The 55178-nt window shown below is 72.6% G+C and carries 57 protein-coding genes and 1 riboswitch (1 of these 58 running past the window's edge); of the genes, 32 read left to right on the top strand and 25 right to left on the bottom strand.

From position 1 onward, the window contains the following. On the bottom strand, positions 1-996 hold the 5' portion of the coding sequence (locus ACLJWH_RS36915) for a cobyric acid synthase (RefSeq protein WP_411146176.1). Its footprint begins 792 nt before the window's first position; the window shows 996 of its 1788 coding nt (coding positions 1-996); the start codon lies at positions 994-996; the stop codon falls past the left edge of the window. Between the two features lie 10 nt (positions 997-1006). Next, positions 1007-2056 carry a cobalamin biosynthesis protein gene (locus tag ACLJWH_RS36910; RefSeq protein ID WP_411146175.1) on the bottom strand — a complete coding sequence of 350 codons (1050 nt, stop codon included), beginning with the start codon at positions 2054-2056 and terminating at the stop codon, positions 1007-1009. 129 nt (positions 2057-2185) lie between these two features. Next, positions 2186-2342, bottom strand: a riboswitch (cobalamin riboswitch). Between the two features lie 203 nt (positions 2343-2545). On the opposite strand from ACLJWH_RS36910, the gene ACLJWH_RS36905 reads away from it, so the two are divergent. After that, entirely contained in the window at positions 2546-3391 is an 846-nt protein-coding gene (locus ACLJWH_RS36905) for a hypothetical protein (RefSeq protein WP_411146174.1), read from the top strand. Here ACLJWH_RS36905 and ACLJWH_RS36900 read toward each other — a convergent pair. The 3 genes from ACLJWH_RS36900 to ACLJWH_RS36890 all read right to left on the bottom strand — a co-directional run bounded on the left by ACLJWH_RS36900 (position 3370) and on the right by ACLJWH_RS36890 (position 5772). Beyond that, a complete protein-coding gene (locus ACLJWH_RS36900; RefSeq protein WP_411146173.1) occupies positions 3370-3606 on the bottom strand; it encodes a hypothetical protein in 237 nt (78 codons plus the stop codon). The genes ACLJWH_RS36905 and ACLJWH_RS36900 overlap by 22 nt on opposite strands. A gap of 25 nt (positions 3607-3631) precedes the next feature. Beyond that, a complete protein-coding gene (locus tag ACLJWH_RS36895; RefSeq protein WP_411146172.1) occupies positions 3632-4888 on the bottom strand; it encodes an anion permease in 1257 nt (418 codons plus the stop codon). Between the two features lie 140 nt (positions 4889-5028). Continuing rightward, positions 5029-5772 carry a lysozyme gene (locus ACLJWH_RS36890; RefSeq protein ID WP_411146171.1) on the bottom strand — a complete coding sequence of 248 codons (744 nt, stop codon included), beginning with the start codon at positions 5770-5772 and terminating at the stop codon, positions 5029-5031. Between the two features lie 288 nt (positions 5773-6060). Here ACLJWH_RS36890 and ACLJWH_RS36885 point away from each other — a divergent pair, with 288 nt between their 5' ends. The 6 genes from ACLJWH_RS36885 to ACLJWH_RS36860 all read left to right on the top strand — a co-directional run bounded on the left by ACLJWH_RS36885 (position 6061) and on the right by ACLJWH_RS36860 (position 12903). Beyond that, positions 6061-6747 (top strand): class II aldolase/adducin family protein, encoded by a 687-nt coding sequence (locus ACLJWH_RS36885; protein ID WP_411146170.1) that lies wholly within the window; start codon positions 6061-6063, stop codon positions 6745-6747. Positions 6748-6848: 101 nt separating this feature from the next. Next, positions 6849-7976 carry an alpha/beta hydrolase gene (locus tag ACLJWH_RS36880; protein ID WP_411146169.1) on the top strand — a complete coding sequence of 376 codons (1128 nt, stop codon included), beginning with the start codon at positions 6849-6851 and terminating at the stop codon, positions 7974-7976. 214 nt (positions 7977-8190) lie between these two features. Next, the gene (locus ACLJWH_RS36875) at positions 8191-9636 is read left to right on the top strand and encodes a hypothetical protein (RefSeq protein ID WP_411146168.1); all 1446 of its coding nucleotides are present in this window, start codon (positions 8191-8193) and stop codon (positions 9634-9636) included. Between the two features lie 228 nt (positions 9637-9864). Continuing rightward, a complete protein-coding gene (locus ACLJWH_RS36870; RefSeq protein WP_411146167.1) occupies positions 9865-11463 on the top strand; it encodes an ABC-F family ATP-binding cassette domain-containing protein in 1599 nt (532 codons plus the stop codon). A gap of 323 nt (positions 11464-11786) precedes the next feature. After that, on the top strand, positions 11787-12008 hold the full coding sequence (locus ACLJWH_RS36865; protein WP_052854540.1) for a helix-turn-helix domain-containing protein: 222 nt from the start codon (positions 11787-11789) through the stop codon (positions 12006-12008). Positions 12009-12123: 115 nt separating this feature from the next. Further along, a complete protein-coding gene (locus ACLJWH_RS36860) occupies positions 12124-12903 on the top strand; it encodes an enoyl-CoA hydratase/isomerase family protein (RefSeq protein WP_411146166.1) in 780 nt (259 codons plus the stop codon). Positions 12904-12962: 59 nt separating this feature from the next. Here ACLJWH_RS36860 and ACLJWH_RS36855 read toward each other — a convergent pair whose 3' ends face one another. Further along, on the bottom strand, positions 12963-13778 hold the full coding sequence (locus tag ACLJWH_RS36855) for a hypothetical protein (protein ID WP_411146165.1): 816 nt from the start codon (positions 13776-13778) through the stop codon (positions 12963-12965). A 221-nt stretch (positions 13779-13999) separates the two neighbouring features. Between ACLJWH_RS36855 and ACLJWH_RS36850 the strand changes: the two genes are divergently transcribed. The 5 genes from ACLJWH_RS36850 to amaP all read left to right on the top strand — a co-directional run bounded on the left by ACLJWH_RS36850 (position 14000) and on the right by amaP (position 16415). Next, positions 14000-14467 carry an Asp23/Gls24 family envelope stress response protein gene (locus ACLJWH_RS36850; RefSeq protein ID WP_411146164.1) on the top strand — a complete coding sequence of 156 codons (468 nt, stop codon included), beginning with the start codon at positions 14000-14002 and terminating at the stop codon, positions 14465-14467. Positions 14468-14543: 76 nt separating this feature from the next. Beyond that, positions 14544-14744 carry a hypothetical protein gene (locus tag ACLJWH_RS36845; RefSeq protein ID WP_094795503.1) on the top strand — a complete coding sequence of 67 codons (201 nt, stop codon included), beginning with the start codon at positions 14544-14546 and terminating at the stop codon, positions 14742-14744. 6 nt (positions 14745-14750) lie between these two features. Further along, positions 14751-15143 (top strand): hypothetical protein, encoded by a 393-nt coding sequence (locus ACLJWH_RS36840; RefSeq protein WP_411146163.1) that lies wholly within the window; start codon positions 14751-14753, stop codon positions 15141-15143. After that, positions 15140-15802: a DUF6286 domain-containing protein gene (locus ACLJWH_RS36835; RefSeq protein ID WP_411146162.1), complete on the top strand. Its 663-nt coding sequence runs from the start codon at positions 15140-15142 to the stop codon at positions 15800-15802. Before ACLJWH_RS36840 ends, ACLJWH_RS36835 begins: the two co-directional genes overlap by 4 nt. Positions 15803-15809: 7 nt before the next feature. Next, the gene (amaP, locus tag ACLJWH_RS36830) at positions 15810-16415 is read left to right on the top strand and encodes an alkaline shock response membrane anchor protein AmaP (RefSeq protein ID WP_411146161.1); all 606 of its coding nucleotides are present in this window, start codon (positions 15810-15812) and stop codon (positions 16413-16415) included. A gap of 101 nt (positions 16416-16516) precedes the next feature. Here the strand turns inward: amaP and ACLJWH_RS36825 are convergent, their stop codons facing one another. The 5 genes from ACLJWH_RS36825 to ACLJWH_RS36805 all read right to left on the bottom strand — a co-directional run bounded on the left by ACLJWH_RS36825 (position 16517) and on the right by ACLJWH_RS36805 (position 21375). Continuing rightward, a complete protein-coding gene (locus tag ACLJWH_RS36825) occupies positions 16517-17272 on the bottom strand; it encodes an SDR family oxidoreductase (protein WP_411146160.1) in 756 nt (251 codons plus the stop codon). Between the two features lie 4 nt (positions 17273-17276). Next, a complete protein-coding gene (locus ACLJWH_RS36820) occupies positions 17277-19061 on the bottom strand; it encodes a glycoside hydrolase family 15 protein (protein ID WP_411146159.1) in 1785 nt (594 codons plus the stop codon). A gap of 56 nt (positions 19062-19117) precedes the next feature. After that, entirely contained in the window at positions 19118-19957 is an 840-nt protein-coding gene (locus tag ACLJWH_RS36815; RefSeq protein WP_411146158.1) for an SURF1 family protein, read from the bottom strand. Positions 19958-20040: 83 nt separating this feature from the next. Next, positions 20041-20274, bottom strand: coding sequence for a hypothetical protein (locus tag ACLJWH_RS36810; protein WP_411146157.1), 234 nt, complete (start codon positions 20272-20274; stop codon positions 20041-20043). A gap of 63 nt (positions 20275-20337) precedes the next feature. Continuing rightward, on the bottom strand, positions 20338-21375 hold the full coding sequence (locus ACLJWH_RS36805; RefSeq protein WP_411146156.1) for a DEDDh family exonuclease: 1038 nt from the start codon (positions 21373-21375) through the stop codon (positions 20338-20340). 220 nt (positions 21376-21595) lie between these two features. On the opposite strand from ACLJWH_RS36805, the gene ACLJWH_RS36800 reads away from it, so the two are divergent. Both ACLJWH_RS36800 and ACLJWH_RS36795 read left to right on the top strand, forming a co-directional pair. Then, entirely contained in the window at positions 21596-22567 is a 972-nt protein-coding gene (locus tag ACLJWH_RS36800; RefSeq protein WP_411146155.1) for a sterol desaturase family protein, read from the top strand. Continuing rightward, positions 22564-23352, top strand: coding sequence for a lysoplasmalogenase family protein (locus ACLJWH_RS36795; RefSeq protein WP_411146154.1), 789 nt, complete (start codon positions 22564-22566; stop codon positions 23350-23352). The genes ACLJWH_RS36800 and ACLJWH_RS36795 overlap by 4 nt, the downstream gene beginning before the upstream one ends. A 172-nt stretch (positions 23353-23524) precedes the next feature. Here the strand turns inward: ACLJWH_RS36795 and ACLJWH_RS36790 are convergent, their stop codons facing one another. Further along, the gene (locus tag ACLJWH_RS36790) at positions 23525-25030 is read right to left on the bottom strand and encodes a S8 family serine peptidase (protein WP_411146153.1); all 1506 of its coding nucleotides are present in this window, start codon (positions 25028-25030) and stop codon (positions 23525-23527) included. A 361-nt stretch (positions 25031-25391) separates the two neighbouring features. Here ACLJWH_RS36790 and ACLJWH_RS36785 point away from each other — a divergent pair, with 361 nt between their 5' ends. The 3 genes from ACLJWH_RS36785 (at position 25392) to moaA (ending at position 28502) form a co-directional block, all read left to right on the top strand. Further along, complete coding sequence (locus ACLJWH_RS36785; protein WP_411146202.1) at positions 25392-25733, top strand: DUF485 domain-containing protein; 342 nt, start codon at positions 25392-25394, stop codon at positions 25731-25733. Continuing rightward, positions 25730-27367: a cation acetate symporter gene (locus ACLJWH_RS36780; protein ID WP_411146152.1), complete on the top strand. Its 1638-nt coding sequence runs from the start codon at positions 25730-25732 to the stop codon at positions 27365-27367. Before ACLJWH_RS36785 ends, ACLJWH_RS36780 begins: the two co-directional genes overlap by 4 nt. Positions 27368-27512: 145 nt before the next feature. Beyond that, entirely contained in the window at positions 27513-28502 is a 990-nt protein-coding gene (gene moaA, locus ACLJWH_RS36775; protein WP_411146151.1) for a GTP 3',8-cyclase MoaA, read from the top strand. A 10-nt stretch (positions 28503-28512) separates the two neighbouring features. Here the strand turns inward: moaA and ACLJWH_RS36770 are convergent, their stop codons facing one another. Further along, positions 28513-28758, bottom strand: a complete 246-nt coding sequence (locus ACLJWH_RS36770) for a hypothetical protein (protein ID WP_411146150.1) — start codon at positions 28756-28758, stop codon at positions 28513-28515. Positions 28759-28954: 196 nt separating this feature from the next. Further along, entirely contained in the window at positions 28955-29329 is a 375-nt protein-coding gene (locus ACLJWH_RS36765) for a DUF3099 domain-containing protein (protein ID WP_411146149.1), read from the bottom strand. 220 nt (positions 29330-29549) lie between these two features. Here ACLJWH_RS36765 and ACLJWH_RS36760 point away from each other — a divergent pair, with 220 nt between their 5' ends. Continuing rightward, positions 29550-29828, top strand: a complete 279-nt coding sequence (locus ACLJWH_RS36760; protein ID WP_411146148.1) for a GlsB/YeaQ/YmgE family stress response membrane protein — start codon at positions 29550-29552, stop codon at positions 29826-29828. A gap of 122 nt (positions 29829-29950) precedes the next feature. Here the strand turns inward: ACLJWH_RS36760 and tyrS are convergent, their stop codons facing one another. From tyrS to ACLJWH_RS36745, 3 genes are all read right to left on the bottom strand, one after another. Beyond that, the gene (gene tyrS / locus ACLJWH_RS36755; protein ID WP_411146147.1) at positions 29951-31363 is read right to left on the bottom strand and encodes a tyrosine--tRNA ligase; all 1413 of its coding nucleotides are present in this window, start codon (positions 31361-31363) and stop codon (positions 29951-29953) included. Positions 31364-31484: 121 nt separating this feature from the next. After that, complete coding sequence (locus ACLJWH_RS36750; protein ID WP_411146146.1) at positions 31485-32915, bottom strand: metallopeptidase TldD-related protein; 1431 nt, start codon at positions 32913-32915, stop codon at positions 31485-31487. Next, positions 32912-34447 (bottom strand): TldD/PmbA family protein, encoded by a 1536-nt coding sequence (locus ACLJWH_RS36745; protein WP_411146145.1) that lies wholly within the window; start codon positions 34445-34447, stop codon positions 32912-32914. The genes ACLJWH_RS36750 and ACLJWH_RS36745 overlap by 4 nt, the downstream gene beginning before the upstream one ends. A gap of 245 nt (positions 34448-34692) precedes the next feature. On the opposite strand from ACLJWH_RS36745, the gene fabG reads away from it, so the two are divergent. Together fabG and fabI are read left to right on the top strand one after the other, a co-directional pair. Continuing rightward, a complete protein-coding gene (gene fabG, locus ACLJWH_RS36740; RefSeq protein ID WP_411146144.1) occupies positions 34693-35397 on the top strand; it encodes a 3-oxoacyl-[acyl-carrier-protein] reductase in 705 nt (234 codons plus the stop codon). A 5-nt stretch (positions 35398-35402) separates the two neighbouring features. Beyond that, positions 35403-36173: an enoyl-ACP reductase FabI gene (gene fabI, locus ACLJWH_RS36735; protein WP_411146143.1), complete on the top strand. Its 771-nt coding sequence runs from the start codon at positions 35403-35405 to the stop codon at positions 36171-36173. A gap of 77 nt (positions 36174-36250) precedes the next feature. Here fabI and ACLJWH_RS36730 read toward each other — a convergent pair whose 3' ends face one another. Then, the gene (locus ACLJWH_RS36730; RefSeq protein ID WP_411146142.1) at positions 36251-36934 is read right to left on the bottom strand and encodes a FadR/GntR family transcriptional regulator; all 684 of its coding nucleotides are present in this window, start codon (positions 36932-36934) and stop codon (positions 36251-36253) included. Positions 36935-37079: 145 nt separating this feature from the next. Between ACLJWH_RS36730 and ACLJWH_RS36725 the strand changes: the two genes are divergently transcribed. The 4 genes from ACLJWH_RS36725 to ACLJWH_RS36710 all read left to right on the top strand — a co-directional run bounded on the left by ACLJWH_RS36725 (position 37080) and on the right by ACLJWH_RS36710 (position 39551). Further along, complete coding sequence (locus ACLJWH_RS36725) at positions 37080-38408, top strand: CynX/NimT family MFS transporter (protein WP_411146141.1); 1329 nt, start codon at positions 37080-37082, stop codon at positions 38406-38408. A gap of 16 nt (positions 38409-38424) precedes the next feature. After that, positions 38425-38541: an SGM_5486 family transporter-associated protein gene (locus ACLJWH_RS36720; protein WP_381683993.1), complete on the top strand. Its 117-nt coding sequence runs from the start codon at positions 38425-38427 to the stop codon at positions 38539-38541. Between the two features lie 193 nt (positions 38542-38734). Then, a complete protein-coding gene (locus tag ACLJWH_RS36715) occupies positions 38735-38944 on the top strand; it encodes a hypothetical protein (protein WP_411146140.1) in 210 nt (69 codons plus the stop codon). Between the two features lie 88 nt (positions 38945-39032). Beyond that, on the top strand, positions 39033-39551 hold the full coding sequence (locus ACLJWH_RS36710; protein WP_411146139.1) for a SixA phosphatase family protein: 519 nt from the start codon (positions 39033-39035) through the stop codon (positions 39549-39551). A 173-nt stretch (positions 39552-39724) separates the two neighbouring features. Here ACLJWH_RS36710 and serB read toward each other — a convergent pair whose 3' ends face one another. After that, entirely contained in the window at positions 39725-40972 is a 1248-nt protein-coding gene (serB, locus tag ACLJWH_RS36705) for a phosphoserine phosphatase SerB (protein WP_411146138.1), read from the bottom strand. Between the two features lie 344 nt (positions 40973-41316). Between serB and ACLJWH_RS36700 the strand changes: the two genes are divergently transcribed. Continuing rightward, positions 41317-43908, top strand: a complete 2592-nt coding sequence (locus ACLJWH_RS36700; protein ID WP_411146137.1) for an FHA domain-containing protein — start codon at positions 41317-41319, stop codon at positions 43906-43908. A gap of 103 nt (positions 43909-44011) precedes the next feature. Here the strand turns inward: ACLJWH_RS36700 and ACLJWH_RS36695 are convergent, their stop codons facing one another. Both ACLJWH_RS36695 and ACLJWH_RS36690 read right to left on the bottom strand, forming a co-directional pair. Further along, positions 44012-44737 carry a transglycosylase SLT domain-containing protein gene (locus ACLJWH_RS36695; protein WP_411146136.1) on the bottom strand — a complete coding sequence of 242 codons (726 nt, stop codon included), beginning with the start codon at positions 44735-44737 and terminating at the stop codon, positions 44012-44014. 312 nt (positions 44738-45049) lie between these two features. Beyond that, on the bottom strand, positions 45050-45751 hold the full coding sequence (locus ACLJWH_RS36690; RefSeq protein ID WP_411146135.1) for a nitroreductase family protein: 702 nt from the start codon (positions 45749-45751) through the stop codon (positions 45050-45052). A 319-nt stretch (positions 45752-46070) separates the two neighbouring features. On the opposite strand from ACLJWH_RS36690, the gene ACLJWH_RS36685 reads away from it, so the two are divergent. The 3 genes from ACLJWH_RS36685 (at position 46071) to ACLJWH_RS36675 (ending at position 48341) form a co-directional block, all read left to right on the top strand. Next, positions 46071-47261 (top strand): GAF domain-containing sensor histidine kinase, encoded by a 1191-nt coding sequence (locus ACLJWH_RS36685; protein ID WP_411146134.1) that lies wholly within the window; start codon positions 46071-46073, stop codon positions 47259-47261. Further along, positions 47254-47901, top strand: a complete 648-nt coding sequence (locus ACLJWH_RS36680; protein WP_411146133.1) for a response regulator — start codon at positions 47254-47256, stop codon at positions 47899-47901. Before ACLJWH_RS36685 ends, ACLJWH_RS36680 begins: the two co-directional genes overlap by 8 nt. 194 nt (positions 47902-48095) lie before the next feature. Then, positions 48096-48341, top strand: coding sequence for a chaplin (locus tag ACLJWH_RS36675; protein WP_411146132.1), 246 nt, complete (start codon positions 48096-48098; stop codon positions 48339-48341). Between the two features lie 84 nt (positions 48342-48425). Here ACLJWH_RS36675 and ACLJWH_RS36670 read toward each other — a convergent pair whose 3' ends face one another. Further along, positions 48426-49244 (bottom strand): hypothetical protein, encoded by an 819-nt coding sequence (locus ACLJWH_RS36670; RefSeq protein ID WP_411146131.1) that lies wholly within the window; start codon positions 49242-49244, stop codon positions 48426-48428. Between the two features lie 89 nt (positions 49245-49333). On the opposite strand from ACLJWH_RS36670, the gene ACLJWH_RS36665 reads away from it, so the two are divergent. The 3 genes from ACLJWH_RS36665 to ACLJWH_RS36655 all read left to right on the top strand — a co-directional run bounded on the left by ACLJWH_RS36665 (position 49334) and on the right by ACLJWH_RS36655 (position 51670). Continuing rightward, positions 49334-50143 carry an ABC transporter ATP-binding protein gene (locus tag ACLJWH_RS36665; protein WP_052854506.1) on the top strand — a complete coding sequence of 270 codons (810 nt, stop codon included), beginning with the start codon at positions 49334-49336 and terminating at the stop codon, positions 50141-50143. 59 nt (positions 50144-50202) lie between these two features. Continuing rightward, complete coding sequence (locus ACLJWH_RS36660) at positions 50203-50613, top strand: NfeD family protein (protein WP_411146201.1); 411 nt, start codon at positions 50203-50205, stop codon at positions 50611-50613. A 121-nt stretch (positions 50614-50734) separates the two neighbouring features. Further along, positions 50735-51670 (top strand): SPFH domain-containing protein, encoded by a 936-nt coding sequence (locus ACLJWH_RS36655; RefSeq protein WP_052854504.1) that lies wholly within the window; start codon positions 50735-50737, stop codon positions 51668-51670. 310 nt (positions 51671-51980) lie between these two features. On the opposite strand, the gene ACLJWH_RS36650 is transcribed toward ACLJWH_RS36655, so the two are convergent. From ACLJWH_RS36650 to ACLJWH_RS36640, 3 genes are all read right to left on the bottom strand, one after another. Next, positions 51981-52484 (bottom strand): HNH endonuclease, encoded by a 504-nt coding sequence (locus tag ACLJWH_RS36650; protein ID WP_411146130.1) that lies wholly within the window; start codon positions 52482-52484, stop codon positions 51981-51983. A gap of 386 nt (positions 52485-52870) precedes the next feature. Then, a complete protein-coding gene (locus tag ACLJWH_RS36645) occupies positions 52871-53410 on the bottom strand; it encodes a YbhB/YbcL family Raf kinase inhibitor-like protein (RefSeq protein ID WP_411146129.1) in 540 nt (179 codons plus the stop codon). Between the two features lie 164 nt (positions 53411-53574). After that, positions 53575-53883: a sporulation protein gene (locus tag ACLJWH_RS36640; RefSeq protein ID WP_411146128.1), complete on the bottom strand. Its 309-nt coding sequence runs from the start codon at positions 53881-53883 to the stop codon at positions 53575-53577. A gap of 266 nt (positions 53884-54149) precedes the next feature. On the opposite strand from ACLJWH_RS36640, the gene ACLJWH_RS36635 reads away from it, so the two are divergent. Next, the gene (locus ACLJWH_RS36635; RefSeq protein ID WP_411146127.1) at positions 54150-54797 is read left to right on the top strand and encodes a DNA-3-methyladenine glycosylase; all 648 of its coding nucleotides are present in this window, start codon (positions 54150-54152) and stop codon (positions 54795-54797) included. Positions 54798-55178 lie beyond the last annotated feature (381 nt).

Genomic DNA, 55178 nt, shown 5'->3' with positions numbered 1-55178 from the left:
CACCAGGTCCGCGTCGGCCAGCTCCTCGGCCCGGTCCACGAACCGCACCACCACGCCCGGTTCGGCGGCCAGCGCGTCCACGTCGGTGAAGTTCGACATCAGCGGCACCGCCGCGACCGCGACCCGCAGCACGTCCGCGCCGTGCGGCGGCGCCACCACGCTCTCGCGTACCGCGCCGCGCAGCGACACCCTCAGTCCGTCCTCCTCGTCGATGCCGAGACCGTGCGCGAACGGCAGCACCCCGAACGTCGGCCGCCCGGTGACGCCCCGCAGCATCTCCAGCCCCGGTGTCAGCAGCGACACATCGCCCCGGAACTTGTTGACGAGATACCCCGCGACCAGCGCCTGGTCCTCCCGGGACAGCAGCGCCGTGGTGCCGAAGAAGGACGCGAACACCCCGCCGCGGTCGATGTCCCCGACCACGACGACCGGCAGCCGGCCGGCCCGTGCGATCCCCATGTTCACGATGTCGGTACGGCGCAGATTGATCTCGGCGGGGCTGCCGGCGCCCTCGCAGATCACCGCGTCGTGGGTGCGCCGCAGCTCCGCCAGGCAGTCGGTCACCGTCCCCAGCAGCTCTTCGCGGCGGCCCCCGTACAGCGCCGTACCGGCCGGTGCGGCCGCGCCGGCCCCGCCCCCGGCGTGGCCGAAGTACCCCTTGGCGCTCAGCTCGCCGACCGGCTTGCCCAGCAGCACGACCTGGCTGCTGCGGTCGCTGCCCGGTTTGAGCAGCACCGGGTTCATCAGCGCGGACGGCTCGACCCGGGCCGCCGCGGCCTGCATCGCCTGGGCCCGCCCGATCTCCGCGCCCTCGCGCGTCACGAACGAGTTCAGCGACATGTTCTGCGCCTTGAACGGCGCCACCCGCACACCCTGCCGCACCAGCCAGCGGCAGATACCCGCCGTGACCACGCTCTTGCCCGCGTCGGATGTCGTGCCGGCCACCAGCAGGCCGCCGCCGACGGTCCCGCCGGACGCCTTGAACCGCCCGTTCACCGGGACCTCCTCATCTGCCGGGCCGCCGGCCCGTCGTGAACCTCGTGCTGTCCGCCGCGCCCGCCGCCCGCCGCGCCGCCGCCGACCGGGCCGCGCCGACCGCGAACCGGCCCGCGACCGTCACCGCCAGCGCCAGCGCACTCACCCGGCGGGAGAGCCGGACCGCCCGCTCGATATCGGGCACCCCGGCCTGCCGCGCCCCGCCGTTGAGCACCGGCCGGTGCTCGACCCGCCCGCCGTACGTCAGCGTGCCGCCCAGCCGCACCCCCAGCGCACCCGCGAACGACGCCTCCACCGGGCCCGCGTTGGGGCTCGGGTGCGCGCCGCCGTCGGCCCGCCAGGCCCGCAGCGCACCGCGCCGGCCGGGGCCCGCGAGCACCGTCAGCGCCGCGGTCAGCCGGGCGCCCGGCCACCCCGCCACATCGTCGAGCCGGGCCGCGGCCCAGCCGAACCGCCGGTAGCGCGGCGACTTGTGACCGACCATCGCGTCCAGTGTGTTCACCGCCCGGAACGCCACCAGGCCCGGTACGCCGCCCACCGCACCCCACACCAGGGCGCCCACCACCGCGTCCGAGGTGTTCTCCGCGACCGACTCCACCACCGCGCGCGCCATCTGCGGCCCGTCCAGCGCCTGCGGATCGCGCCCGCACAGATGCGGCAGCCGCTCCCGCGCCGCGGTCAGCTCGCCGGCCGCCAGCGCACCGCCGACGGCCCGCGCCTCCCGGCCCAGCGAGGTGCCGCCCAGCACCGCCCAGACGGCCGCCGCGGTGAGCGCGGTCCCCGCGGCCGTACGCGCGGGGCGGGGGAGGGCACCGGGGCGGGGCGCCGGACCCCGTACCGCGCGCTGGAGGAGCGCGGCGCCGGCGGCCGCGCCGCCCGCGCACAGCACCGTATGGACCGCGCCGTACCCCCGGTGGTCGCGCCAGAGCCCGCGCTCGGCGGCGGCCGCGGCCCGGCCGAACGCGGCCACCGGATGGCCGCGCCGGGGGTCCGCCGCGATCAGGTCGCCGAGAAAGCCGAGGGCCGCGCCGCACGCGTACGTGACGTGTTCGCCGCGCATCGGATCAGACCGCCGTCACGCCTCGAAGGGAGCGTGCCACGGCACGGAGTGGGGGGCTCGAACGGCGGCCGGGCATGGCGGTATGTCCTCACTCAGGGTCCGCGCCCTGGTTCGACGTGACGGCGACCAGAGTCTCCTGGCTCCCCGGATCAACGCTTCCCCCGGCCTTCCCGCCCGTGCCGCACGCGACCTGACGGACGGGGCGAGGCGGGCCGTGACCTTCTGTGGAGGAACGCTCCCCGGTGACAGTGGCGGGACCGCGCCGGATTCGCACCGGACTTCCTCTGCTGTCGCCGAATGGCTCCGGCAGTCCACCACGCCCCGGCATTACCGTCAACTCACCCTTGACCTGCGGCGCTGCCCGCCGACCGGCACTGTGGCGCAGACCACAGGGTGCCCGGCGGGGCGTCGGACGGTTGCCCTGGACCTGATCCCGCGTCACTGTCCGGTGCACGGTGGGCGACGACGCCGCCGGAAGGGGGCCGGGGGATGCCGGAGAGCGCCAACGGCGGCGACCCGGAGGCGGCCGGCTTCACCAGGGGCGAGCAGGTCGGCGCGCTCCAGCAGGGCGTCGCCGACGTCAAGGACCGGCTGGACCCGATCATGCCGCACGAGGTCACGGCCATGGACGAGACGGAGAGCCGCCGCTGGTTCGCCGACGGCCGCGCCCTGTTCATGCGCAACCGGCCGGTCGAGTACGCCTCGGTCGCCGGGGAGCTCAAGGCCGGCGTCCGGTTCGACGTCGCCGAGCTGCCGGGCCGGCCCACCGACGGCAGACGGATGTCCGTCCTCGGCGGCCAGAACCTCGCGATCTCCGCCGACAGCACCCGGCCGAACGGCGCCCGTGCCCTGATCGAGGGCGCTGACCGGTCCGGCCGCCGAACGCTGCCTGCCGGAGCGGGAGTTCGCCGCGACCCGCGACCCGCGACCCGCGACCCGCGACTCGGCGTACCGGGAGGCGGGGAAGGCGCCCGTCCGCCCGCCGGCACCCGGGGCCGCCGACCGCGGCGAGGCCGGTGCGACGCGGCAGCCGGCCGGCCGGGAGCCGCCCTGCACCCGGATGCTGTACGCGGCGCGGCGGGCGGCCGAACCGCGCCCGCGCAGCGCCCACCACCAGACCTTCAGCAAGGTCGTACAGGTCCGGGTCTCCGAGTACCTGGGCAGCCGGGGCGGCACGGCCATCGCGGACGCGCCGGCCAGAGAACCAGAGAACCGGAGAAACGGACGAGGCGCTCGGCGGCCGCGGCTGATGCCGCCGGCCGCCGAGCGCCTCGCCGGGGTACCGGATCCGGGGCGCGCCGGCCCCGGGCGGGTCAGGTGGCGACGATCAGATAGATGCCGTACGCCACGGCCGCCGCGCACAGCGCGAAGGCGGCCACCGCCGCGGTCCGCGCGCCCGCGCCGGGTCCGTCGGCCACCGCCGTCTCGCCCTCCTGGCGCGGCCTGCGGGACGTACCGACGATGCCGACGGTGAACAGGCCCACGATGCCGACCGTCACCACGAGGCTGACGCCGAAGACCTGGCCGAGAGCTGCCCATTCGATGTTCATGGCTGACTTCCTTGACTGAGGGCCGCTAGTGGCCGGCGGTCGCGGCCCCGGCGCGCGGGGCGGCCACCTGGACGGGCGGGCCGGCCTGCGCGACGGTGGCCGCGGGGGCCACCGGACCTGCCGGGGGAGGGGAGACGGTCTGCAACGCGGTGGTGACGACGCCCGCCGGCTCCGCGGGAGCGACCTCGTTGACGTTGGTGTGGTCGACCGGCTTGCGCCGGGAGGCGGCCCAGATCGCACCGCAGACGGCGAGCGCCAGGACCGCGACCGTCGCCACGCCCCAGTCGCCCTGGTCGGCCAGGAACGCGGCGCCCGCCGCGACGAGACCGGCGGCCGGCAGCGTCAGGCACCAGGCGATGACCATCCGTCCGGCGGTGGACCAGCGCACCACGCCGCCCTTGCGGCCCAGGCCCGAGCCCATCACGGAACCGGAGCAGACCTGCGTCGTGGAGAGCGCGAAGCCGAGGTGGGAGGAGGCCAGGATGGTGGCCGCGGCACCGGTCTGGGCGGCGAAGCCCTGCGGCGGCCGGATGTCGGTGATGCCCTTGCCCATCGTGCGGATGATCCGCCAGCCGCCCAGGTACGTGCCGAGCGCGATGGCGATACCCGCCGAGGCGATGACCCACAGCGGCGGGTCGGAGTGCGGGGCGATCACGCCGCCGGTGATCAGCGCGAGCGTGATCACCCCCATCGTCTTCTGGGCGTCGTTGGTGCCGTGGGCGAGCGAGACCAGGGCGGCCGAGGCGATCTGGCCCGCCCGGTAGCCCTTGGCGGTGTCCGCCTCGTCGCGGTTGCGGGCCAGCCGGTAGGTGAGCCGGGTCGCGGCCATCGCGGCGAGGCCCGCGACGATCGGGGCGGCCACGGCGGGGATGAGGACCTTCATCACGACGGCGTCGCCGTGCACCCCGCCGGTGCCGACGGACACCAGGGTCGCGCCGATCAGACCGCCGAAGAGGGCGTGGGAGGAACTGGAGGGGAGGCCGGCGAGCCAGGTCAGCAGATTCCAGACGATCGCGCCGACCAGTCCGGCGAAGATCACTTCAGGACGGAGGCCGGCGGACTCGTCGATGATGCCGCCGGAGATGGTCTTGGCGACCTCCACGGAGAGGAACGCGCCGCCGAGATTGAGCACCGCCGACATCGCCACCGCCGTCTTGGGCCGCAGCGCCCCGGTGGAAATGGTGGTGGCCATCGCGTTGGCCGTGTCGTGGAAGCCGTTCGTAAAGTCGAACACCAAGGCCGTGACGATCACGATCCCGATGAGAAGCGTGATGTGTTCCATTCACCCAGGCAATCAGTTCGATGGGCAGTTGACGCTGGGGACCGTACGGAGGGTGGGTGAACGGAAAGTGAACTGGGGCGGGCGTGGTGGTGACGCCCCCGCAGTGTTCACGCGGAGGCGCCTCTCGCGTCACCTGCGCATCACCCGGTGGCGAACTTCATGAGCTGTGCGGACGACCCCTGCCAGCGGTCCTGATCGCCGGGCAGCGGGCCGCTGGAGGCGTACTGCCACAGGCTCAGGGCCGACCATCCGGCGGGCAGCGGCCCTGGCGAGCCCTGCCGGCTCGCCAGCCAGAGCGGATGGGTCGCGCCGAAGGACCGGTCGCCGCCCGTGCACTTGTTCCACCAGTGCGTCGTGGTGTAGATCACGGGCCGCCGGCCGGTGGCGCGGCGCACCTCGTCGGAGAAGGCGCGGATCCAGTCGGTCACCGCGGCCCGGCTCAGCCCGTAGCAGGGCTTCCCTTTGTCGTACGGGTCGGGCTCGACGTCCAGGGCGGGCGGCAGCGTCCGCCCGTCCGCCGTCCAGCGGCCGCCGTTGGCCAGGAAGTACCGGGCCTGCGCGCCGCCGGTGGACGCGTCCGGCAGCGCGAAGTGGTACGCGCCGCGCAGCAGACCGGCCTGCCGGGCGCCGTCGTACTGCCCGCGGAAGAGGGGGTTGCGGTAGGTGTGCGACTCGGTGGCCTTGACGTAGACGAACCGGGCGCCCTTCGCGCGGGCGGCCGGCCAGTCGATGTCCTTCTGGTACGCGGAGACGTCATGGCCCAGGGGCCGGCTGTCCGCGGCGGCGGGGCGCTGGGCGAGGACGGCCCCGGTGAGCGCGGCCGCCGTGAGGACGACGGCGGTGACGAGGGAGACGGCTACGGCTGTCGGACGGGCATGGGCCATGGGGTCCCTCGGTGCTCGCGACGTGCATGACAATGCCTCCCGAGCGTAACCGGCGCTGCACACAGAGCAGTTGCTCTCCGGCCAATTACCGCCGGCGGGTCGGCATCCCCATATGAGGGATACCGGACGGGCGGCTCCGTGCCGTACCGTGCCCCGGCCCACCCCGTACGGTGTCGCCAACGCTTCCCTGTCTGCTGTCATCGCTGTCATCACAGCCGTTGCTGCTGTTACAGCCACTGCCGCCACCGCAGTCATCACAGCCACTGCCGCCACCGCGCCGGAGGACATATGAAGGACCAGCCGGAGCCCGTCCAGCAGCCGGACCGCACCGCCCGCGCCTGGGCCGATCTCGTCGCCACCGCCCGCCGCACGGTCAGCGACGGCCTCGTCGTCGGGACCTCGGGCAATGTCTCGGTCCGCGTCGGCGATCTGGTCCTGGTCACCCCCAGCGGCGTCCCCTATGACCGGCTCGGCCCCGCCGACCTCACCGCCGTCGACCTCGAAGGGCGCCAGGTCACCGGTGATCTCCGGCCGACCAGCGAGCTGCCCATGCACCTGGCCGTCTACCGCGCCACCCCGGCCACCGCCGTCGTCCACACCCACGCCCCGTACGCCACCGCCGTCTCCACCCTCGTCCCCGAACTCCCCCCGGTCCACTACATGGCCGCCGACCTCGGCGGCCCGGTCCGGGTCGCGCCCTACGCCCTGTACGGCAGCGACGAACTCGCCGCGCACCTGCTCGACGCGCTGCGCGACCGCACCGGCTGCCTGCTCCGCAACCACGGCACCGTGACCTACGGCGGGAGCCTCGGCCAGGCACTGGACCGCACCGCCCAGCTCGAATGGATGTGCCGGGTCTGGCTCACCGCCGCCTCCGTCCCCGGCCATACGCCGCAGCTGCTGTCGGCCGCCCAGCTCGACGAGGCCGGGGCGCGACTGCGCGGCTACGGCCAGCGGGCGGACCGCCGGGACTGAACCGGACCGGCCCCGCGCCGCCCCCGGACCGTCCCCACCGCCGTCACCCGGACGGCCGCCGCCCGGTGGCCGCGCCCGACGGCTCCCAGCACGCTAGGGAGGTGCGCCTGGGGACCGTGGCGGCCGTGGCCGCCACCGCCGTGATCGGTGCCGGCGCGGCCGCGGTGGCGGTCGGCCGGTACGCCGGCGACATCGCCCTGAAACCCTCGCCCGACCACCCGCTGCCCGGCGACCCCCGCCTCACGGTGCACTCCGCCACCGACGAACGGATCACCCTCACCCGCAGCCTCGCGTCCCTGCGGCCCGGCACCTACGGGCTCACGGGCGCCGGCTGCCACGCGGTGGTCGGCCCCGTCGTCCGGGACACCCCGCACGCCGCCGACGCGGTCGTCCGCCGCCTGGAGCGGGTCACCCACGGCATCCTCACCCCGGGCGCCCGGATGCGGCTGACCCCGCAGGTGTACATCGGCAACCCGCGCGACGCCCTCGGCATCGACTGCGCCGACGTGGACATCCCCGGCGAACTGGGCGCCCTCCCGGCGTGGTTCGTGCCCGGCGTCCGCGACACCTGGGTGATCACCACCCACGGCCTCGGCACCACCCGGGAGCACCCGATGGTGATCATGCCGTTCCTCCGGCGCCACCGGCTCCCGGTCCTCGACCTCGCCCACCGCAACGACGTCGGCGCCCCGCAGACCGCCGACGGTTTCCACCACCTCGGCGACGCCGAGTGGCGCGATCTGGACGCCGCGATCCGCTACGCGATCCGCTACGGCGCCCGCGACGTGATCCTGCACGGCTGGTCCACCGGCGCGACCATGGCGCTGCGCGCCGCGACCCACTCCGCGCTGCGGGCCCGGATCAGCGGGCTCGTCCTGGACTCCCCGGTCCTCGACCGGCACGCCACGGTCCGCGCGCTGGCCGCCGCCCGGGGGGTGCCGCGCGCCCTGCTGCCGCTGGTCGTACGCGCCGCCGAGGGCGCCACCGGGCTGCCCGTCGACCGGCCGGCGGACGCCGCCGACCCGGCCGCGCTGACCGTCCCCACCCTGCTCTTCCACGGCCCGGACGACATCCTCGCCCCCTGGGAGGCTTCCCGGGCCTTCGCCGCCCGGCGCACCGAACTGATCACCCTGCGTCCGGTGCCGCACGCCCCGCACGCCGCGATGTGGAACGCCGACCCGGCCGGCTACGAAGAAGCCCTCCGCCGCTTCCTGATCCCCCTCATGTAGCCGTCCGGGCGGCCGCGGCCCGTCCGGGCCCCGCGACACCGGCCCGAAGGGGGCCCGCAACCGCCCCGGGCGGCCCCGCCGCCCCGGTGGCGCGCAGGCGTCCAAGGGGACAACTCCGCACATCAGGGATGGGTCGCCGGGGTGGCGCGCCCCGGGGAAAGCGCAACCCGGGTTCCGATTGGGCTTTCGGGCCGTCAGCGGCAAGACTGCTCCCGTGACGTCCCGTACTCCGCGCGACTCCCGGCTCCGAATCGTCCCCCGCCAACCGATTGCCGCCGCCCGCCGGGCGGTGAGCACCCGGGCCACCCGCCCGGCCCCGCGCCCGCCCGAGGGCACCCCGCCGCCCGCGGAACTGGCGCGGCAGGCGCGCGCCGTCCTGGCCGGTGCGGCCCGCCTGGCGCGCTGGGCCGACAGCGCCGGCGGGCCGGACGCGGGCCTGCGGGCCGGGTCCGACGGGGCGCTGCCGGCGGCTGCGGTCGAACGCGCGGCGCGGGCACTGGAGCTGACCCCGCGGCGGATCCGCGCCGACTGGGACCGGGCCCGGCTCTCCGGACTCATCGAACTGCACGGCGGCGTCGCCCGCCCCGGCTGGCGGCTGCGCGCCTGGGACCGCGACGACACGGCCGCCCTGCGCGGCTGGGTCGCGCTCTTCGACGCCTGGTCGCTGGCGCGCGCCACTCCGCCCGGCGCCGGGCCGGCGCTCGTCGCCGAAGTCGTCGAGGCGGTACCGCAGCTGCTCTCGCTGCTGCATCTGTCGGCCGGGCCGGTACGGCTGCCGGTCCTGCTGGACATGCTCGACCAGCGCGTCACCGAGCTGCGCACGGAACGCTGCGAGGTCCCGTGCGGCGCCCGGCCGCCGGCGCCCGGACCGGCCGTCCCCGCCGCCGACGAGGCGGTGAGCGACGCCGCGGGGGCGTCGCTCACCGAGCTCCTCGGCTGGGCGCTGGACGCCCTCACGGCCGTCGGCGCGCTCGTCCCGCGCGGCGCGGACACCGGCGCCGAGGACGGGCCCGAGGCGCAGCTCACACCGCTCGGCAACTGGTCGGTGTGGGTCAAGCTGGAGCAGATCTGCGTCGCCGCCCAGAGCCCGGCCGGCCATATCGAACAGTCCGCGGAGGCGATGCTGCGCGGCTGCGCCCGGCTCACCCCGGGCCCGGCCCGCACCGAGTACCGCGCCTGGCTCGCCGCCCGCTCCGTCGGCGCGGCCGTCGAGGAACTGCTGACCGTCGCCCGCGGCGAGGACGCGCTGCTGCGCGGGCTGGCCTTCGAGGCGCTGCGCGCGGTCGGCGCACCGGCCGAGCCCGCCGTGCGCGCCGTGTCCGACGAGCCGGGGCTGCGGCCGTACGCCCTGCTGTGGCTGGTCGAGCACGAGGGCGGCGACCCGGAGACCGCGCCCGATGTGCTCACCCGCGCGGAATCGACCTGGCTGTGGGTGGACACCGCGGCGGCCGTCGCCGACCACGGCGAGACCCAGCTGCTGGTCCGGCACCTCGACTCGGCGGTCCAGGGCTCCGTGCCACGGCTCCTGGAGGAGGTACGCGCCGTCGGCCACCCCCGCACCGTGCAGGTGCTGGTCGCGCTGGCCGCCGCGCACCCCGACCCGGCGCTCGCCAAGGCCGTGCGCCGGGCGGCGTTCCAGGTCCACACGGGCGGCGTCTGAACCGGGCGGACCGCGGCGCCCACCGCGCCGGCGGGGCCGCGCCGTACGGCGTACCCCCGCCGGCCGCTGCCTGTGGCGGCCGTACGGAAAGCTGCTTGCCCGGAAAAAGTGCTTGCACAACACCGTTAGACTGCCCGTATGGCAGTTCTCCTCTGGGTTCATTAGACGGCGTAGACCGCTCTCGGACCGTCCGTCCAACCCGCCGTCTTCCTGCCCTGGAGTTTCCCCGTGATCACCGCTTCCGGCCTTGAGCTGCGCGCCGGCGCCCGCATCCTCATCGAGTCTGCTTCCTTCCGTATCGCCAAGGGCGACCGCATCGGCCTGGTGGGCCGCAACGGCGCCGGCAAGACCACCCTCACCAAGGTGCTCGCGGGCGAGGGCATCCCCGCCGCCGGCACGGTCACCCGCTCGGGCGACGTCGGCTATCTGCCGCAGGACCCGCGCACCGGCGACCTGGACGTCCTGGCCCGCGACCGCATCCTCTCCGCCCGTGACCTGGACTCGGTGCTCCGCAAGATGCGGGAGAACGAGGACCGGATGGCCAACGGCAAGGGCGCCACCCGCGACAAGGCGATGAAGAAGTACGAGCGCCTGGAGACCGAGTTCCTGACCAAGGGCGGCTACGCGGCGGAGGCGGAGGCCGCGACCATCGCCGCCAGCCTCGGACTGCCCGACCGCATCCTCGGCCAGCCCCTGCACACCCTCTCCGGCGGTCAGCGGCGCCGCGTCGAGCTCGCCCGGATCCTCTTCTCGGACTCCGACACCCTGCTCCTCGACGAGCCCACCAACCACCTCGACGCCGACTCCATCGTCTGGCTGCGCGACTACCTCAAGACCTACCGAGGCGGCTTCATCGTCATCTCGCACGACGTCGACCTGGTCGAGACCGTCGTCAACAAGGTCTTCTACCTCGACGCCAACCGCTCGCACATCGACGTCTACAACATGGGCTGGAAGCTCTACCAGCAGCAGCGCGAGGCCGACGAGAAGCGCCGCAAGCGCGAGCGGGCGAACGCCGAGAAGAAGGCCGCGCAGCTGCACACCCAGGCCGACAAGATGCGGGCCAAGGCGACCAAGACCGTCGCGGCGCAGAACATGGCCAAGCGCGCCGACAAGCTGCTCTCCGGGCTGGAGGCGGTGCGCGCCGCCGACAAGGTCGCCAAGCTGCGCTTCCCGGACCCGGCGCCGTGCGGCAAGACGCCGCTGACCGCCGAGGGCCTGTCCAAGTCCTACGGCTCGCTGGAGATCTTCACCGACGTCGATCTGGCCATCGACAAGGGCTCCCGGGTCGTCATCCTGGGCCTCAACGGTGCGGGCAAGACCACCCTGCTGCGGCTGCTCGGCGGCGTCGAGGACCCGGACACCGGCGAGGTCCGCCCCGGCCACGGCCTCAAGCTCGGCTACTACGCCCAGGAGCACGAGACGCTGGACCCGGACCGCACCGTCCTGGAGAACATGCGCTCGGCCGCCCCGGACATGGACCTGGTCGCCATCCGCAAGACGCTGGGCTCCTTCCTCTTCTCGGGCGACGACGTCGACAAGCCCGCCGGGGTGCTCTCCGGCGGTGAGAAGACCCGGCTCGCCCTGGCGACGCTGGTGGTCTCCTCCGCCAATGTGCTGCTCCTGGACGAGCCGACGAACAACCTCGACCCGGCCAGCCGCGAGGAGATCCTCGGCGCGCTGCACACCTTCACCGGCGCGGTGGTCCTGGTGACGCACGACGAAGGAGCGGTGGACGCCCTCCAGCCGGAGCGCATCATCCTGCTGCCCGACGGCGTCGAGGACCTCTGGGGCCCGGACTACGCGGACCTGGTGGCCCTGGCCTGATCAAGACTGTCTGGATCATTCGGCCGACGCGTGATCCATCATCTGAGTGAGAGTGGCTCGTACACCGGCGAGCCTGCGAGGGAAAGACCGGGCCCGGCGGCCCGGTCTTTCCCTTTTCCGCCGCATACCCCCTGACCTGCCGGTTTTCGGAGCGCGCGGGGTGCGGACGGTCCGTACGGCCGGGTGGAGGAGGAAATTCCGGGAGCCGTCCCCCCGCGCGGAAGGGCAAAGGATGTCCTACGGACCTTGCTGAATGGGTGGCCAGGAAGCCGGGGAGGGGTGATCATGAGAGTCCAGAGCGCACTTCCCACGAGGAGGCACGGGTGGCCGAGACTCTGAAGAAGGGCAGCCGGGTAACCGGCGCCGCGCGCGAGAAGCTCGCGGCAGACCTCAAGAAGAAGTACGACTCCGGTGCGAGCATCCGGGCGCTGGCCGATGAGACCGGCCGCTCCTATGGGTTCGTCCACCGGATGCTCAGTGAATCCGGCGTGGTCCTGCGTGGCCGGGGCGGAGCAACGAGGGGCAAGAAGGCCGCCTCGGCCTGACGACCGCACTTCCGGGTAGCAACGGTGTCCCCCCGGTCGGCCGAGCCGCCGACCGGGAGGTTACCGTTCAGTCACTTTCGCACGCAGGTGCGGTTGGCTGACTCGGAGGCGCCTCATGACTCTGCTCGACAAGGACGGTGTGCGGCTCACCGTGGACGACGCGATCGCCACGGTGACCCTCACCAACGCGGCCAAGCGCAACGCGCAGTCGCCGGCCATGTGGCGGGCGTTGGCCGAGACGGGTTCGCTGCTGCCGGGCAACGTCCGGATCGTGGTGCTGCGCGGTGAGGGCAAGTCCTTCTCCGCGGGCCTCGACCGGCAGGCGTTCACGCCCGAAGGCTTCGACGGCGAGCCCTCGTTCCTCGACATGGCGCGGGGGACGGACAGTGAACTGGACGCCGTCATCGCCGAGTACCAGGAAGCGTTCACCTGGTGGCGGCGCACCGATCTGGTGTCCATCGCCGCGGTGCAGGGGCACGCCATCGGAGCGGGCTTCCAGCTCGCCCTCGCCTGCGATCTGCGGGTCTGCGCACAGGACGCGCAGTTCGCCATGCGCGAGACCAGTCTGGGCCTGGTGCCCGATCTGACCGGTACCCACCCCCTCGTCGGGCTCGTCGGCTACGCCCGCGCGCTGGAGATCTGCGCCACCGGGCGCTTCGTGCACGCCGAGGAGGCCGAGCGGGTCGGGCTGGCCAACCTCGTGGTGGCCGCCGGTGACCTCGACGGTGCGGTGGCCGATCTGGCGGCCGCGCTCACCGCCGCGCCCCGGGACGCCGTCATCGAGACCAAGGCCCTGCTGGCCGGTGCTGCGGGCCGCACCTACGAGGAGCAGCGCACCGCCGAGCGGGCCGCCCAGGCGCGCCGGCTGCGCGACCTCGCGGGCCTGGGGGAGTAACACCCGCACCGCGGCCGCGGAGCCGGGCTTCTCCTGCCGGGTGCCGCGGCCGGGTGCCGTCAGTCCCGTGCCACGGCGGTGACCAGCACGGCGACCGTCTCCGGGCCGGGCTCCACGACCGCCACCGCCGCCCGTACGGCGCGGGCGACGTCCAGCGGGCGGTGCCCGGCCGCGGTCGCCAGCTGTATCAGCGCGTGCCCGTCGTCGAGCCGGACCGGACGGGACGGTGCGCCGAGCGCCGGTGCGAGGCGCGCCACACCGGGGACGGCCAGTGCCGCGGCGGCCAGCGCGTCCGGCCCCTCCCGCGTCGCGCCCGTGCGGCCGTCCGTCGCGGGGCTCGTAGTGTCCGCGGTGTCCGGGGGAGCCGCTGCCGTCCCGGGGACCGCCGGTCCGGCCGCTTCCGCCTGTCCGGCCCGGCCGGCCTCGTCAGGTCCGTCCGGCTCGTCCGGCCCGTCCGGCTCCAGGAGTCCGTCGGCCCGCAGATCCACCGCGGCCACCAGCAGCCCCAGCTCGCGCTCCGCCGCGTCCAGCAGTGCCGTGCGCAGCATGCCGGCGGTGGCGGGCAGCGGGCGGTCGGCGAGCGCCGCGAAGTCCGCCGTGATGCGCAGCGGGCCCGGCGGCAGCGCGCTCGGCGGCGCCGGTACCGTCGGCCGCGGGGCGCTGCCGGGGTCCGCGACGGACAGCCGCAGGGCGCCGACGCGTACTCCGGCCGGCGGACCGACCGCCGCGCGCAGCGCGTCCGCGGCCGCGCGCTCGGTGATCCAGGACCCGTCCGCCGGTCCGCCCAGCGGCAGGATCCGGCCGGTCCCGAACTGCTGCCGGGCGGTCCGCGCCAGCACGTCGTGGACCGCCCGCGCCACCTGGTTCGCGGTCACCGCGTCGCCCCTTTCCCGGACCGTGCTCCCAGCCTGCCGCAGATCCGCCCGCCGGGCAGGGCGGGTGCCCGGCCGGTGCCGTGCCGGGCACTCCGCTGCCGCATCCCCCCGGCGGGCCGGGAGAACCAGCCCTACTGTGAGAAACGGGAAAACGGCAATAAATGTAACTAAATTGGAGAAGATGGACGGGCCACTTCTCGCTCGGGAAAGGGTGAACGGTGATGAACGACAGCGCACCGGAGTCGGACGGCGGCGTGAAGCCGCTCGGCACCAGACGGGGCGGCGGCGACCCGGCGACCCGTGGGCGTACCACCATTGCCGACGGTGTCGTCGAGAAGATCGCCGGGCTCGCGGCTCGCGATGTCGTCGGCGTCCACACCATGGGCAGCGGTTTCGCCCGCACCCTCGGCGCGGTCCGCGACCGGGTGCCCGGCGGGGGCCGGTCCGCCACCGCGACGCGCGGGGTGAAGGCCGAGGTCGGCGAGGTGCAGACCGCGCTGGACCTGGAGATCGTGGTCGACTACGGCGTCTCCATCGCCGATGTCGCGCGGGACGTCCGGGAGAACGTCATCGCCGCCGTCGAACGGATGACGGGCCTGGAGGTCGTCGAGGTCAATATCGCGGTCAGCGACGTCAAGCTGCCCGACGAGGAGGACGAGGACGAGGAATCGGAGCCGCGGCTCCAGTGACCGGGCCCGTCCGGAGCGGTGGTGACCCGTCCGCTCCGGTGGTGATCCGACCGGAGCGGTAGCGAAGGAGCGCACGATGAGCATGGCCGTGGTCGGCCTTCTGGCCGGTATGGCGCTGGGCTTCGCCGGGTACTTCGGCGGGTTCGGGGCCTTTGTCCTGGTGGCGGCGCTGGGCGCCATCGGGTTCGTGGCGGGCAGATTCCTCGACGGGGACCTGGAGCCCGGCGACTTCTTCCGCCCGCGCACGCGCGGCAGCGACCGCGACCGGCGGCGGTGAGGGCGGATGGCCACGGTGTCCCCGGCCGCCGCGGTCGCCGCCGTACCGGCGGGCGAGCGCGGCGCGACCCGCGTCGCTGACCGGGTGGTGGCGAAGATCGCCGCAGCGGCGGCGCGCGAGGCGCTGCGGGCGGCATCCCCGGAGGCTCCCACGGACGCGCACGCGACGGTGACCGTCCGCCGCCGGGACGGCCGGCTGGATTTCGGCGAGGCCCGGGTCCGGGTGACCGTGGAACTGGGCTACCCCTGCGACATCGGCGCGCGGTGCGGCGAGGTGCGCCGCCGCGTCATCGAGAAGGTCACGGAGCTGGCGAACATGACGGTGCCCGAGGTCGCCGTGGAGGTCGAGCGGCTGCACTCGCCGCTGCTGGCCGGCGAGGACCGGGGACGGGTGCGATGAGCGACGACGCCGCCGGGCTCTCGGGCACCCGCCCGCCGCCCACCCTGGACAAGCCGGACGGCGGCGCGGACGGGCCGTCGCGGTCCGTGCCGGCGGACCCCCGTACGGCGGACGGCGGCCGGGCCGGACGGTTCTGGTCGGCCCGCCGGGTGCCGGCCGTCCTCGTCTCCCTGGTGCTCTCCGGTGCGGCCGGACTGCTGCTCTACGACGTGGCCGCGGTGCGCGCCGGCCGCCCCGCGATGGCCTGGCGCCGGCGGCTCGCCCACGAACTGGCCACCCGTCACCTCGACGACCCCTGGGTACTGGGCGGTGCGGCGGCCGCGCTGCTGATCGGGGTGTGGCTGATCGTGCTGGCCGTCACCCCCGGGCTGCGCGGGGTGCTGCCGATGCGGCGCACCGCCCCGGACCTGCGGGCCGGACTCGACCGGACGGCCGCCGCGCTGGTGCTGCGCGACCGCGCCATGGAGGTCTCCGGGGTCCGGTCCGTACGGGTGTCCGTCGGCCGCCGCAGGGCCAGGGCGCGGGCCGTCGCCCACTTCCGGGAGCTGGCGGAGGTCCGTGGCGATCTCGACGCGGTGCTCGGCGAGGGGCTGCGGCAGCTGGGGCTGGCGCACCGGCTGGGTCTGTCCGTACACGTCCGGCGCCCGAAGAAGGGGTGAGCGCGCGATGCGCGAGGCCCGCGGCACCGCCAACCGGATACTGCTCGGCCTGACCGGCGCGGTGCTGCTGGGGACCGGCGGCGCGGTGCTGCTGGGCGGGCTGGGCCTGCCCGCGTCCTGGCATCTCGGGCTGCCCGGCGGCCGGCCCTGGGCCGCGCCCGGCGACGTCCTGCTCACCGCGGGCGGCCGCACCCGCTGGACGGGCAGCGGCTGGTGGTGGCCGGCCGTGATCGCCGCGCTCGCCGTGCTCGTGCTGCTCCTGCTGTGGTGGCTGCTGGCCCAGTTCCGCAGGCACCGGCTGCACGAGGTCCTGGTCGACAGCGGCGACGGAGAGGGCGCCGTGGTCCGCGGCCGGGCGCTGGAGGACGTCCTCGCGGCCGAGACGGTGGCGCTGGCGGGCGTCGACCGGGCCGGTGTGCTGCTGACCGGCCGCCGGACGGCGCCGCGGCTGCGGGCCGTCCTGGTGCTCGCCCCGCACGCCGATCCGGGCACCGTCGTACTGCGCCTGTCCGGCGAGGCGGTGGCGCGGGCGCGCCGTTCGGCGGGACTCGACCGGCTGCCGGCGCACGTCCGGCTGCGCGCCCGGGGACACCGGGCGGAACGGGTCAGCTAATGCCGTGACCGGCAATGTCTGCCCCGTAAGGAGCGTGCGTGCTGGGCGGCGCGACGGGGCAGAGCTTGCCGGGCGGGGCACCGGCCACCGCGGGCGGCGCGTCAGAACCCGTGCCCGGCGCCGCCGTCCACCGGCACCATCACCCCGGTGAGATACGACGCGGCCGGCGACAGCAGGAACGCCGCGGTCCGGCCGAACTCCGCCGGCTCGCCGTAGCGGCCCAGCGCGATCGTCGCCGTGTTACGGGCCCGGGAGCCCTCCGGATCGCCCGACAGCGCGTCGAGCTGGGCCATCCGGTCGGTGGCGATCCGGCCGGGCAGTACGCCGACGACGCGGATACCGCGCGGGCCCACCTCGTCGGACAGCGACTTCGCGAAGCCGGCGAGCCCCGGGCGCAGGCCGTTGGAGATGGTCAGCCCGGCGATCGGCTCGTGGACCGAGAGGGAGAGCACGAAGCCGATCACGCCGCCCTCGGTCAGTTCGGCGGCGGCCGTGCGGGCCAGCCGTACCGCGCCGAGGAAGACCGACTCGAAGGCCGACCGCCACTGTTCGTCGGTGTTGTCGGCGGCCGAGCCCGGCGCCGGGCCGCCCACGCTGATCAGCACGCCGTCGAAGCGGCCGAACCGCTCGCGGGCGGTCGCGATCAGCCGTGCGGCGGCGTCCGGGTCGGCGTTGTCGGCGGCCACCCCGAGGGCGCGCTCGCCCAGCGTGGCGGCGGCCGCGAGCGCGCTCTGCTCGGTGCGTCCGGTGAGCACGACGTTGGCGCCGTCGGCGACCAGTTCGCGGGCGGTGGCGAAGCCGAGGCCGCGGGTCGCGCCGGTGAGGAGGTACGTCCGGTCCCTGAGTCCAAGATCCATGGCCCTAGTCTGCCTCCGCGTCGCCGAACAGCGCGAGGGCGGTCCCGACCAGACCGATATGGCTGAATGCCTGCGGGAAGTTGCCCAGTTGGCGCCGGGCGGCCGGGTCGTACTCCTCGGAGAGCAGCCCCACGTCGTTGCGGAGCGCGAGCAGCCGCTTGAACAGTGCACGCGCCTCCTTGGGGCGGCCGGTCAGGTGCAGGGCGTCGGCCAGCCAGAACGAGCAGACCAGGAACGTGCCCTCGCCGCCGGGCAGCCCGTCGACCGAGCCGTCCTCGGTGCTGTAACGGCGCACCAGCCCGTCGTGGGACAGCTCCCGGCGGACCGTGTCGACGGTCGAGACGACCCGCGGGTCGTCGCCCGGCAGGAAACCGACCCGGGGGATCACCAGGGTCGCGGCGTCCAGGTCGGTGGAGCCGTAGGACTGGGTGAAGGTGCCGCGCGCGGCGTCGTAGCCGCGTTCGCAGACCTCGCGGTGGATCTCGTCGCGCATCGCCCGCCAGCGGTCGATGTCCCCGCGGGCCTTCGGGTACGCCTCCAGCGCGCGGACCGCGCGGTCGGCGGCGACCCAGGCCATGATCTTGGAGTGCACGAAGTGCCGGCGCGGCCCGCGGATCTCCCACAGCCCTTCGTCCGGATTGCGCCAGATGGACTCCAGGTAGTTCACCAGCGAGCGCTGGATGTTCCAGGCGTGCGGTTCCGACGGCAGCCCCGCCGTGCGCGCGATGTGGAAGGAGTCCAGCACCTCGCCGTAGACGTCGAGCTGGCGCTGGTCGACGGCGGCGTTGCCGATCCGTACGGGTACGGAGCCGGCGTAGCCGGACAGCCACGGCAGCTCCGCCTCGGGCAGCCGCCGCTCGCCCGACAGCCCGTACATGATCTGGAGGTCGTCGGGGGCGCCGGCCACCGCGCGCAGCAGCCAGTCCCGCCAGGCGCCGGCCTCGTCGAGATAGCCGGCGGAGAGCAGGGAATTCAGGGTGAGGCTGGCGTCGCGCAGCCAGCAGTAGCGGTAGTCCCAGTTGCGGACGCCGCCCAGCTCCTCGGGCAGCGAGGTGGTGGGGGCCGCGACGATGCCGCCGGTGGGCGCGTAGGTGAGGGCCTTGAGGGTGATCAGTGAGCGGATCACGGCGCCGCGGTGCGGGCCGTCGTAGCGGCACCGCGCGGACCATTCGCGCCAGTCGTCCAGGGTGCAGGCGAGGGCCTTGAACGGGTCGGTGGCGGGCGGGCGGGGCTTGTGCGAAGGGTGCCAGGTCAGTACGAAGGCGGCCCGCTCGCCCTCGGTGAGGGTGAAGTCCGAGCGGGTGCTGAAGTCCTTTCCGTACGTGGTGACTTGGGGCGGGGTGCGCAGCCACACCGAATCGGGGCCGGCGACCGCGACCCGGCAGCCCTTGGAGTGCCGCATCCAGGGCACCACCCGCCCGTAGTCGAACCGCAGCCGCAGCACACCGCGCATCTCGACGCTGCCGCTGATCCCCTCGGCGATCCGTACGACCTCGGGCGCGCGGTCGCGCTGCGGCATGAAGTCGGTGACCTTGACGGTGCCGGTGGGGGTCTGCCAAACGGTGTCCAGGACGAGCGAATCGCCGCGGTAGGAGCGCTCCGGGCGGGCGATCAAGGATGTCGGCGCCAGCTGCCAGTTGCCGTTGTCCCGGCTGCCGAGGAGAGCGGCGAAGCAGGCGCCGGAATCGAAGCGGGGCAGACACAGCCAGTCGATGGAGCCGTCGCGGCAGACGAGTGCGGCGGTCTGGAGATCGCCGATGAGCGCGTAGTCCTCGATAAGTGGGTGCACTCAGCGCACCCTTCCCGGCGGGCGGGTTTGCTACGCGGTGGTAGCGGCTGTCCGGGCTACTGCCCGGCGGGCGCCGGTGCCGCCGTCTCCGCCTCCGCGGGCTGCCGCGCCGCGCCGGTCCCGTCCGCCGTGGCCTCCTCGGCGGCGGCCGCCGCCCGGTCGCGGCGCTCGCGGCGGACCAGGATGAGCCAGCCGACCGGTACGGCCGCGGCGAACAGCCACCACTGGACGGCGTACGCCATGTGCGGGCCGATGCTGTCGTGGTCGGGCGCGGGAACCAGCTCGGGCTTGTTGTCGGCCGGTTCGGGCCCGGTCTGCTCGATATAGCCGCCGAGCACCGGCCGGGCCAGCCGCTTCGCCTGCTCCGCGCTGTTGATCAGCATGACCTGGCGGTCGGGCAGGCCCTTGGTGTTCTTGATGCCACTCTCGGCGCTGGTCTCGTCGGCCATCATCCGGCCGGTCACCGTGACCGTGCCGCGGGGGGCGGGCGGCACGTCGGGGAACTTGGTGAGATCGTTGCCGGCCTGGATCCAGCCGCGGTTGATCAGCACCGCTTCGCCGTTGCCGAGCAGCAGCGGCGTCAGGACGTAGGAGCCGATGCTCTGCTCGTCGGCGGCGGTGCGGCGACGGACGACGACCTCGTGCGCGGTGTCGTACGTACCGGTGGCGGTGACCCTGCGCCACATGTCGTCGCGGGGCAGCGCGCGGCCGGGGGCGGTCAGGTCGGTGACCGGGACCGGGTGTGCGGCGAGGTTCGCCGCGATGAGCTGGTTCTGCGCGACCTTGTGCTCATGGCGGTGGAGCTGCCAATAACCCAGCTTGATCATGACTGGGATCAGGACGAGTCCCACGAGAGTGAGGATCACCCACTGCCGGGACAACAGGAAGCGGTACACGGCTTCGACGGTACCCGGCGGGCGGCGGCCCCGGAGCACGGGGTCCGCCGGAGAGCCGGACCGCCCGCGGCGCGGCGGCGCGCTCAGACCCGGTCGACGATGCCCGTTCGCCCCTCCGAGCGGGCGCAGTGCGCCCCGCAGAACCACTGCCCCTCGACCTCGACGCCCTGGCCGATGATCTGGCACCGGCAGTGCTCACAGATCGGCGCCATGCGGTGGATCGCGCAGGAGAAGCAGTCGAAGACGTGCACCGCGCCCTGCGCGTGCACCTCGAACGTCATGCCGTAGTCGTTTCCGCAGACCTCACAACGTGCCATGCGCCACAGGGTGCGGGCGGGTCCGGTGCGGGGCGCGGCCCCGGCGGGCGTGTTGGGCGTGCTTCACCCGGAAGCAGGCGCCTGGCCCGCGGGGGCCACGTCCTGCAACAGCTGCATGAAGGCCGCCTCGTCGATCACGACGGTGCCGAACGACGCCGCCTTGGCGGTCTTGGAGGTCCGCGCGTCGGGGTCGTTGGTCACCAGCAGGCTGGTCAGCCGGGAGACGCTGGTGGCGATGTGCAGCCCGGCCTCGATCGCCCGGTCCTCCAGCAGCTCGCGGTCCACCGAGGTGTCACCCGAGAAGGCGACCCGCATCCCCTGGACGAGGCGTCCGCCGGCCTCGTAGCGCCCCGGGTTGGGGTACGGGCACGCGGGGCGCTTGCGGGCCGGCCGCCAGGAGGTGGGGCGGTACGCCGGCGCGGACCGGTGCTGCCGGGGCGCCGGGGCGTCCGACCACTCCGTCAGCGGCTGGCAGCCCAGCAGCGGCAGCCGCAGATTCTCCTGGGCGGCCCGCCGCAGGCTGGGGCGGAACGCCTCGGCCAGCACCCGGGCGTCGTCCAGGGCGTGGTGGGCGCGCTCCTGCACGACGCCGTAGTGGGCCGCGAGGGACTCCAGCTTGTGGTTGGGCAGCGGCAGCCGCAGCTCCTTGGAGAGCGCGATCGTGCACAGCCGCTGGCGCACCGGGGCGGTGGCCTGGGCGCGGGCGTACTCGCGGGAGATCATCGACCAGTCGAACATCGCGTTGTGCGCGACCAGCACGCGGTCCGCGAGGCGCTCCGACAGCTGCGGGACGATCTCCGGGAAGAGCGGGGCGTCGGCCAGCACCGCGCTGGTGAGGCCGTGGATCCAGACCGGGCCGGGATCGCGCTGCGGGTTGACGAGGGTGTACCAGTGGTCCTGGACCTCGCCGTGTGCGTCGAGTTGGTACACGCCGGCGGAGATGATCCGGTCGTCGCGGGCCAGGCCGGTGGTCTCCACGTCGACCACCGCGTACCCCTGGGGATACGCGGCGGGCCAGGGAGCCGGCGGTGTCTGCGGGCCCGGCTGCTGCCCGATCTTCGGCGCGATCGAGGGGGCTGCTGCCATACGGTCTTCGAGCATGGTCAATGAGGATACGGGCCGCCACTGACAGCCACCGAACCGCCGTCGTACGACGGGCTCCCGCAGCCCCCGCCGGGCCGGGGGCCGGGGCACCCGCCGGACCGCGCCTCCGCACCCTCCGCCGGCCCCCGCACCGCACCACACAGCTGACGGCGCGTCTCACATACTTCTCGGTAACAACCTCTAGCGGCGCCCCCGTTACCGCATTTATGGTGCGGGCATGCCGCATCTGCCCGATGTCGTTCTGTGGTCCGTACCCGCCTTTGTCCTGCTCACGGTGGTGGAGATGGTGAGCTACCGCCTGCGTCCGGACGAGGACGCGGCGGGCTACGACGCCCGGGACGCGGCCACCAGCGTCGGCATGGGGATCGGCAGCCTCGTCTTCGACGCGCTGTGGAAGATACCGATCGTGGTGATCTACACCGTGCTCTACGCACTCACCCCGCTGCGCATCCCCGTGCTGTGGTGGACGGTGCCGCTGATGCTGCTCGCGCAGGACTTCTGTTACTACTGGTCGCACCGCGGGCACCACGTCATCCGCATCCTGTGGGCCTGCCATGTGGTGCACCACTCCAGCCGGAAGTTCAACCTCACCACCGCGCTGCGCCAGCCGTGGACCACCTGGACCGTCTGGCCGTTCTATCTGCCGATGATCGCGCTCGGGGTGCATCCGGCGGCCGTCGCGTTCTGCTCGTCGGCGAACCTCGTCTACCAGTTCTGGGTGCACACCGAGCGGATCGGCAAGCTGCCCAGGCCCTTCGAGGCCGTGCTCAACACGCCCTCCCACCACCGCGTCCACCACGCCTCGCAGGGCGGCTACCTGGACCGCAACTTCGGCGGCATCCTGATCGTCTGGGACCGGATGTTCGGCTCGTTCGTACCGGAGACCGAGCGGCCCGTCTACGGCCTCACCAAGAACATCGACACCTTCAACCCGCTGCGGGTGGCCACCCATGAGTACGCCGCCATCGCGCGCGACCTGCGGGCCGCGGGGAGCTGGCGGGAGCGCGCCGGACGGGTGTTCCGCGGACCGGGCTGGCAGCCGGCGGCGGGCGGACCGCCGGACGGTGCCGACGCCTTCGCGGCGGCCGGCGACAGCTCCGGGCGTGGCGGGGGACGCTCCCGGGGCGCGCCGCGGGTGAGCGGCGGGCGCGTGGGGAAGCGGGCCGGCGCGGGGGAGCGGGCCGCGTGAGCGCACCACAGCCGCGGGCGCGCGCCGCGCGGGCGCTGCTCGTCGTCTTCGCCGTCGTGGCCGTCGCCCATCTCGTCGCCCTCCTGGTCCGCGCGGGTACCGGGACGGCGGGCGGGCCCGGCGCCGTGGCCGACACCGCCGTCCACCTCACCAAGCCCGCGCTGATGCCGCTGCTCGCCGGATACGTCCTGGTCCGCGGCGGCCCGCCGCTGCCGGCGGCCGGGCTGCTGTTCGGCTGTGGCGGCGACACCTTCCTCCAACTCGACGGCGACACCCTCTTCCTGGTGGGCATGGGCTCCTTCGCCGCCGGACACGTCTGCTATCTGGCGCACTTCGTCCGGCGCGGGGCGCCCGCCTCCGCCGCCCTGGCCCGGCGCGGTTCGCCCGCGGCCGGCCGGCGGTCCCGTACGGCCGCGGCCGCCGCGGCGTACGCCGTCGCGCTGACCGCCACCGTCGCGCTGCTCTGGCCGGACCTGCCGCACGGGCTGCGGATCCCGGTGGCGGGGTACAGCCTGCTGCTCACCGCGATGGCCTTCGGCGCGCTCCGGGCCGGGCCGTGGGCCGCGCTCGGCGGGCTGCTCTTCCTGCTCTCGGACACCCTGCTCGCGACCGGGATCGCCGACTGGCCCCAGCTCCCGGTCCCGCAGTTCTGGGTCATGCTCACCTACACCGCGGCCCAGTCTGCGCTGACCGTCGGCGTCCTGCGGTCCGCTGCGACCGGCCCCCGGCCCCCGGTCCGGTCCCGTCCGGCGCCGGTGTACGGCGAAGCGGGTACGGCCGCCTGACCCGGTCACCTGTCACCGCCCTCCGAGGGGGCCGTCGGCACGGCCGTCCGGCCCGGCGCGGACCGCGCTCGCCGCCCACCTGAGCCCTCGAAGCGGTCCGCGCTCCGGCGGACCGGGCCGGAGCGCGGACCGGACCGGGCCGGACGGCGAACCGTCCGGCCCGGCGGGGGAGTTACTTCCGTACCGCGTTCAGCGCGTTGACGATGCCGTAGCCGAAGTGGCTGTTGACATGCTTCGTGCCGGTGCAGCTCGCGGCGCCCGTGGGGCAGCCCGGGTTGTCCGCCTGCTGCTTGAGCAGCCACTGGATCTCCTGCGGACTGGCCTTCGGGTGGACGCTCTTGAGCAGCGCGGCGACGCCCGCGACATGCGGCGACGCCATCGACGTGCCGGCCAGGTAGGCCCAGTCGCCGCCCGGCATCGTGGAGAGGATGTTGCCGTTCTTGGCGGGCAGCTCGGGCACCTGCGCCGAGTCACCGCCCGGCGCGGCCACATCGATCTGGCCCAGACCGTAGTTCGAGTAGCCCGACTTGAGCTGGTGCGCACCGGTCGCCGCGACCGTCACCGTGCCCGGCACCTGGGTGGGCACGTCCCAGCAGGTCTTGGGGCTGACGGAGCGGGTGACGGGGGTGGAGTCGTTGGGGCTGCCGGTGTCGACGACCTTGTCGGCGCCCAGGTCGAGGTTGGAGTTGCCCGCCGCGGCGACGTTGACCGCGCCCTTGCGCTGGGCGTACTTCGCGGCCCGGCCGACGGCGTCCAGGATGGCGGCCTGGTCGGCGTCATCCTTGCAGTTGAACATCCAGGGATCGACGTAGTAGCTGTTGTTGGTGACGTGGACACCGTGGTCGGCTGCGAAGACGAAGGCGCAGACGACGCTCTCGGCGTAGAACATGCGCGTCTTGGGCTCACTGACCTTGATGGCGGAGAACTTCACGCCCGGGGCCACACCCGCCACGCCGACGCCGTTGCGGGCCGCGGCGATGGTGCCCGCGACATGCGTGCCGTGGTAGTCGGTCTCCGGGTCGTAGGGGCGCCAGGCCCCCTTGGACGTATCGGCCACCCCGCCCACGCAGTTGGCGGACTGCTTGGCCGAGAAGTTCGGCCGCAGGTCCGGGTGGGTGTCGTCCACGCCGGTGTCGATGACGGCGACGGTGACGTTCCGGCTGCCGGGGTTCACCTTCGCGGCCTTGTCGGCCTTGATCGCGGCGATGTCCCACTGGAGGGGCTCCAGCGGCTCCTTGCCGTTCGCCGCGGCGGCCGCGCCGGCCGCCTTGAGCTGGGCCTTGGGCAGCTCGACCTTCTGCGGTTTGCCGATGTCGGTGGTGCCCGTCGCCTTCATCGGCGCGGTGCGGGTGGCGCCCGCCGACTGCACACCGTGCACGGTCCGGACGGCCGCCGCGAAGCCGGGGTTGGCCGAATGGACGACGATCACGCCTATCTGCTCATGGGCGGTGATCACCTTCCCCCCGGCCCTGGCGATCGCCTTCTTCACCTTGCCGACCGTGGCGTGACCGGGCGTGGTGTTCACGACGTACGAGAGCAGCGGGCCGTCGGCCGTCACCGCGGTGGCCTCCGGGGTCGCGGCGGTGGCCGCGTTCGGGAGGAAGCCGAGGGAAGCGGTCAGCGCCAGTCCGAGCGGTACGGCCAGCGCCCGCACCCGTCTGGATCGGGGATGTGCCATGGGTACTCCACCTCATCCGTGAGGCCGCCCGCGCGCGGGTCGCGCATGGGCGGATGCATGACAGGTGAAGGTATCCGCGATCACCGGCGAACATCAATGGATTGCAAAGAAAACCCTTCAGAGACGGCGAATCGGCATGGACCCGGGCAGCTCCGCCGGCGGCCGGGACGTCGCGGGCGCGGGTTCCCCCGACGTTCCCCGATCCGCCCCGGAATTCAGCCAACTGACCCCTGTCGCAGCGGTTCCGCCGGCCCTACGATGCGTGATCCACGTCACTTGCCCGAGCTTTACCGGCGGGCTCGCCGCCGGCCGCCACCCGTCAGGAGACCCCGTGAGCACCGCACCGCCCGCCGACCCGGGGCTGCCCGAGCCGCCCACAGATCTCGGTCCGCCCGGTCCGCCCGACTACGTCGCGGCCCAGTCGAGCCCGGAATTCGCCGAACTGCGCCGCTCCCACCGCTCGTTCGCCTTCCCGCTCACCGTCGCGTTCATCCTCTGGTACCTCGGGTACGTCCTGCTGTCGAGCTACGCCGGCGGGTTCCTGGCCGTCCAGGTCTTCGGCCACGTCAACGTCGCCTTCCTGCTCGGCATCGCCCAGTTCGTCACGACCTTCCTCATCGCCTGGTGGTACGCGCGCCACGCCGCCACCCGGCTCGACCCCAAGGCCGAGGCCATCAAGTCCCGCCTGGAGGGCGACGCATGATCCCCGCACAGCAGCCCCTCGCCCTCCAGCTCGCGGCCGGCGGCGCGGGCGAGCACCGCACCCTGATCATCACGCTCTTCGCGGCCTTCGTCGCCGTCACCCTCGGCATCACCGTCTGGGCCGGCCGGCAGACCAGGGGAGCGGAGGACTTCTACGCCGGCGGCCGGCAGTTCAGCGGCTTCCAGAACGGCCTGGCCATCTCCGGCGACTACATGTCCGCCGCGTCCTTCCTCGGCATCGCCGGCGCCATCGCGCTCTTCGGCTACGACGGCTTCCTCTACTCCATCGGCTTCCTCGTCGCCTGGCTCGTCGCGCTGCTGCTGGTCGCCGAACCACTGCGCAACTCGGGCCGGTTCACCATGGGCGACGTCCTCGCCTACCGGATGCGCCGACGCCCGGTCCGTACCGCCGCGGGCATCTCCACCATCGTCGTCTCGATCTTCTACCTGCTCGCCCAGATGGCCGGCGCGGGCGCCCTGGTGACCCTGCTCCTCGGCATCACCAGCGAAACGGGCAAGATCCTGGTCGTCGTCCTCGTCGGCATCGTGATGATCCTGTACGTCACCATCGGCGGTATGAAGGGGACGACCTGGGTCCAGATGGTCAAGGCGGTGCTGCTGATCGCCGGCACCCTGCTGATCACGTTCCTGGTGATGCTCAAGTTCCACTTCAACATCTCCGCGCTGCTCGGCGCCGCCGCCGAGAACAGCGGCAAGGGCGCCGCCTTCCTGGAGCCCGGTCTGAAGTACGGCGCCACCGCCACCTCGAAGATCGACTTCATTTCGCTGGGCATCGCCCTCGTCCTGGGCACCGCCGGTCTGCCGCACATCCTCATCCGCTTCTACACGGTCCCCACGGCCAAGGCCGCCCGCAAGTCCGTGAACTGGGCGATCGGCATCATCGGCGTCTTCTACCTGATGACCATCGCGCTCGGCTTCGGCGCCGCCGCCCTCATCGCGCCCGCGACGATCACCGCCTCCAACAAGGCCGGCAACACCGCGGCCCCGCTGCTCGCCCAGGAGATCGGCGGTGGTGCGGGCTCCACCGGCGGCGCGATCCTGCTCGCCGTCATCTCGGCCGTGGCCTTCGCCACCATCCTCGCGGTGGTCGCCGGACTCACCCTCGCCTCGTCCTCGTCCTTCGCCCACGACCTGTACGTCAACGTCCTCCGCAAGGGCGTGGCCACCGAGAAGGAAGAGGTCCGGGCGGCCCGCTGGGCGACCGTCGGCATCGGCGCCGTCGCCATCGTCCTGGGCGTCTTCGCCCGCGGTCTGAACGTCGCGGGCCTGGTCGCGCTCGCCTTCGCGGTCGCCGCCTCCGCCAACCTTCCGACGCTCCTCTACAGCCTCTTCTGGAAGCGGTTCACCACCCCCGGCGCCCTGTGGTCCATCTACGGCGGGCTCGCCTCCTCCGTCCTGCTGGTCCTCTTCTCACCGGTCGTCTCCGGCAAGGAGACCTCGATGTTCCCCGGCGCGGACTTCGCCGTCTTCCCACTGGAGAACCCGGGACTGATCTCCATCCCGCTGGGCTTCCTGCTCGGCTGGCTGGGATCCCTGCTGTCCAAGGAGGAGCCGGACGCCGCGAAGTACGCCGAACTGGAGGTCCGCTCGCTCACCGGGACCGGCGCGCACTGAGCCGCCCCCGCCCGGGGCCGGGGTGCCGTCGTAGCTCTCCACGAAGGCACCCCGGCTCACCTCGTGCTTCTTCGGCCCGCTCGCCGTCCGGCCCATCGCGTAGGCTCGAAGGGTACTGATCAGTCATTCCGGCGGAGGGGGCCCTGTGCTCATCGACACCTATGGTCGCGTCGCCACCGACCTGCGCGTCTCGCTGACCGACCGGTGCAATCTCCGCTGCACCTACTGCATGCCGGAAGAGGGCCTGCAATGGCTCGCCAAACCGGATCTGCTCAGCGACGACGAGATTGTCCGGCTCGTCCGCATCGCGGTGACCGACCTGGGCATCGAAGAGGTCCGCTTCACCGGCGGTGAACCGCTGCTCCGCCCCGGCCTGACCGGCATCGTCGCGCGCGTCGCCGCCCTCACCCCCCGCCCCCGGCTGTCTCTGACCACCAACGGCATCGGCCTGGCACGGACCGCCGACGCACTGCGCGCCGCCGGCCTGGACCGCGTCAACGTCTCCCTGGACACCCTGCGGCCGGACGTCTTCCAGACCCTGACCCGCCGCAAGCGCCACGCCGATGTGCTGCGCGGCCTGGCGGCGGCCCGCGCCGCCGGTCTGACCCCGGTCAAGGTCAACACCGTCCTGATGCCGGGCCTCAACGACGACGAGGCCCCCGACCTCCTCGCCTGGGCGGTCGAGAACGACTACGAACTCCGCTTCATCGAGCAGATGCCGCTGGACGCCCAGCACGGCTGGCAGCGGGACGGCATGGTCACCGCCGGTGACATTCTCGCCTCGCTGCGCACCCGCTTCACGCTGACCCCCGAGGGCTCGGCCGAGCGCGGCTCCGCACCCGCCGAGCGCTGGATCGTCGACGGCGGCCCGCACCGCGTCGGCGTCATCGCCTCCGTCACCCGCCCGTTCTGCCGGGCCTGCGACCGCACCCGGCTCACCGCCGACGGCCAGATCCGTACCTGTCTGTTCGCCACCGAGGAGACGGACCTGCGGGCCGCCCTGCGCTCGGACGCTCCGGACGCGGAGATCGCCCGCCGCTGGAAGCTCACGATGTGGGGCAAGAAGGCGGGGTCCGGACTGGACGACCCGGCCTTCCTTCAGCCCGAGCGCCCGATGTCCGCGATCGGCGGCTGAACCGGTCCCCTCAGTGGCCGGCGGCCGACGCCTCCCACTCCGCCAGCGTCACCACATCCTTCAAGAAGCCGCGCATCCCGAGGAATTGCGACAGATGCTCCCGGTGCTCCTCGCAGGCCAGCCAGGTCTTGCGGCGCTCCGGAGTGTGCAGCTTCGGGTTGTTCCAGGCCAGCACCCACACCGCGGCCGCACGGCAGCCCTTGGCGGAGCAGATGACGGCGCTCTCGGGGGAGTTCGGGGGATTCGGGGAGTTCACAGCCTCAACCCTACGTCCGCGGCGACCGCGGACATGACGACGCCGGGCAGCCACGGGGGGAGCCGCCCGGCGTCGGTCCGTCGCTCCGACGGGGGATGCGGAGCGCGTACGCAGTATGTCATGGGGGATGGTGCCCGGTGCACCGGAACCACATGATTGATCTGAGCTTTTCTTGAGCCTTCGGGCCGCGCGCAGCTCAGCCGCGGTCGCGCCCCGGGTCCGCGGCGCCCGCCTCCGCGGGCTTCACCACGGATTCCGCCCGGTCGTCCGGGCCACCCGCCGGCAGCTCCGGCCGGGTCGGCGCCGCCACGAACGTCGACGGGAACGAAGGGACGTTCTCCCGGCCCGCGTTGGCGATGACGACCGCGATATAGGGGAGCCCGAGGCCCAGCACCAGCGCCGCGATGGCGATGGGCCGCTCGACGTTCCACAGCACGACCGTGAGCACCACCGCCACCGTCCGCACCGCCATCGAGATCACGTAGCGGCGCTGCCGGCCCCGCACGTCCTCGGACAGCCCCGTACGCGCTCCCGTGATCTGGAAGGCCCCGGTGCTGCGCTGCTTCCGCATCACGTTCCACCACCTGGTCAGTCGTGCCGGATTCTCCCCGCTTCCGGACACTTCCCACGGTACGCCGCGGCTGCGCCGCGTTCGAGACCGGGGCGTGCCACCGGACGACCGGGTCCGGCCGGACACCCGGTGGACGACCCGCTCCGGCGTGCGCCGTACCCCGTACGGAGCGACACTGACGGGGCACGGTTCCCCGCACCGCCCCGTACGAGGAGGCGACATGAACTGGTTGTGGGCCGTCATCGTGGGCCTGGTCCTCGGCCTGATCGCGAAGGCCATCCTCCCGGGCAAACAGCAGATCCCGCTCTGGCTGACCGTGATCTTCGGCATGCTGGGCAGCGTCCTCGGCAACTGGCTGGCCACCGGCATCGGGGTGAACGACACCAAGGGCGTCGACTGGACCAGGCATCTGCTGCAACTGGTCGGTGCGATCGTCATCGTCGGCGTCGGCGACCGGCTCTGGGCGGCGCTCCGCGGCAAGAAGAAACCCGCCGCCTGAGAGCGCGGGCACACCCGCATGGCCCACCTGCCCCGCAGCACACGGCGGCGGCCGGTGCGCGTCGGACGCGCACCGGCCGCCGCCGTCCGGACGTCCGGCGAGGACGTCCGGTGCAGCAGACGTCAGAGGTCCTGGCGGCCGTCGAGCTGGGCGAGCTTGCGCCCGGCCTTGAGGTAGGCGGTGCCTGGCGTACCGGCCAGCTTCTCGGCCAGCACCTCGGCCAGCGGCCGTACCGACTCGGCCTCCGCGAGCACCATCGTCCGCTGCCCGTCCGTACCCTCCACGACCAGCCGCAGCGCGTTCTGCTTGGCCAGCCGCCGCGCGGCCGACGCGCTCGGCGTGAACTCCAGCACCTTCGTCAGCACCGCGGCCACCGTCTCCGCGCCGTGCGCGGCGACATCGACGACCGGCAGCGAATCGACATCGGCGAACGACTTCTTGGAGAACTGGGCGGTGAATCCGGCCCGCGCCGCCATCGCCGCGTCCAGCCCGTACAGCGCGGCCACGACCTCGCCCGCGAGGATCTTCTTGAGGTCCATCGGGTGCAGCGAGCGGTCCGTGACCCGGCCCAGGACGAGCGCGATCTCCTCGTCCGTCCACTCCGTCCACGCCTTGAGGTACGGCTCCATCAGCCGGTCGGGGACCGACATGATCTTGCCGAAGACATCGTCGGCGGGCGCGCTGAGCCCGACGTAGTTGCCCTTGGACTTGGACATCTTGGCGCCGGTGCCGTCCGTGCCCTCGATCAGCGGCATGGTCACCACCAGCTGCGGCTGCTGACCGCGCAGCTCCATCAGCTTGCGGCCCATCTGGAGGTTGAGCAGCTGGTCCGAGCCGCCCAGCTCCACATCGCACGCCAGCGCCACCGAGTCCAGCCCCTGGGCGACGGGGTACAGCAGCTCCGTCATGGTCAGACCGGAACCCGCGGCCAGCCGGTTGCGGAAGTCCTCGCGCTGGAGGAGCTGCGAGGCCGGCACCTGGGAGAGCAGCGAGAGCAGCTCGGGGAAGGTGTACGGCGCCAGCCACTCGCTGTTCTGCCGGAAGCTGACCTTCTCGAAGTCGAAGAAGGGCCGCACCTGCTCGCGGTAGGTGGCGAGGTTGCGCGCGATGTCGTCGTCGGTCAGCGGCGGGCGCTCGGCCGTACGGCCCGACGGGTCGCCGATCTTGGCGGTGAAGTCACCGATGATCAGCGTGACGTCGTGGCCCAGCCGCTGGAACCGGCTGAGGACGATCAGCGGCACCGCGTGCCCCAGGTGCACATCGGTCGCCGTCGGGTCGATGCCCAGCTTGATGTGCAGACCGCGGCCCGCCGCCCGGCGCTCCTCGATCCGCTCGGCCAGCTTCTCCACACCCGGCAGCACCTCGACCGTACGGGCCGCGATCAGCTCGGCCTGCTCCTTGGCGGGCAGGTCCGTCAGGTCGAGATAGCGCCGGGCGCCCGTCTCCTGGAGCAGCTCCTGGACGGTGGCGTCCGCGGAGAGGTCGGCGGAGAGCAGCGTGGTGGCGCGGGCGACGGATTCGCCGAGGCGTGTCATGGCGTTCCTGATCGATCGTGGTTCCCAAACGGGAGGACAGTCCCACAGTCTATGGGCCGCGGGCCCGGTCACCGGCCCGGGACGGGCGCCGGCCGGCCCCGGGCCCCGGCCGGCGGCCCCGTCACACCCCGCGGCTGACCGAGCTCATGTTGAAGTCCGGGATGCGCAGCGCGGGCATCGCGGCCCGGGTGAAGTGGTCGCTCCACTCCCGCGGCAGGGTCCGCTCCGTACGGCCCGCCTCCACCACGCGCGCCAGCAGATCCACCGGCGACTCGTTGAAGCGGAAGTTGTTGACCTCGCCGGTCACCTCGCCGTTCTCCACCAGATAGACGCCGTCGCGGGTCAGACCGGTCAGCAGCAGCGTCGCCGGATCGACCTCGCGGATGTACCACAGGCAGGTCAGCAGCAGCGCGGGCCCGTCATGGCCGCTCGCCGCCACCATCTCGTCCAGCGAACGCGAACCGCCGCCCTCCAGAAGGAGGTTGTCGATACCGGGCGCCACCGCCAGGCCGGTCAGCGCCGCACTGTGCCGGGTGGTCACCAGCTGGTTGAGCACCCCGTCGCGGACCCAGTCGGTGGCCGCCAGCGGCAGCCCGTTGTCGAAGACCGACGCGTCGTCGCCGGACCGGTGCGCCAGTACGAACGGCGCGCACTCCAGACCGGCCGCCCGCGGATCGCTGCGCAGGGTCAGCGGCAGCTCGGACAGCCGCTCACCGAGCCGGGTGCCCGCCCCGGGCCGGTCCGCCGCGTCGCTCCCGGCCGGCCGGGAGAAGACCGTACGGCCCTCCGCGGCGTCCCGGGCGGCCGACGACCACAGCTGATAGATCAGCAGGTCCGCGACGGCGGCCGGCGGCAGCAGCGTCTCGTACCGCCCGGCCGGCAGCTCGGTCCGCCGTTCGGCCCAGCCCAGCCGGCGGGCCAGCTCGGCGTCCAGGTCCCGCGGGTCGACATCGGTGAAGTCGGCCGTCGCGCGGCCCGTCCAGGCCGAGCGGGCGTGATCCGGTGACTTGGCGTTCAGCTCCAGCGTGCCGGTGGGCTGGTCGTGCCGCAGCCGCAGCCCGGCCGAGGTGCCCAGATAGGACGTGACGACCTCGTGGCGCGCGAAGCCGTACAGCTCGCGGCCGCCCGCGCCGGCCTGCCGGAAGGACTCGCCGAGCGCCGGCGCGAACGCCGCGAAGACGTCCGAGGAGGTCTCGGCGGGGGCGTCGGTGAAACCGGGCGACGGGTCGGCCCCGCCGATCAGCGGCTGGGCGTCCTCGGCGGGGCCCGCCGCGCGCGCCGCCGCCTCCGCGGCCCGCACCAGCGGCTCCAGATCGTCCGCGGTGACCGCCGACCGCGAGACCACACCGGACGCGGTGCCCTGCCCGCCGTCCACCGTCGCGACGACGGTCAGCGTACGGCCGCGGGTGACGCCGTTCGTGGTGAGCGCGTTGCCCGCCCAGCGCAGGTTGGCGCTGGAGTTCTCATCGGCGATCACCACGCAGCCGTCGGCCCGCGACAGTTCCAGGGCCCGTTCGACGATCTCGTGCGGTGCGCTGCTGCGCGGGCTCATCGGCCGGCCTCCTGCGTCGTGTTGAGAATGTTCACGCCTTCGAAGAGGGCCGACGGGCAGCCGTGCGAGACGGCCGCGATCTGCCCCGGCTGGGCCTTGCCGCAGTTGAAGGCGCCGCCCAGGACATAGGTGTCCGGCCCGCCGAGCGCGGTCATCGAACCCCAGAAGTCGGTGGTGGTCGCCTGGTACGCGACATCGCGCAGCTGCCCGGCCAGCCGCCCGTTCTCGATGCGGAAGAACCGCTGACCGGTGAACTGGAAGTTGTACCGCTGCATATCGATCGACCAGGAGCGGTCGCCGACGACGTAGATACCGCGCGTCACCCCCGCGATCAGCTCCTCGGTGGACGGCCCCTCCGGCGCCGGACGGAGCGAGACGTTCGCCATCCGCTGCACCGGCACATGGCCGGGCGAGTCCGCGTACGCGCACCCGTTGGAGCGCGCGAACCCCGTCAGCTTCGCCATCCTGCGGTCGAGCTGATAGCCGACCAGCGTCCCGTCCCGGATCAGGTCCCAGGACTGCGCCGCCACGCCCTCGTCGTCGTAGCCGATCGTCGCCAGACCGTGCTCGGCCGTCCGGTCGCCCGTCACGTTCATGATCCCGGAGCCGTACGCCAGCTCCCCGAGCCGGTCGAAGGTGGCGAACGAGGTGCCCGCGTACGCCGCCTCGTAGCCCAGCGCCCGGTCCAGTTCGGTCGCGTGCCCGATCGACTCGTGGATCGTCAGCCACAGATTGGAGGGATCCACCACCAGGTCGTACGCACCGGCCTCGACACCCGGCGCCCGCATCTTCTCCGCGAGCAGCTCCGGGATCCGCGCCAGCTCGCCGTCCCAGTCCCAGTGGCCGCCGGTCAGGTACTCCCAGCCGCGGCCGGCCGGCGGCGCGAGGGTCCGCATCGAGTCGAACTCACCGCTCGCCGGGTCCACCGCGACCGCCGTCAGATGCGGATGCAGCCGCACCCGCTGCTGCGTGGTGCTCGTACCGGCGGTGTCCGCATAGAACTTGTTCTCCTGGACGGTCAGCAGCGAAGCGTCCGCATGCGCCACCCCCGGCGCCGCCAGCAGCCGCCCGCTCCACTCCGCCAGCAGCCCGGTCTGCTCGGCTTCCGGCACCTCGAACGGATTGATCTCGTACGACGAGACCCAGGTGCGGTCCGGATACGCGGGCTCCCCGGCCAGCTCCACCCGGCTGCCGCCGGAGCCGGACGCCTCCAGGACCTTGGCCGAAAGCTGCGCCATCGCCACCGCCCGGGACGCCACCCGCGCCGCCGCGTCCATCGTCAGATCGACCCCGGACGCGAACCCCCAGGCGCCGCCGTGCACCACCCGCACCGCGTACCCGAGGTCGGTGGTGTCGATGGACCCGGACAGTCGGCCGTCCCGCAGCCGCCGGGCGGCGCTGCGCACCCGCTCCAGCCGGAAGTCGGCGTGTTCGGCGCCCAGCGCACGGGCCCGCGCGAGCGCGGCATCGGCCAGCGCGCGCAACGGCAGCGCCAGGAAGGTCTCGTCAAGGGCATGGGGTGAAGCGGGCACGGCATCCTCCCGTAGTCGGCGCCTGCATCATGCCCTGTGCCGCGCCCCGGGCCCAGACCGCGCCGGGCGCCGGCGGAACGGCCGGCGGGCCGCGGCGGAGTCCGGTCGGACCCGGCGGATTCTGTCGGGACCCGACAGTGACCGGCGTGCGCGGCTGTCCGGCCTCGATTCCTCATCGGGGCCCGGTGACCGATAGTTTCGTATCGAACGCAGTACGACCGACAGAATACGGAAAGGGTGATCTTTTGAGCCGCTCGGTTCTGGTCACCGGAGGCAACCGCGGTATTGGCCTTGCCATTGCCCGTGCCTTCGCCGAGGCAGGCGACAAGGTCGCCATCACCTACCGCTCGGGCGAACCGCCGGAGGGGTTCCTGGCCGTGAAGTGCGACATCACGGACAGCGAGCAGGTCGAGCAGGCGTACAAGGAGATCGAGGAGAAGCAGGGCGCGGTCGAGGTGCTGGTGGCCAACGCCGGCATCACCCGCGACCAGCTGCTGATGCGGATGTCCGAGGAGGACTTCACCTCGGTCGTCGAGACCAACCTGACGGGCGCGTTCCGGGTGGTCAAGCGCGCCAACCGCGCGATGCTGCGGGCCCGCAAGGGCCGGATCGTGCTGATCTCGTCCGTGGTCGGCCTGCTGGGCGGCGCGGGCCAGGCGAACTACGCCGCCTCCAAGGCCGGTCTGGTGGGCTTCGCCCGCTCGCTCGCCCGGGAGCTGGGCTCGCGCAACATCACCGTCAACGTTGTCGCCCCCGGCTTCGTCGACACGGACATGACCCGTGCGCTCACCGATGAGCAGCGGGACGTCATCATGAAGCAGGTGCCGCTCGCGCGCTATGCGCAGCCCGAGGAGATCGCCGCCTCGGTCCGCTTCCTGGCCTCGGAAGAGGCCGCGTACATCACTGGAGCCGTCATTCCCGTCGACGGCGGATTGGGCATGGGTCACTGATCAGCATGAGTGGAATCCTCGCAGGCAAGCGCATCCTGGTCACCGGAGTGCTGACCGAGTCGTCGATCGCGTTCCAGGCGGCCAAGGTCGCGCAGAACGAGGGCGCCGAGGTCATCCTCACCGGCTTCGGCCGGCTCTCCCTCGTCGAGCGGATCGCCAAGCGGCTGCCCAAGCCCGCTCCGGTCATCGAGCTGGACGTCACCAACCAGGAGCAGCTCGACGGGCTCGCCGACAAGATCCGCGAGCACCAGGGTGAGGACGCCCGGATCGACGGCATCGTGCACTCCATCGCCTTCGGCCCGCAGGGTGCCTTCAACTTCCTCGGCGCGACCTGGGACGACGTGAGCACCGCGGTGCAGGTCTCGGCGTACTCGTACAAGTCGCTCACCATGGCCTGCCTGCCGCTCATGGAGCGCGGCGGCGCGGTCGTCGGGCTCACCTTCGACGCGCAGATCGCCTGGCCCAAGTACGACTGGATGGGTGTGGCCAAGGCGGCGCTGGAGAGCACCAACCGCTACCTCGCCCGCGACCTGGGGGCGAAGAACATCCGCTGCAACCTGGTCTCGGCCGGTCCCCTCAAGTCGATGGCCGCCAAGTCCATCCCGGGCTTCGAGGAGCTCGCGGACGTGTGGAACCACCGCGCCCCCATCGGCTGGGACCTGGCCGACCCGGAGCCGGCCGGCCGTGGTGTCGTCGGGCTGCTGTCCGACTTCTTCCCGCGGACGACCGGTGAGATCGTGCACGTCGACGGTGGTGTGCACATGATGGGTGCCTGACACCCGGCGCACCGCCGTGCTGCCCGTCCCGGTCCGCCGGGGCGGGCAGCACGCGTTTCACCGGCCGGGTCCGGCGCTCACTCCTGCTCCAGCAGGGCGAGGCGGCAGCCGAAGGGGTGCGCGCTCGCCTCGGCTGCGGCCCGGTCGCCGTCGCCCGCCCGGATCGCCGCCACCAGGCGGGCATGGTCCTGATGCGCCTCGGGCCGCAGCACCTCGCCCACACCGGCCCGCACCGAGTCGCGCACCACACCCCCGAGATCGGCGTAGAGCCCGGCCAGGACGTCATTGTGCGAGGCCGCCACGACCGCCATGTGCAAGGTCGCGTCCGCCGCCACGAACGCCTCGGCCGCACCGGACTCCCAGGCCCGCTCGCGCCGCTCCAGCAGCACGTCCAGCTGCCGCAGGTCCTGCGCGGTACGGCGGCCCGCGGCGAGCCGGGCCGCCGCCGCCTCCAGCGCGCTGCGCAGCTCGGCGACGTGCCCGGGGTCGGCGTCCGCGAACCGCCGGTGCATCACCCCGGCCAGCTCGCTGGTGGCGGCCACATAGGTGCCCGAGCCCTGCCGGATGTCGAGCAGCCCGTTGTGGGCGAGTGCCCGGACCGCCTCGCGCACCGTGTTACGGGCCACCCCGAGCTGCTCGACGAGCTCCGGCTCGGTGGGGATACGGGAGCCCACGGGCCACTCACCGGAGGCGATCTGGGCGCGCAGCTGCGCGATCACCTGGTCGGCCAGTGCGGACCGGCGGGTCGAGGTCAGGGACATGGCGGTGCTCCTGGGTGCCGGGGCGGGCGGACGGCGGCGGCACGGACGGCGGCGGGCCCCTCCGGCCCCCGGTGCCGCCCGGGACCGCCGGTGCTGCCGATATTGCCTGGACAGCAATTCATCCTATGATTCTATGATGCCTGCCATGCCCGATGAAGATCTCGCCACCCCCGGCCCCGCGGCCGGCTCCCGGACGACCTCGGCGGCACCCCCGGCCGATGGCCCCGGGCGCCCGGACCCGCACCCCGCGGGGGACGCCCCGGAGGCGGATTCCCGGCCGGCCCCCCGCTGGCTGGCGGGGGTCGTGATGGCCGGCCTCGTCCTCGCCGCGCTCAATCTGCGCCCCGCCATCACCAGCCTCGGCCCGCTCATGAAGGAGGTCCGCGAGGGCCTCGGCATGAGCGCGACCGTCGCCGGACTGGTGACCTCCGTACCGGCCGTGTGCTTCGCCGTCTTCGGCATCGCGGCGCCCCGGCTGGCCAGGCGCTGGGGTCCCGGCGCGATCGTCTGCGCCGGGATGGTCGCGATCGCCGTGGGCGTCGCGGTACGCCCGTTCACCGGCGGCACCGCCGGCTTCCTCGCGGCCAGCATGCTCGCCCTGGCCGGTATCGCGGTCAGCAACGTCCTGATGCCGGTCGTCATCAAGAGCTGGTTCCCGGACCGGGTCGGGCCGATGACCGGTCTGTACTCCATGGCGCTGGCCCTGGGCACCTCACTCGCCGCCGCGGTCACCGTCCCCCTGACCGCGGCGCTCGGCGGCGGCTGGCAGCTGGGCCTGGCCGTGTGGGCGGCCGTCGCCGTCGTCGCCGTACTGCCCTGGCTCGCCGTCGTCCGGCAGCGCCGGGCCACCCCGGGCCCGGCCGTGGGCGGTCCGGCGAGCCCCGGCGCCGCCCCCATACGGATCGCCTCGTCGCCGACCGCCTGGGCGCTGGCCGTCTTCTTCGGGCTCCAGGCCACCGCCGCGTACGTGACGATGGGCTGGATGCCGCAGATCTTCCGCGACGCCGGGGTCTCCGCGGGCACCGCGGGCGTGCTGCTCGCCATCACGATGGCGATGGGCGTGCCGCTCTCCTTCGTCATGCCGTGGCTGGCCTCCCGGCTGCGGCACCAGGGTCCGCTGGTGGCGGTGCTGGGCCTCTGCGGAGTGGCCGGATACACCGGACTGTGGCTGGCCCCGGCCGCCGGCTCCTGGGCCTGGGTGCTGCTGATGGGTATCTCCAACTGCGCCTTCCCGCTGGCCCTGACGATGATCGGGATGCGGGCCGGCAGCGCCGCGGGCGTCGTCAAGCTCTCCGCCTTCGTGCAGAGCGTCGGCTATCTGATCTCCGTCCCGGGGCCGCTGCTGGTCGGCGCGCTCTACCAGCACAGCGGCGGCTGGGGGCTGCCGATCGCGATGATGGCCGGGCTGATGGTGCCGCAGATCGTGGCCGGAGTGCTGGCCGGCCGGGACCGCCGCATCGAGGACGAGCGGTGAGTGCAACACTGGGCGCATGCCAGTGCTCGAACCGAATCCGCAGGGCGGCCACAAGAAGCTGCTCCTCGTGCTGGGCGCCATGCTCGGCGTGACCGTCATCATCGCGATCATCGCGAGCCTCGCCGCGGGATGACCGTCCCCCGGCCCGCCGCGGGGCGGGGGAAAACCCCCGTCCCCTAGGGGGCGGGACCCAGGGGTGAGTAGGTGGTTTCCCGGATGGGACCGGCCGCCGAAGATCCGTAGCCTCGAAGAACACCGCACCACCGCGGTGGGCGCGCCGCTGACCGCGGCGCGCGGCTCTTCGATGCGCCATGGAGGCGATCCGCATGTCCGCCGCGTTCGGCACCTCGTCCGCCGAGAAGGCCCGTGGCCTGCGGACCCGGCTGCCGTGGTGGGCGCTGGCCCTGCCGGTGGTCTCCTTCGTCGCCCTGCTGACGCTCCTGGCGGGCTCCGCCGAGGCGCGTGCGGCGAGCGCCCCGCAGAGCCTGGCCGCCCTGCTGGAATACCTCGCGCGGTTCGTGGGCGCCGGTGCCTGATGCCCGCCCGCGCCCGGCGCTCACCCGGCAGGACGGAGCGCCTCAACACCCCGCGCCCCGTGCCGCCTTTCGTGCGAAGCTGGGACGCATGAGCGCCGATACACCCCGCCGGATTGTCCTTCTCCGACACGCAAAGGCTGAATGGTCGCAGGACAGCGACCACGAGCGACCGCTGGCCGACCGCGGCCGCAAGGACGCCCCGGCCGCCGGCCGCCGGCTGGCCGGAACCGGGATCACCCCCGATCTGACCCTGTGCTCGACCTCTGCCCGCACCCGCGAGACCTGGAAGCTCTTCGTCTCCGAGCTCCCCCAGCGGCCCAAGACCGTCTACGACGAGCGGCTCTACGAAGCCTCCCTCGGCGAGCTCCTCGCGCTGCTGAACGAGACCGCCGACGATGTGCAGGACCTCCTGGTGGTCGGCCACAACCCCGGGATGCACGCCCTCGCCGACGCGCTCGCGGGCGAGGCGGAGGGCGATCTGCTCGCCCGGATGAACCGCTCCGGTTTCCCGACCGCGGCGATGGCCGTGATCGAGTTCACCGGCTCCTGGAAGTCCGTGGAGCACGGCGTCGGCCGCCTCGTCGCGTATCTGACGCCGCACGAGTGAGCCGCCGGGCCGGCCGGCGGAGGTGAGACGGGAGACCGTCCGCCGCCCCGGCCGCAGCCATGACGGCCGACGACACATTCCGTGACGCCGAGAGGGGCCCCGGCACGCGCCGGGGCCCCTCTCCGCCGTCGTTTCCGGTATCCCGGACCGTCTCCGGCCGGGCCCGGCCCGCCTCAGCCGATATGGGTGTCCGCGGCCTCGACCTCTTCGCGGGTGATGCCCAGCAGATACAGCACGGTGTCCAGGAACGGCACGTTCACCGCGGTGTGCGCCGCCTCGCGCACCACCGGCTTGGCGTTGAAGGCGACCCCGAGACCCGCCGCGTTGAGCATGTCGAGGTCGTTGGCGCCGTCGCCGATCGCGACGGTCTGGTCGAGCGGCACCCCGGCCTGCTCCGCGAAGCTGCGCAGCAGCCGGGCCTTGCCGGCCCGGTCCACGATGTCGCCGGTCACCCGCCCGGTGAGCTTGCCGTCGACGATCTCCAGGGTGTTGGCGGCGGCGAAGTCCAGCCCGAGCTCCTCTTGGAGCGCGTCCGTGACCTGCGTGAACCCACCCGATACGACGCCCACTTGATAGCCGAGCCGCTTGAGCGTGCGTACGAGGGTACGGGCCCCGGGGGTGAGCCGTACCTCCTTGCGCACGGTCTCCACCACGGACGCGTCCAGCCCGCGCAGCAGCGCGACCCGGGCGTGCAGCGACTGCTCGAAGTCCAGCTCACCGCGCATCGCCGCGGCGGTCACCTCGGCGACCTCGGCCTCGCAGCCGGCGTGCGCCGCGAACAGCTCGATCACCTCGTCCTGGATGAGCGTCGAATCGACGTCCATGACGACCAGCCGCTGGGCCCGGCGCTGCAACCCGGCCGCGACGACCGCGACATCCACCCCGAGCTCGGCGGCCTCGGGGGCCAGCCGCGAGCGCAGCACCTCCGTCGCCACACCGGAGACCGCGAACTCGACCGCGGTCACCGGATACTTGGCGAGCCGGAAAATACGGTCGATGTTGCCGCCCGTGGACGTTATGGCCGCGGCGATGGCGGCCGTCGACTCCGCGGTGAGCGGGTGCCCCAGCACGGTGACATGCGAACGGCCGCTGCCGCGCGGCCGGTTGTCGCCCCGGCCGGAGATGATCTCGGCCTGGAGGTGCAGCGAATCGGCCCAGCTGTGCACGGTGGCCCGCAGGTCGCCCTCGGAGGAGCCGATGGCGCCCCGGTCGGCGGCGGGAGCGGTGACCAGCACGCACAGCACGATGCGGCCTCGGGTCACCACCTGCTCGATGTCCACGACATCGACGGAGTAGGCGGCGAGGGTGTCGAAGAGTCCGGCGGTGATACCGGGCCGGTCCTTCCCGAAGATCTTCACGAGAAGGGTGGGTACGTCGTCGCCCGGTACGGCGGTGGCAGGGGGAATCTGCGATGCGCTCATGGTGCCCTTACGGTAACCGCCCGGCCAGGCCGCCCGTACAGGTGTCCGTGGGTCGGACCGGTGAGCCGCCGCCGTCCGGCGGTGCCGACGGGCGGCGACGGCGGGCGCCCCGCCGCGTACCGAGTTTGCGCCGGAACGCGCGTGATTCCCGGGAAGCAGGGGATCCGTCCGCTCTTCCGCCCCTCCGGAAGCGTTTGGTGACCGCCAACAGGAGTGCAGTGCACCCCAGTCGCGCCCCCGGCCGCGTCCCGGTTTCCGGTCGGCGGGCCGAGCCTGAAATAGTTCGTCACGATGATCGCCATCCCTGGACTTCCCATGCAGGGCGTCACTCGGGGGACTATGTAATGGGGCATGGAGTGTCTGAACTCGTACTCGAACTGAACGGTAGAACCTGGCCGCTCGACCCGTCCCGGTCCTACGCAGTGGGGCGTGATCCGCAGGGCGACATGGTGCTCGACGACGCCCGGGTCTCCTGGCGGCACGCCACCGTACGGTGGGCCGGTCACAGCTGGATCATCGAAGACCAGGGCAGCACCAACGGCACCTATGTCCAGGGCCGGCGCATCCATCAGATGGAGATCGGCCCCGGTGCGACGGTGCATCTGGGCAATGCCACCGACGGCCCTCGGGTGAGCCTGTCCGCGGGCGCGGCGCAGGCGGCCGACGCCTACCGCGCGCAGCCCGCGATGACCCCGCCGCAGCAGGCCGCCCCGGGCTGGCAGGCGCCGCCCGCGCACCAGCAGCCCGGTCGGCAGAGCTGGCAGGCGCCGCCCGGAGAGCAGCAGTCGTACGTCCCGCCGCAGCAGGCCCAGCAGCCGCCGCGGCAGGCCGCGCCCGCACCGCAGGCCGCGCAGCCGCAGGAGAGCCCCGCCCGGCAGCCGGACGGCCAGGCCCCGCCGGTCCACGGCGACCGCAGCCCGACGATGTTCCACCGCCTCGACCTCGGCCGGGTCATGCGCATCGGCCGTGCGCTGGAGAACGAACTGGTCGTCTCCGACCTCCAGGTCTCCCGGCACCACGCCGAGTTCCGGGCCACCCCCGACGGCCGCTTCGAGATCCGCGACCTGGGCAGCCACAACGGCACCTACGTCAACGGCCAGCCGGTACCCAAGTCCGGTACGAAGCCGATCGGCCCGAACGACATCATCGGCGTCGGCCACTCGACCTTCCGGCTGGTCGGCGACCGCCTGGAGGAGTTCGTCGACACCGGCGAGATCTCCTTCTCGGCCCGCCACCTCACGGTCACCGTCGACGGCGGCAAGCAGATCCTCAAGGACGTCTCCTTCGGCGTCCCGGAGAAGTCGCTGATCGCCGTCATCGGCCCGTCCGGCTCCGGCAAGTCGACGCTGCTCAAGGCGCTGACCGGCTACCGCCCCGCCAACCAGGGCGACGTCCTCTACGACAACCGGAACCTCTACAAGCAGTTCGCCGAGCTGCGCCAGCGCATCGGCCTGGTCCCGCAGGACGACATCCTGCACAAGGAACTGACCGTCGCGAAGGCCCTCAAGTACGCCGCCAAGCTCCGCTTCCCCGGTGACACCGCGGAGTCCGAGCGCGAGGCCCGGATAGACGAGGTGCTGCGCGAGCTCAAGCTCGACATCCACAAGGACAAGAAGGTCACCTCGCTCTCCGGCGGCCAGCGCAAGCGCGTCTCGGTCGCCCTGGAACTGCTCACCAAACCGTCGCTGATCTTCCTGGACGAGCCGACCTCCGGCCTCGACCCGGGCATGGACCGCGATGTCATGCAGCTGCTGCGCGGCCTCGCCGACGACGGCCGTACGGTGCTGGTCGTCACCCACTCGGTGGCCGAACTCGCCCTCTGCGACAAGCTGCTGGTGATGGCGCCGGGCGGCGGCGTGGCCTACTTCGGCCCGCCCGGGGAGGCGCTGAACTTCTTCCAGTACGACACCTGGGCGGATGTCTTCTCGGCCTTCGAGAACTACCGCGACTACGACTGGATGGGCCGCTGGCGCGGTTCCCCGCACTACCAGATGTACGCCGCGGACATCGACGCCGTGGCCGCGCAGTCGGTGGCGGTCCAGCCGCCGCCGGCCCGGATGCAGAAGTCCCAGAGCTGGGGCTCGCAGCTGTGGACGCTGATGCGGCGCTATGTCTCGGTGCTCGCCTCCGACCGGGGATTCCTGGCCCTGATGGTGGCCCTGCCCGCGGTGCTCGGCGTGGTGTCGATCCTGATACCGAGCGACTACGGCTTCGCGTACGGACCGGACAACAAGAGCCGGACGAACCGCGACGCGAGCACGATCATGCTGATCCTGGCGGTCGGCATGTGCTTCTCCGGCGCGGCCAACTCCGTCCGTGAGCTGATCAAGGAGCGGGTCATCTACGAGCGCGAGCGGGCCACCGGCCTGTCGCGCTCGGCGTACCTGATGTCCAAGGTGATCGTGCTCGGCGTCGTCACGGCCTTCCAGGGCGTGATCATCACGGCGATCGGCTTCACACCCCGGAACATGCCCGCCGAGGGCCTGCTGCTGGCACACCTGCCGGCCGTCGAGATGGCCCTGGCGGTCATCGCGCTCGGCCTCACCTCGATGATGTTCGGCCTGGTCATCTCCGCGCTGGTCAGGACGGCCGAGAAGACCATGCCGCTGCTGGTCATGTTCGCCATCGTCCAGGTCGTCTTCACGGGCGTGCTTTTCCAGCTCTTCGACACCGTGGGCGTCAGCCAGTTCTCCTGGCTGATGCCGTCGCGCTGGGCCGTCGCGGCGATGGGCGCGACCGCCGATATGAACACGCTGCTGCCGTGGGACCCGGGCAACCCCGCCCAGGGCATTCCCGCCAACCCCGACCCGCTGTGGAAACACCAGACCGGCGTCTACGTGATGGACATGATCATTCTGATCTGCCTGGGCCTCGCGCTCGCCTTCGCCGTCGCCCGGCTGCTGCGCCGCCACGAGCCGGAGGTCATGCGCAAGTAACGCGGCCGTGCTCCGTACCGGAGCGCACCGCACACCGCCGAGGGGCGGCACCCGACACCGGGTGCCGCCCCTCGGCGGTGTGTGTACGGGACGAACTCAGGGCTCAGTAGGCCGAGTTGACGTTGTCCATCGAGCCGTAGACGGCGGCCGCGTACTTGCAGGCGGCGGTGATGTTGGCGACCGGGTCGAAGATGTCCCAGGAGGTGCCGTCGACGTGGTACGCCTGGAAAGTCGGCTGGATGACCTGGAGCAGGCCCTTGGACGGGGTGCCGTTCTGGGCGTTGATGTCCCAGCCGTTCATGGCCTGCGGGTTACCGGTCGACTCCCGCATGATGTTGCGGTGGATGCCGTCGTAGGAGCCCGGTATGCCGTGCCGGCCCATGATGTCCAGCGCTTCCTTGATCCAGCCGTCCAGGTTGTCGGTGTACGTCTTGGCGGCCGGCTGCACGGCCGTGGCCGCCGGCTGTACCGCCGTGGCGGCGGCGGAGACGGTGTTGCGCAGGGCGGACCGGCTCGCGGCCGTCTGCTGCGTGCGCTCCTTGTCGGCGGTGGCCTTGGCCTTGGCGGCGGCCTCGGCCCTGCCCTTCTCGGCGGAGGCGTCGGCCTGCTTGGCGATCGTCGCCTGCTGGGCCTCGGCGGCGGTGCCGACCGTGGCGAAGGCGACCGGCCGCAGGTCCTGGGCGGCGGTCCGGTGCGCGCCCTGGTCCGCGTCGGCACCCGGGACGGCGGCGAAGACCAGCGCGGCGGCACCGGCCACGGCGACGCCGGCGGCGGACAGCTTGTGCGTCCGGTTCAGACGACCGACTCCGGGAAAGGCGGACTTGGGCATGGCGAATGGACCTTCCGATGGGGGACGTCGCACGGGCCGTGGTGGCGGAGAACGCCGAGGTGTGATCACGGCGCCGAGCGATGGGAGCCATTCTTAGCGGCCGAAAATTCGCCGGGCAAAGCTGTGAAATACGATCCGGGTTAGTGGAACCGGGGGGTCGCGCACCGCGTCGCGGACGGTCGCTGCCCAGCTCACACCGTCTTTATCCGGCCACTAACCCGGGTCGTAAGTGACCTGCGCCCTATGTGCGGGGTCACACCGGGCGGACGTTTATCCCGCCCGCGGTGTTAGCTCATGCACACTTTTCGGGCGTCAGACCTCAACCATCACCTGGTCAAGGGACTTTCGGACCAAATCGGGCACTTCGCAGTCCGGTGCCGGGTAGCCCACCGGAATGACCGCGAAGGCTTTCTCGTTGGCGGGCCGCTCCAGGACTTCCTGGAGGAACCGCATGGGGCTCGGCGTGTGCACGAGCGCCGCCAGCCCCGACAGATGCAGCGCGGACAGCAGCATGCCGACCGCGATACCGACCGATTCGTCCACGTAGTAGTGCTTGCGCTTGGTGCCGTCGGCCCCCAGCCAGTGCCGCTGCTGGAAGACGACGATCAGCTGCGGTGCGTCGGTCAGATGGGGCTTCACCTCGTCCGTGCCGAGTGGCCGCAGCGCCGCCAGCCACTCCTCGCCGAGCCTCCCCTCGTAGGCGGCGCGCTCCTCCTCCTCGGCCGCCGCCCGGATGCGACGGCGTACCTCCGGGTCCTTGACCAGGACGAACGTCCACGGCTGCTGATGCGCCCCGGACGGCGCGGTGGCGGCGCAGGCGATCGCGTCCTTCACCACCTGCTCCGGGACCGGTTCGGTGGAAAACTGCCGGACCGTCCGCCGTAGGTCCATCCGCTCCCGCAGTTCGGCGGCGCGGGCGAGCGATTCGCCGGTGGGCATCCGCTCGGGCCGGTACGGCACCGGCCGGTAGGGGTCGCCGTGGGTCGGTATCCAGTTCCTCGTTGTGTCAGACATGTACCGAGTCTGGAACCCGGGACGGCGGCAGGAGGTGGAGATCCCGGAATTCGCGCCATGGGCGGCGTCGCGGCCGGAGCCGCGGGCGGCGCCGCCGCCTCGCGCACCGTGCCGATGGCGAGGACTATCCATACCTGTCCCTATATAAGGGGATGTATATCTGTTAATGACTTCTGTTCCCTGGTGCTGTCCGGCCGCGCGGCAGCGGCAGGGCGCCCGTTCCAGGAAAGACGGAGGGCGTCCGGCCTAGGCCGGTGGACCGAGGCACCGGCGCCGGTCGGCCGATACGGGCCGGTCACGGCGCCGGTACCGTGAAGCCATGACCAACGGACCAGGGGCGGGGATCCCCGCGGTGAGCAGCGCGATCCTGGCGATGAGCAGGCACCTCGAAGTGCGCGACGTCCTCAAGACGATCGTCGCCTCGGCCCGCGAACTGCTGGACGCCGAGTACGCGGCCCTGGGCGTGCCGGACGACCACGGCGGCTTCGCCCAGTTCGTGGTGGACGGCGTCAGCGACGAGGAGTGGAAGGCCATCGGCCCGCTGCCCCGCCAGCACGGCATCCTCGCCGCGATGCTGCACAACGCCACCCCCGAGCGCCTCGCCGACGTCCGCAAGGACCCCCGCTTCGGCGGCTGGCCCGCCGCCCATCCGGACATGTCCGACTTCATTGGACTGCCGGTCGCCGACGGGGACGAGATCCTCGGCGCGCTCTTCCTGGCCAACAAGCGTTGCGACGAGACCTCCACATCCGGGCCGTCCGGCGGGAACGGCTGCCGCTGCACCGAGGGGGACGGCTGCGGCTTCACCGAGGAGGACGAGCGGCTGCTCGGCATACTCGCCCAGCACGCCGCCATCGCGCTGACCAACGCCCGCCTCTACGAGCGCAGCCGCGAGCTGACCATCGCGGGGGAGCGGGCCCGGCTCGCCCACGAACTGCACGACGCGGTCGCCCAGAAGCTCTTCTCGCTCCGGCTGACCGCCCAGGCCGCCACCGCGCTGGTCGACCGCGACCCGGTCCGCGCCAAGGGAGAACTCCACCAGGTCGCCCTGCTGGCCGCCGAGGCCGCCGACGAGCTGCGCGCCGCCGTCGTCGAGCTGCGGCCCGCGGCCCTGGACGAGGACGGCCTGGTCGCCACCCTGCGCTCCCAGGTCCAGGTCCTGGACCGGGCCCACACCGCGTGCGTCACCTTCGAGGGCCACGGCGTCCGCGTGCTGCCGTCCGCCCAGGAGGAGGCGCTGCTCAGGGTCGCCCAGGAGGCGCTGCACAACGCCCTGCGGCACTCCGGGGCCGGGCACGTCGCGGTCACCCTCGCCCGGCACGGCCAGGGCGCGCTGCTGCGCATCGCCGACGACGGCCGCGGCTTCGAAACCCGCGCGGTCCGCCGGGCCGGCCGTCACCTCGGCCTGGTCTCGATGCGCGACCGGGCCGGCAGCGTCGGCGGAACACTCACCGTGGAGTCGGAGCCCGGCAAGGGCACCACAGTCAAGATGGAGGTGCCCGGTGGCTGAGACCGGCGCAATTCGCGTACTGCTCGTCGACGACCACCAGGTCGTACGCCGCGGGCTGCGGACGTTCCTGGAGATCCAGGACGACATCGAGGTGGTGGGGGAGGCGTCCGACGGAGCCGAGGGCATCGCCGCCACCGAGCAGCTGCGCCCGGACGTCGTCCTGATGGACGTCAAGATGCCCGGTACGGACGGTATCGAGGCGCTGCGGAAACTCCGCGAACTGGCCAACCCCGCCCGCGTGCTGGTCGTGACCAGCTTCACCGAACAGCGCACCGTCGTCCCGGCGCTGCGCGCGGGCGCGGCGGGCTATGTCTACAAGGACGTCGATCCGGAGGCGCTGGCCGGCGCCATCCGGTCCGTACACGCCGGGCACGTCCTGCTCCAGGCCGAGGTCGCCGACGCGCTGCTCTCCCGGGACGAGGGCGGCAGCGGCCAGGGCCGCGGTACGTCACTGACCGAGCGGGAGCGCGAGGTCCTCGCGCTGATCGCGGACGGGCGCTCCAACCGCGAGATCGCCCGAGCGCTGGTGCTGTCCGAGAAGACGGTCAAGACGCATGTCTCCAACATCCTCATGAAGCTCGACCTCGCGGACCGGACCCAGGCCGCGCTGTGGGCGGTCCGGCACGGTATCGGGGCCTGACCGCCGCGCCCGCCGGGCGGCGCGGTATGACTGTCGGCACTACACCAGCAGGCCAGCGAAAAACCGGCCTCCGGTGCGAGATTCATACTGTCGTGTAGTCGTAGCCCATATGGCGTATCTCCTTCCGGCAGCGGGCCGTTCTCCAGTGCAGTCGTGGCGGCTGGCCACGACAACAGCAACGAGGAGCAAGAGAAGTGAAGAACATCAAGCGGGTAGCGGCCATCACGATGGTGGCGGGCGGTCTCGCCGTCGCGGGTGCCGGAGTCGCCTCCGCGCACACCGCTCCGCAGTCCCAGGGCATCGCGCAGCACTCGCCCGGCGTCGTCTCCGGCAACCTCGTCCAGGTCCCGGTCCACGTGCCCGTGAACGCCTGCGGCAACACCGTCAGCGTCATCGGCCTGCTCAACCCGGCCTTCGGCAACTACTGCGTGAACTTCTGATCGTAGCTCCGCCGTCCCGGCACGGCGAACCCGGCCCCGCAGGCACCCCGCCTGCGGGGCCGGCCCCGTATGAGCGGCCGAACCTCAGCGCCCGCCCCGTCGCTCCCGCTCCTCCACCGCGGAGTTGTACGCCGCCACCTGCGCTCGCCGGGCCGTCCGCTCCACCGGCCGCAGCGCCTCGGCGCGGGCCGTGATCTCCGACGCGCTCACCGCCCCGCCGTGCTCCCGGCCGTCCCCACCGGCCTGCTGCGCGATGCCGATCAGTGCCCCCACCCGCTGTGCCAGCTCCAGTACCCGCACCGCACGCGGCGGATAGCCCGGGGCCAGCACCTGCCGGCCGGCCTCCGCCCGCGCCCGGTAGGCGTCCAGCGCCGCCTGTGCGACCGGACCGGCCCCGGCCACATCCAGCTTCGAGAGCACCTCGGTCGCCTCCCGCAGCGCTTCGGCCAGCTCCCGCTCCGCCTCGCCGAGCGACGGCACATCGGCCGGCGGCGCCTCCCGCACCGGCAGGCAGTGCCAGACCACCTCCACATGCACATCAGGCCCGGAGGCGCCCTCCGCCCCGGCCTCGTATATCTCCGGAACCAGCCCCAGACCGGCCCCCACGGCGAGCACCGCCTCCTCGGCCTCCAGCGCCCGCGCATTGAACTCCGGCGGGCCGCTCAGCCCCAGCGGGTGGCCGGGCGCCGGCAGCGCCACCCGCAGGCCGGTCGCCCCCAGCATCCGCAGCCGCCCCAGCGCCAGCGTCAGTCCGACCGGCGACGCCTCCCCGGGCAGTCCCGCCACGCGGTGCACCGCATCGTCCGCGGCGATCCGGTCCGCGGCTTCATCAGGTGAGACAAGTCCGGCCAAAAGGGCATTACCCCACGAGGCCAGCAGTCCCGATCGTGGTTCATCGAGCATGCTCCCCAGCCTAGGGAACGGCACTGACATCGAGTGGCGTAGGTTTGCCAGGGGGATGCGCCTACCGGCGCACAGACGACCGAGAAGCAATGGGAGACAACGCGCTCATGAGCGATGTGCTGGAGCTGGTGGACGTATCCGTGGTCCGCGAAGGACGGGCTCTGGTGGACCAGGTTTCCTGGTCGGTGAAGGAGGGGGAGCGCTGGGTGATCCTCGGCCCCAACGGCGCCGGCAAGACCACCCTCCTGAACGTCGCCTCCAGCTACCTTTTCCCGAGCACCGGCAGCGCCGTGATCCTCGGCGAGCGGCTCGGCAAGGTCGACGTCTTCGACCTGCGCCCGCGCATCGGCATCGCCGGCATCGCGCTCGCCGACAAGCTGCCGCGCAGCCAGACCGTCCTGCAAACGGTGCTCACCGCCGCGTACGGCATGACCGCGAGCTGGCAGGAGAGCTACGAGGACGTCGACGAGCAGCGCGCCCGCGCCTTCCTCGACCGCCTCGGCATGACCGAATACCTCGACCGGAAGTTCGGCACCCTCTCCGAGGGCGAGCGCAAGCGCACCCTGATCGCCCGCGCGATGATGACCGACCCCGAGCTGCTCCTGCTGGACGAGCCGGCCGCGGGCCTCGACCTCGGCGGCCGGGAGGACCTGGTGCGCCGCCTCGGCCGCCTCGCCCGCGACCCGTACGCGCCCTCGATGATCATGGTTACCCACCACGTCGAGGAGATCGCCCCCGGCTTCACCCACGTCCTGATGATCCGTCAGGGCAAGGTGCTGGCCGCCGGCCCCCTCGACCTCGAACTGACCTCCGGCAATCTCTCCCACTGCTTCGGCCTCCCGCTGCTCGTCGAGCGCCGGGACGACCGCTGGACCGCGAAGGGCCTGCCCCTTTCCTGACCCATTGCGCCCTGTCCCGGGCCGCCCGGCGGATCTACCATGAAGCCGTGGATCCATGGGTGTGGTGGCTGATCGCCGCCGTAGGACTGGGCATTCCGCTCGTCGTGACCGCGCTGCCCGAATTCGGGATGCTCGCGGTCGGCGCCGTCGCCGGTGCCGTCACCGCGGGTCTCGGCGGCGGCACGATCCTCCAGTTCATCGTGTTCGCCGTTGTCTCGGTCGCGTTGATCGCGGTCGTCCGCCCCATCGCCAACCGCCACCGCCACCAGAGCCCGCGGCTGGCCTCCGGCATCGACGCACTCCGGGGCAGGAGCGCCACGGTCCTGGAGCGGGTCGACGCGGACGGCGGCCGTATCAAACTCGCCGGCGAGGTCTGGTCCGCCCGCGCTCTGGACACCGACCAGGTCTACGAACCCGGCCGACAGGTCGATGTCGTCGAGATCGAAGGTGCCACCGCCGTCGTCATCTGACGCGACCACCGGCATCTGACCTGAACCCCCTGCGCAACACGCCACGATTCTGAAAGACTGATCAACCGCCAAGCCGGTCACCGGCCGGCACGGACCAGCATCGAAAGGCACGGGAGCCGCTTTGGAACCGGTCATCATCGTCCTGATCATCCTGGTGGTGCTCGTGTTCATTGCACTCATCAAGACGATCCAGGTCATCCCGCAGGCCAGCGCCGCCATCGTGGAGCGCTTCGGCCGCTACACCCGCACCCTGAACGCCGGCCTGAACATCGTCGTCCCGTTCATCGACACCATCCGTAACCGCATCGACCTCCGCGAACAGGTCGTGCCGTTCCCGCCGCAGCCGGTGATCACCCAGGACAACCTTGTCGTCAACATCGACACGGTCATCTATTACCAGGTGACGGACGCCCGCGCCGCGACGTACGAAGTCGCCAGCTACATCCAGGCCATCGAGCAGCTGACCGTCACGACCCTGCGCAACATCATCGGCGGTATGGACCTCGAACGGACCCTGACCTCCCGTGAGGAGATCAACGCGGCGCTGCGCGGCGTCCTCGACGAGGCCACCGGCAAGTGGGGCATCCGCGTCAACCGCGTCGAGCTCAAGGCCATCGAGCCGCCGACCTCCATCCAGGACTCGATGGAGAAGCAGATGCGCGCCGACCGTGACAAGCGTGCCGCCATCCTCCAGGCCGAAGGTGTCCGGCAGTCCCAGATCCTCACCGCCGAGGGTGAGAAGCAGTCCTCGATCCTGCGCGCCGAAGGTGACGCCAAGGCCGCCGCCCTGCGCGCCGAGGGCGAGGCCCAGGCGATCCGGGTGGTCTTCGAATCCATCCACGCCGGTGACCCGGACCAGAAGCTGCTCTCCTACCAGTACCTCCAGATGCTCCCGAAGATCGCCGAAGGCGACGCCAACAAGCTCTGGATCGTGCCCAGCGAGATCGGCGACGCCCTCAAGGGCCTCGGCGGCGCGCTCGGCAACTTCAACCCGGCGGGCGGTGGCGGCTTCACCAAGCCCACCGCGCCGAACCGCCAGGCGCCCCCGATCGACTGACCTCCGCGCCCCCTGGTACCCGATCGGATCCCACCGCACCGATCAGGCACCAGGGGGTTCTGCATGCGCATCCGGCACGCAGCCGCCGTCCGCGCCGCGAGGCCCGGTGCCGGCACGACCGACACCATCGTCGGATCCGGCACTCTGCTCACCGGCCCCGTACCGCGATCGCCGTCGCCTGCCACCCACTGCCCTGCGCGCGGTCATCGTCGCCGTCGGCCTTGCCGCCGTCGTCCAACTCCTCAGCACATGAAGAGAAATGAGGAGAGTGGAGGGGCGAGGCGAGGCGGGCGAGGTGGTCCCGGTGTCTTCAGGCCGGCAGCGCCAGCCAGTCCGGCAGCTCCTCCCGCACGGAGACGCCGAGCGCCGACAGCATCGCGTCCGCCGGCGTCGGCTCGAACGGCCGCCGCAGCAGCCGCATCCCCGCCTGTTCGGGCGTACGGTCCGCCTTGCGGTGATTGTCCTCGGCGCAGCAGGCGACGGTATTCAGCCAGTTGTCCCCACCGCCGCGTGACCGCGGTACGACATGGTCCACGGTCGTCGCCCGCCGGCCGCAGTACGCGCACCGGTGCTGGTCCCGAACCAGCACCCCCCGCCGCGACCACGGCGCCCGTCTTCGGAACGGCACCCGTACGTACCTGCTGAGCCTGATCACCCGTGGCACCGGCACCTCCACCGCGGCGGCACGCATGCGCAGCCCCGGGTGCGCGTGCTCCACCACGGCCTTGTCCTGCATCACCAGCACCACCGCACGCCGCAGCGACACCGTCGACAGCGGCTCGAAGCTTGCATTGAGCACCAGCGTTTCCCGCATCACGTCCACCTCCCGGACCCCGTTCGCCCTGCGGCGAAGTGGCTCCACTGTGCAGCGGAACGGATGCCCCGGACAACGCAATATCCGTACACCACAAGGGAAATGACGAGGGATCAGAAAGTGAACGGGAGGTCGCGAGCAGCGGCCGGGCACGGGGCCGGCAGGCGCTCCGGATCCCACCCCCGTGTACCTATGGGATCCGGAGCGAACGGCAGCCGACGCGGATGCCCGGCACATGTACGGACTCCGGCGAACGGCGGGCGACACACCTGCGCCCCGCCGCTCCCGCCACTGCGGTACCAGCTGCCCGACGGCCGTTTCCGTGCCGTCAGCCAGGTACCACTCTGCGTGCGGGGAGCGCCGGGGCGCAACGGGATTAAGCGCGCTCAGCCCTCTGCCGGCACCTCGAACTCGGCGACCAGCTGGGCCCGGCCGAGCGTATGGAACCGCAGATTGAAGCCCACCACCGCAGGCGACGCATCGGCGTCGGGACCGAGCTTCTCCTGGTCCACCGCGTACACCGTGAACACATACCGATGCGGACCGTCCCCGGGCGGCGGCGCCGCACCCCCGAAGTCCCGCGTCCCGTAGTCGTTACGGACATGGACGGCGCCCTCGGGCAGCCCCTTCATCTCACCGGAACCGGCGCCGGCCGGCAGCTCCGTCACCGTCGCCGGAATGTCGAACAGCGACCAGTGCCAAAAACCGCTGCCCGTCGGCGCGTCCGGGTCGTAGCAGGTGACGGCGTAGCTCTTCGTCCCCGCCGGAGCACCCTCCCACCGCAGCTGCGGTGAACGGTTCCCCGCGGCGTAGACCTGCTCCGGCCGCAGCGTCCCGCCGGGCTCCACCTCGTCACTGAGCACCGTGAACGCCGGTACCTGCGGGTGGAAATCGTGCGGGAGCGGCCGCCGCTTCAGCTCGGACACCTCGACACCTCCTGGTCGCTTGCTGACACCTGTCCGGCCAGGTTAGAGCCAGTTCCGGCGACCACCGCCCTCCACCGGCCACGGGTTGCGGCAACCGGCCCGGTCCGCCCCCGCGAAGCCATCCGGACGGACCGCCGTGAACAACCGGTGGGGGACCGGTCCCCTTACGGAACAGCCCAGCCACCTGCCCAACGCTGACACCACATGGGCACCGCATGCATCACATGCATCCCGTGGTCGCCGGCGACGAATGACGCCTCGACCTGGCCCTGCCCCCGATACCGCTGCGGCGCGAAGAACCCGCTCTCCTGATAGAGGGGCAGCCGCTGTCGTGCCCCCTTGGTATGCCCCTGCGACAGGTCCGTGCTCCGAAATACTGGAACCCGAGCCGGCCGGGGGCACGTCCGGAAACGCCTGCTGTGCCGGCAGCGGATCCGCCCGCACCGGGCCGAGGCCAACCGACTCCACCGCACGGGCGGTCGCCGGCCCCGCGGGACTCACCCCTCCTCCCATCCCGTGCGGCCGCTACCCGAGGAACGCCGTGGCTGAATAACTCCCACGGAACCCACGGAATCTCCGGACCGCACGACACGGTGTGCACGGCGCCCGCCCGCACCGCCACCACCCCGCCAGCCACACCCCGGCGAACCTGGCGTCCCGCCGGCACCCCGCGCTGCCGCTTCCGTCCTTGGCCCGGAGCAGCCGTAGACCACCACCCGCTGCACTACGCTCGGACCGCATGACCGACGTCCCCGACCTGCCTCTCAGTCGAGACTTCTTCGACCGCCCCGTACTGGACGTAGCGCCCGACCTCCTCGGCCGCACGCTTATACGCCACACCCCCCAGGGCCGGATCGCACTCCGCTTGACGGAGGTCGAGGCATACGACGGCGAGTGGGACCCCGGCTCCCACGCCTACCGAGGCCGCACCGCGCGCAACGCCTCCATGTACGGCCCGCCCGGTCACGCGTACGTCTACTTCATCTACGGCATGTGGTTCAGCCTCAACCTCGTCTGCGGCCCCGAGGGCCATGCGAGCGGTGTCCTGCTGCGCGGCGGCGAGATCCTCACCGGTACGGAGCTGGCCACCGCACGTCGCCCCAAGGCCCGCAGCACCAACGAGCTGGCCAAGGGCCCGGCCCGCCTGGCCACGGCCCTCGACATCGACCGCACCCTGGACGGCACCGACCTGTGTGCCGGCGGCGACGCCCCTCTCTCCGTCCTCCACGGCCGCCTGGCAACCCCCGAGCAGGTACGCAGCGGCCCGCGCACGGGCGTGGGCGGCGACGGGGCCGACCACCCCTGGCGCTACTGGATCGACGGTGACCCCACCGTCAGCCCCTACCGCCGACATGCCCCACGCCGCCGCACCACCACAGCCACTTGACTCCGAAGAGCAGACCGCCTAACGTATCCCGAGCCGCTTGAGACGGGCAGCGCTATCTGCGCAGGCCAACAGGCGGCACAACCAACCACTACGAATGCTTCCCTTACCGGGGTCGTATTTCGCGTTGCCGAAATTCGATTCCTTCGGTCCGATTATGGGCCGTCAGGGAATTCCGCTAAAGTAGTGATCACGCCGAAAGGCGAAACCCCGTCCGACGGGTAATCGGAACCGAATTCGAACCGGAAACGGGACGGACCGGGTCTGATAGAGTCGGAAAGGCCGGAAAGCGAAAGCGGGAAGGCCGACCTCGATCTCACAGGGGGCCGGATGCGGAAACGGATCTGGTACGGTGGGAAAGCGAAGAAGCCGGAAGGCGGAAAC

The organism is Streptomyces sp. x-80, assembly GCF_046549095.1.
Classification (GTDB): Bacteria; Actinomycetota; Actinomycetes; order Streptomycetales; family Streptomycetaceae; genus Streptomyces; species Streptomyces celluloflavus.
This window is presented reverse-complemented; position numbering and strand designations above follow the sequence as displayed.

Coding starts and splice junctions, on each gene's coding strand:
- ACLJWH_RS36710 (WP_411146139.1), top strand. CDS start 39,033: ATGAGCGCCGATACACCCCGCCGGATTGTCCTTCTCCGACACGCAAAG.
- ACLJWH_RS36850 (WP_411146164.1), top strand. CDS start 14,000: ATGAACGACAGCGCACCGGAGTCGGACGGCGGCGTGAAGCCGCTCGGC.
- ACLJWH_RS36885 (WP_411146170.1), top strand. CDS start 6,061: ATGAAGGACCAGCCGGAGCCCGTCCAGCAGCCGGACCGCACCGCCCGC.
- ACLJWH_RS36685 (WP_411146134.1), top strand. CDS start 46,071: ATGACCAACGGACCAGGGGCGGGGATCCCCGCGGTGAGCAGCGCGATC.
- ACLJWH_RS36765 (WP_411146149.1), bottom strand. CDS start 29,329: ATGCGGAAGCAGCGCAGCACCGGGGCCTTCCAGATCACGGGAGCGCGT.
- fabI (WP_411146143.1), top strand. CDS start 35,403: ATGAGTGGAATCCTCGCAGGCAAGCGCATCCTGGTCACCGGAGTGCTG.
- amaP (WP_411146161.1), top strand. CDS start 15,810: ATGCGCGAGGCCCGCGGCACCGCCAACCGGATACTGCTCGGCCTGACC.
- ACLJWH_RS36670 (WP_411146131.1), bottom strand. CDS start 49,244: ATGCTCGATGAACCACGATCGGGACTGCTGGCCTCGTGGGGTAATGCC.
- ACLJWH_RS36730 (WP_411146142.1), bottom strand. CDS start 36,934: ATGTCCCTGACCTCGACCCGCCGGTCCGCACTGGCCGACCAGGTGATC.
- ACLJWH_RS36890 (WP_411146171.1), bottom strand. CDS start 5,772: ATGGCCCATGCCCGTCCGACAGCCGTAGCCGTCTCCCTCGTCACCGCC.
- ACLJWH_RS36810 (WP_411146157.1), bottom strand. CDS start 20,274: ATGGCACGTTGTGAGGTCTGCGGAAACGACTACGGCATGACGTTCGAG.
- serB (WP_411146138.1), bottom strand. CDS start 40,972: ATGAGCGCATCGCAGATTCCCCCTGCCACCGCCGTACCGGGCGACGAC.
- ACLJWH_RS36800 (WP_411146155.1), top strand. CDS start 21,596: ATGCCGCATCTGCCCGATGTCGTTCTGTGGTCCGTACCCGCCTTTGTC.
- ACLJWH_RS36790 (WP_411146153.1), bottom strand. CDS start 25,030: ATGGCACATCCCCGATCCAGACGGGTGCGGGCGCTGGCCGTACCGCTC.
- ACLJWH_RS36690 (WP_411146135.1), bottom strand. CDS start 45,751: ATGTCTGACACAACGAGGAACTGGATACCGACCCACGGCGACCCCTAC.
- ACLJWH_RS36750 (WP_411146146.1), bottom strand. CDS start 32,915: ATGAGCCCGCGCAGCAGCGCACCGCACGAGATCGTCGAACGGGCCCTG.
- ACLJWH_RS36835 (WP_411146162.1), top strand. CDS start 15,140: ATGAGCGACGACGCCGCCGGGCTCTCGGGCACCCGCCCGCCGCCCACC.
- ACLJWH_RS36895 (WP_411146172.1), bottom strand. CDS start 4,888: ATGGAACACATCACGCTTCTCATCGGGATCGTGATCGTCACGGCCTTG.
- ACLJWH_RS36725 (WP_411146141.1), top strand. CDS start 37,080: ATGCCCGATGAAGATCTCGCCACCCCCGGCCCCGCGGCCGGCTCCCGG.
- ACLJWH_RS36860 (WP_411146166.1), top strand. CDS start 12,124: ATGACTCTGCTCGACAAGGACGGTGTGCGGCTCACCGTGGACGACGCG.
- ACLJWH_RS36695 (WP_411146136.1), bottom strand. CDS start 44,737: ATGCCCAAGTCCGCCTTTCCCGGAGTCGGTCGTCTGAACCGGACGCAC.
- ACLJWH_RS36650 (WP_411146130.1), bottom strand. CDS start 52,484: ATGCGGGAAACGCTGGTGCTCAATGCAAGCTTCGAGCCGCTGTCGACG.
- ACLJWH_RS36840 (WP_411146163.1), top strand. CDS start 14,751: ATGGCCACGGTGTCCCCGGCCGCCGCGGTCGCCGCCGTACCGGCGGGC.
- ACLJWH_RS36805 (WP_411146156.1), bottom strand. CDS start 21,375: ATGCTCGAAGACCGTATGGCAGCAGCCCCCTCGATCGCGCCGAAGATC.
- ACLJWH_RS36715 (WP_411146140.1), top strand. CDS start 38,735: ATGTCCGCCGCGTTCGGCACCTCGTCCGCCGAGAAGGCCCGTGGCCTG.
- ACLJWH_RS36760 (WP_411146148.1), top strand. CDS start 29,550: ATGAACTGGTTGTGGGCCGTCATCGTGGGCCTGGTCCTCGGCCTGATC.
- ACLJWH_RS36720 (WP_381683993.1), top strand. CDS start 38,425: ATGCCAGTGCTCGAACCGAATCCGCAGGGCGGCCACAAGAAGCTGCTC.
- ACLJWH_RS36665 (WP_052854506.1), top strand. CDS start 49,334: ATGGGAGACAACGCGCTCATGAGCGATGTGCTGGAGCTGGTGGACGTA.
- ACLJWH_RS36825 (WP_411146160.1), bottom strand. CDS start 17,272: ATGGATCTTGGACTCAGGGACCGGACGTACCTCCTCACCGGCGCGACC.
- ACLJWH_RS36700 (WP_411146137.1), top strand. CDS start 41,317: ATGGGGCATGGAGTGTCTGAACTCGTACTCGAACTGAACGGTAGAACC.
- ACLJWH_RS36780 (WP_411146152.1), top strand. CDS start 25,730: ATGATCCCCGCACAGCAGCCCCTCGCCCTCCAGCTCGCGGCCGGCGGC.
- tyrS (WP_411146147.1), bottom strand. CDS start 31,363: ATGACACGCCTCGGCGAATCCGTCGCCCGCGCCACCACGCTGCTCTCC.
- ACLJWH_RS36845 (WP_094795503.1), top strand. CDS start 14,544: ATGAGCATGGCCGTGGTCGGCCTTCTGGCCGGTATGGCGCTGGGCTTC.
- ACLJWH_RS36905 (WP_411146174.1), top strand. CDS start 2,546: ATGCCGGAGAGCGCCAACGGCGGCGACCCGGAGGCGGCCGGCTTCACC.
- ACLJWH_RS36910 (WP_411146175.1), bottom strand. CDS start 2,056: ATGCGCGGCGAACACGTCACGTACGCGTGCGGCGCGGCCCTCGGCTTT.
- ACLJWH_RS36635 (WP_411146127.1), top strand. CDS start 54,150: ATGACCGACGTCCCCGACCTGCCTCTCAGTCGAGACTTCTTCGACCGC.
- ACLJWH_RS36900 (WP_411146173.1), bottom strand. CDS start 3,606: ATGAACATCGAATGGGCAGCTCTCGGCCAGGTCTTCGGCGTCAGCCTC.